Source organism: Pseudomonas sp. JZ114, from assembly GCF_051027705.1.
Taxonomy (GTDB): Bacteria; Pseudomonadota; Gammaproteobacteria; order Pseudomonadales; family Pseudomonadaceae; genus Chryseomonas; species Chryseomonas luteola.
The window spans coordinates 1,721,999-1,779,669 of sequence record NZ_CP069256.1; the positions used below are offsets into that span (position 1 = coordinate 1,721,999).

The following is a 57,671-nucleotide window of genomic DNA, read 5'->3' on the forward strand; positions in this document are numbered from 1 at the left end:
ATTTCTGGGAGCTGGCCGGTAAATTGAGTTGGGTGCTTGGTGCCGGCGTATTACTGGTCTTGCCTGCCATTACAGCATTGCTGGTCGTGAACCTTGCTTTTGGCGTAATGACCCGCGCAGCGCCTCAACTCAACATTTTTTCTATTGGCATGCCCCTAACCGTGTCGCTGGGTTTGGTCATTATCTGGATTGGTACAGCGGATATCTTTTCGCACTACGAATCATTAGTCACTGAAGCGCTGCAATGGCTCCGAGAGCTGGTGCGGGCGCGATAGGCAGGAGGTCGTCATGTCGGACGAATCCAGTAGTGAAGACCGTACAGAGGAGCCTACCGACAAACGTAAGCGAGAGGCGCGCGAGGAAGGGCAGTTACCCCGATCCCGTGAGCTTGGCACGCTGACGGTTGTAATGGGAGGGCTCATAGCGCTTCTGGCGTTTGGTTCAGTACTTGGGGACGCTTTACTCGACCTGATGCGCGGCAGTTTTTCACTGAACCGTGAGGCCGTTCTGGATGAGCGGAACATGGGGATCATGCTGCTAACATCCGGCAAGGCCGCCATGTTGGGCATGATGCCGGTTTTTCTCGTCCTTGTGCTGGCTGCCGTTATTGGCCCGATTGCACTGGGAGGCTTCTTGTTTTCCAGCAAATCCCTTCAGCCCAAGTTCAGTCGAATGAACCCTCTTTCAGGACTCAAGCGCATGTTTTCGACCCATGCGCTGATGGAGTTGGGCAAGGCGCTGGCCAAGTTCGTTCTGCTGCTAACCATCGCTATCATGGTTCTCTTGTCCGAGCGTGATGCGTTGCTGTCCATTGCAAAGGAGCCTTTAGGCAGTGCCATTATCCATAGTATAAAAGTGGCGGGACATGCAGCGTTGATGGTGTCTTTAGGGCTATTACTTATCGCAGCTATTGACGTACCGTTCCAATGGTATAGCAACAAGAAAAAGCTGATGATGACCAAGCAGCAGATTAAGGATGAATACAAGGACAGCGAAGGCAAGCCCGAAGTAAAAGGGCGGATGCGCCAGATGCAGCGCGAAATGGCGCAACGTCGCATGATGACCGCCGTGCCAGAGGCCGACGTCATTATCACCAACCCAACACATTATGCTGTGGCGCTAAAGTATGACGCTGCAACCGGTGGGGCGCCGATCCTGGTAGCCAAGGGTAGCGACTTTGTGGCATTGAAGATTCGTGAGCTTGCCCAGGAGCACGCCGTTACGACGCTTGAATCACCCGCCCTGGCGCGAGCAGTGTACTATTCCACTGATATCGATAGAGAGATTCCGGCAGGGCTTTACATCGCTGTGGCGCAAGTGCTGGCCTACGTTTATCAGCTCAAGCAGTACAAAGCTGGTCAGGGCCGGCGTCCAGAGCAACCGCATGAGCCGCCTATCCCGCCGGATTTACGGCGTGACGAGTAGATAAGAAAGGCCCCGCTGAACGGGGCCTTCTTGTTACTTGATAACCCCGCACGCCATCCGGGCTCCACCACCGCCTAGCGGTTTGGGATGATCCGAGTGGTTATCGCCGCCTACGTGAACCATGAGGGCGTGACCTTTGATTTCATTCAAGTCCTTGAGGCGCGGCGCCAGCACGGGCTGAGAGGCTGTTCCGTCGCTTGTGACATAAAGGGCGGGCAGATCACCTTTATGGCCGTCGCCCCAGGGAGCGTCATGCTTGCCGGTATTCTCAGGGTCCCAGTGACCGCCTGCGGCGCCTGCCGGCATGTTCTTGCCATCGACTTCTGCAGCGTCACAGCTGGGTTTGGCATGAATATGGAATCCATGTATCCCTGGCTCCAGCCCTTTTAGCTCAGGTGTAAATACCAAGCCGTAGTCAGTCTTTACGATGGTGACGCTGCCTACACTTTCGCCCGGGCCTTTCTCTGTTGCGATATTTAATGGAACAGTCACGGCGTCATCCGCCTGGGCCATACCAGCGAGTCCTGCTGACATCAGCGTTACGGCAATCCATTTTTTCATCGGGTTCTCCTGTTATCCACTTTATGCGCGTCTTGTGAAGGGACCTCATATGCGTGTTCAGGTTTCCTTATTACGGTGCTCGTATCAACAGTGGCTAAAGGCCGGTCTCAAGAAAACAGCCTGGCAGCCCGATATAACAGGCGCAAACGCAACAAATTCAAACAAAAAAGGAACTTGGCCCGTTGCTTGCTGAATAGCCTGTATCAAGACGCTCTGACGTCAAAAGATTGATATGCAAGGCATTCAAGAGGAACGACTGTGAAAGTTAATCACGGGCAAATGTTGACCAATGTTCGCAGCCTGAGCCGCGGTAACCTGGCTGTACCGATATTGGTTCTGGCCATGCTCGGCATGATGACATTGCCGATCCCGCCGTTTCTGCTGGACGTGCTGTTTACCTTTAATATTGCGCTGTCGATCGTAGTATTGCTGGTAAGCGTTTATGCGCTACGGCCCTTGGACTTTGCGGTGTTTCCGACGATTCTGCTCGTGGCCACGTTGCTGCGCCTGGCATTGAACGTAGCGTCTACACGTGTCGTTCTTTTGCATGGTCATGATGGCCATGCCGCTGCCGGTAAGGTGATTCAGGCCTTTGGTGACGTTGTTGTTGGCGGCAACTACATCGTCGGTGCAGTTGTGTTCGCCATCCTCATGATCATCAACTTTGTTGTGGTGACCAAGGGTGCCGGTCGTATTTCTGAAGTATCAGCACGTTTTACCCTGGATGCCATGCCCGGTAAGCAGATGGCCATCGACGCTGACCTCAATGCTGGTGTGATCGATCAGGCCGAAGCCAAGAAGCGTCGTGCCGAAGTAGGGCAGGAGGCTGATTTCTACGGCTCTATGGATGGTGCGAGTAAATTCGTGCGTGGCGACGCCGTTGCCGGTTTGTTGGTTCTGTTCATCAACCTGTTTGGTGGCATTGCTATCGGTATGTTGCAGCATAACTTGAGTATTGCTGACGCTGGTCGTATCTATGCGCTGCTGACTATTGGCGACGGTCTGGTAGCACAGGTGCCTTCGCTACTGTTGTCCGTTGCAGCGGCCATTATGGTGACGCGTGTTTCTTCTTCGGAAGACATGGGTCAGCAGATCAACCGACAGATGTTCGCCTCGCCCAAAGCGCTTATGGTCTCAGCTTGTATCATTATCGCCATGGGACTGGTTCCCGGCATGCCACATGTGCCGTTTCTGGGCCTGGGTTTTCTGGCGGCTGGTGCCGCCTATATGATCTGGGATCGTCAGAGAAAAGCAAAGCAAGCAGTAGAATTAGAGTCTAAGCGTCAGCAGGAGCTGGCCCCCGTACAGCGCCCCGCTGAAACCAAGGAGCTGGGCTGGGATGACGTAACGCCTGTCGACATGGTTGGCCTGGAAGTAGGTTATCGCCTGATTCCCTTGGTGGATCGCAACCAGGGCGGTGAGCTGCTAACGCGTATCAAGGGTGTTCGCAAGAAGCTGTCCCAGGACCTTGGCTTCCTTATGCCTGCTGTACATATTCGCGACAACCTGGAGCTGATGCCCAATGCTTATCGTTTGACACTGATGGGCGTGAATGTTGCGGAAGCCGAAATCTATCCGGACCGCGAACTGGCTATCAACCCGGGTCAGGTATTCGGCACGTTGAATGGTGTGATTGCCAAAGATCCGGCGTTTGGCCTTGATGCGGTTTGGATTGACGTCAGTCAGCGTGATCAGGCGCAGTCCCTGGGCTATACCGTGGTCGATGCCAGCACGGTCGTTGCGACCCACCTCAACCAGGTTCTCCAAAAGCATGCCCACGAGCTGTTGGGGCATGAAGAAGTGCAGCAATTACTGCAGCTTCTGGCCAAGAGTTCGCCCAAGTTGGCCGAAGAACTGGTGCCAGGCATGATTTCCTTGTCTACGCTTCTTAAGGTATTGCAGCAATTGCTGCAGGAGCAGGTCTCGGTACGTGATGTTCGCACGATTGCTGAGGCTATTGCGAATGTGGCGCCGCGTAGTCAAGATCCCGCCGTCATGGTTTCGTCGGTTCGTGTGGCGCTGTCCCGTGCAATCGTCCAGAACATCATTGGACTGGAGCCCGAGCTGCCTGTTATTACGCTGGAACCGAGATTGGAACAGATGTTGCTTAATGGTATGCAGAAGGCCGGACAGGGTGTTGAAGATGGCATGTTCCTGGAACCAGGAATGGCCGAGAAATTGCAGCGCTCTCTGGTAGATGCAGCACAGCGTCAAGAAATGATGGGTAAGCCAGTCGTGTTACTGGTAGCCGGTGCGATTCGCGGGATGATGTCCCGCTTCGCGAGAATGGCAGTTCCCACTATGTCTGTGCTGGCTTATCAGGAAATTCCGGATAACAAACAAGTCACCATTATCGCAACGGTTGGCCAGAACGGCTGAGGTTTGAACCATGCAAGTTAAACGCTTTTTTGCTGCTGATATGCGTCAAGCCATGAAAATGGTTCGTGACGAACTGGGTGCAGATGCCGCGATCCTGAGCAATCGCCGTGTTGCCGGTGGCATTGAGCTGACCGCTGCCCTGGATTATCAAGCGCCGACTCCCACTGCGCCGAATGCTGCGCTGGAAGCCGAGCTGCGTAAAACCCAAGTGCGTATCGCCGAAGCCCACGCTGAACTGGCCATTCGCTCGCCTAACCAGGGTGTCGCTGCGCCGCAAGCCAACGCTAGTCAACTCTTTGGCAGTGAGCAGATCAGCGCTCGCCAGGAACCTGTTATCTCCGAGCCCAAAGTTGCCCAGCCAGCACCTGCCGTTGCCGCCGCGCCTTCTGCCGAAGAGCGCCGCGCGCTGGATGCCATGCGCTCCGAGATCACCGGGCTACGTGAATTGATTGAAGTGCAGCTGGGCTCTATCGCCTGGGGCCAGATGCAGGACAAGCGTCCTGACGAAGCAAACTTCTGGCGCCGCCTGCAACGCATGGGACTTCCGGCTGATCTGTGCCGTGACCTGATGGCGCGTGTGGCAAGTGTGAACGAGCCCCGTCAGGCCTGGCGTATGCTGCTGGCCCATCTGACCCAGGCAATTGACACGCCCCAGGTTGATCTGCTGGAAGAGGGCGGTATCGTCGCGTTCGTCGGTCCTGCCGGATCGGGCAAGACCACTACGCTGTCCAAAATGGCAGCGAGCTATGTTCTGAAGTATGGCGCGCAAAGTCTTGCGCTGGTCACCATGGATAGCCATCGCATCGGCGCCCAAGAGCAAATCAAGACGTTGGGTCATATTCTCGATGTGCCGGTTACCGTTGTAGATCCACGTCAGTCGCTGGCTCAGGCGCTTGAGCCACTGGCTCGCAAGCGTATGGTCCTGATCGATACGGCAGGTATCCCAGCCAATGACCCCTCCCTGCGTCTGCAGTTGGAAGCGCTGGCTAATGAGAAACTGAAGATTCGCAACTATCTGGTCATGGCTGTAACCAGCCAGAGCCAGGTGCTGAAAGCGGCTTATCACAACTACAAGGGGTGCGGTCTGGCTGGTTGTGTTCTGACCAAACTGGATGAATCCGCGACGTTGGGTGAAGCTCTCGGTATAGCCATTAGCCATCATATCCCGGTAGCCTATCTCTCCGACGGTCCTCGCATCCCTGACGACCTGCATATTGCGCGCAAGCATCAGCTGGTTAGCCGTGCAGTCAATCGTCAGCTGACCGAGGAGCCAGCAGAGGAAACCATGGCGGATATGTTTGCCGAGCTTTATCAAAAGCCGGCCAAGCGCGTCGGTTAAGTTACAGTTTTTTGCAAGTTGGGTAAGGTTTTTGCAACAGAAGGTTTACAGGCGTCGTAGTGTCAGAAAGCAGTACACGCTTCAGGTTTAGTGCCAGCTGGCTCGTTAGCATAACGATCTGGCTACACCATAAGTGCCCTCTACGGGCTGGCTGGTTTTTCATAGGTGTACAGCAATGGGTATGCATCCCGTACAGGTAATTGCAGTGACAGGCGGCAAGGGAGGTGTTGGGAAAACCAACGTTTCGGTAAACCTTTCGCTGGCGTTGGCTGAACTGGGCCGACGTGTCATGTTGCTCGATGCCGACTTGGGCTTGGCAAACGTCGACGTTTTGCTCGGTTTGACTCCGAAGCAGACGCTCGCCGATGTGATCGAAGGCAAATGTGATCTTCGCGACGTGATTTTGCAAGGCCCTGGCGGTATCCGGGTCGTTCCGGCCGCTTCCGGTGCGCAAGCCATGGTGCAGTTGTCGTCTCTTCAACATGCCGGTCTGATCCAGGCATTCAGTGACATCAGCAACGATATCGATGTGCTTGTTGTCGATACGGCTGCCGGCATCGGTGATTCGGTCGTGAGCTTTGTACGGGCTGCCCAGGAGGTACTTCTGGTGGTCTGTGATGAGCCTACTTCGATCACGGACGCTTATGCGCTTATCAAGATGTTCAACCGCGATCATGGAATCACGCGGTTTCGCGTACTGGCGAATATGGCATTGACGCCCCAGGAAGGTCGCAATCTCTTTGCTAAGCTGACCAAGGTAACTGACCGTTTCTTGGATGTGGCTCTGCAGTATGTGGGTGCGGTTCCTTTTGATGAATGTGTACGGAAAGCCGTCCAGAAGCAGCGGTCCGTATACGAAGCATACCCGCGCTCCAAAGCCGCTCTGGCTTTCCGGGCTATTGCCCAGAAGGTGGATGCTTGGCCCTTGCCGGCCAACCCACGCGGTCACTTGGAGTTTTTCGTCGAACGATTGGTGCAACCCACTGTAGGGCCAAATGTATGACAGCGTCCAGCGGTCTCCGTATGTACAGTAAATCTCAGACCCATTCACAGCAGGAGCAACTGATCAATCAGTATGCGCCGCTGGTCAAGCGCATTGCCTATCACCTGTTGGCGCGTCTGCCTGCCAATGTACAGGTGGAAGATCTCATGCAGGCCGGCATGATCGGCCTGCTCGAGGCCTCCAAGAAGTACGATGCCGGCAAAGGTGCAAGCTTTGAAACCTATGCCGGTATCCGTATCCGCGGAGCCATGCTGGACGAGGTTCGCAAAGGTGATTGGGCACCTCGTTCGGTGCATCGTAACAGCCGTATGGTGGCCGATGCGATTCGTGCTGTTGAAGCAAGAACGGGTCGTGACGCTAAAGATCCTGAAGTTGCTGCCGAACTTGGTGTAAGCCTTGAAGAATATTACGGCATTCTCAATGACACATTGGGAAGTCGCCTGTTCAGCTTCGATGACTTGATGGAAGAGGGTGAGCACGGTCTCGAAGAGAGCGGAGCCCATGATTTCGAGCCAGGTCGAGGACTGGAAGATGATCGTTTCAAGCAGGCCCTGGCGGAAGCCATTGCCAATCTTCCAGAGCGTGAGCGTCTCGTCTTGTCGCTGTATTACGACGAGGAGTTGAACCTAAAGGAAATCGGAGAGGTGCTTGGGGTAAGTGAATCCCGAGTCTGTCAACTGCACAGTCAGTGCGCAGCACGTCTGCGGGCTCGTCTGGCTGAATGGCGTTCGCGCTAAGGCAAAACACTAAGCATGTATGGCATGCCTTTGAAAAGGCATGTCTGGGGTAAGGATGGAGGTCGACTTGGACAAAGATATGAAAATTCTCATCGTGGACGATTTTTCCACCATGAGACGCATCATCAAGAATCTGCTGCGAGATCTGGGGTTCACCAATACTACCGAGGCCGACGACGGCTTGACGGCGTTGCCGATGCTGCAAAGCGGCAACTTCGACTTCCTGGTAACGGACTGGAACATGCCGGGTATGACCGGTATCGACCTGCTACGGGAAGTCCGTGCCGATGCACGCCTGAAGAACCTGCCTGTTCTGATGGTAACGGCCGAAGCCAAGCGCGAACAAATTGTCGAGGCAGCTCAAGCGGGTGTGAATGGTTACGTTGTGAAGCCGTTTACTGCCCAGGTGCTCAAAGAAAAGATCGACAAGATCTTTGAGCGGGTCAACGGCTGATAACCATCTCGAGGATGTTATGGACCTTGGCAGTAAATCATTCGAAGACCTGGAATCGACCCTGAAAAAGCATGCCCAAGAGCTGGTTGCCAGCCTTGAAGATGGCAATTTCAGCCAGGCAGTGCAGCTCATCAATGAGCTCAATCAGGTGCGAGATCGTGGTCTGTATCAGGAAATCGGCAAGCTGACGCGTGAGTTGCACAACGCGATCGTCAACTTCCAGATCGATCCCCAGGCGTCCTATGCCAATGAAGTAACAAACATTGCAGACGCCACCGATCGCCTAAGCTACGTTGTGGAAATGACGGAGCGTGCTGCCAACCGTACCATGGACTTGGTCGATGCCAGCACACCGCTTATCGAATCATTTGGTAAGGACGCTCATGACCTCCACGCCGAGTGGGGCCGCTTTATGCGGCGCGAGCTCAGTGCCGAGGAGTTCCGCGAGCTGGCCAAGCGCGTCGGTGCGTTTCTGGGGCGCAGCGATGAGGACGCCCACAAGCTGTCTTCGTTGCTGAACGATATCCTGTTGGCGCAGGACTATCAGGATCTTACCGGTCAAGTCATCAAGCGTGTGACGAACCTTGTTACACAAGTCGAGCGCGATCTCGTCAAGCTGGTCCGTATGGCCGGTCAGGTGGATCGTTATGCAGGAATTAGCCACGACCACGTCAAGGCCATCGAAGAAATTCAAAAAGAAAAGTCTTCGAAGGGTGAAGGTCCGCAGATTCATGCCGATAAAAGAGAAGACGTCGTATCCAGCCAGGATGACGTAGATGACCTTCTGTCCAGCCTTGGTTTCTAAACCTGGCCTTTTTGGAGAGTGCATGAATGAGCTTCGACGCCGATGAAGAAATCCTCCAGGATTTCCTGGTAGAGGCCGGCGAGATTCTCGAATTGTTGTCCGAGCAATTGGTGGAACTCGAAAGCCGCCCGGATGATATGAATCTTCTCAACGCCATCTTCCGTGGATTCCACACGGTAAAGGGAGGGGCAGGCTTCCTCCAGCTGCACGCCCTTGTTGAGTGCTGCCACATTGCCGAAAACGTGTTCGACATCCTGCGTAAGGGTGAGCGCCGCGTTGATGCCGAGCTGATGGACGTTGTCCTTCAAGCTCTGGATACGGTAAACGAAATGTTCGGCCAGGTACGTGAGCGTACTGAGCCGACACCGGCTACTCCTGAGCTGCTGGCTGCCTTGGCACGTCTGGCGGAGCCTGAAGGCGCCGAACCTGCTCCCACTGCCGTGGAGCCGGTTCAGGTCCCTGTGGTTGCTGTCCAGGCACCTGCTGCCAGTGATGTAAGCGACGATGAGTTTGACCGACTCCTCGATGCAATCGGGAATGAGCCTGCACCTGTGGCAGCCGTTGGCTCAGCCGTACCTGCATCTGGCGACGAAATCACCGATGACGAGTTTGAATCTCTGCTGGATCAGCTGCACGGCAAAGGCAAGTTCGATGCTGCTGTTGCAGCGCCGTCCGAGCCTGCCAAGGCTGCTGCTCCGGTAGCCAAGTCAGGTGACGAGATCACGGATGACGAGTTTGAATCTCTGCTGGATCAGCTGCACGGCAAAGGTAAGTTTGATGCTGCTGTTGCAGCGCCGTCCGAACCTGCCAAGGCTGCTGCTCCGGTAGCCAAGTCAGGTGATGAAATCACGGATGACGAGTTCGAGTCTCTGCTGGATGAACTGCATGGAAAGGGCCGTTTCGATGGTGGTGTTGCGGCTGCTCCTGTAGCGCCTGCACCTGCTCCGGTTGCCAAGGCAGCATCTGCTCCTGTGGCGAAGCCCCAGCCTGCAGCGGCCCCTGCACCGACAGCCAGCGCAGCACCCAAAGCTGAACCGCGTGCGGCGGCGGCCCCGGCAGGCGAGAAGCCGGCCAGCGAAGCTGAAACAACCGTGCGTGTGGACACCGCCCGTCTCGACGAGATCATGAACATGGTCGGTGAGCTGGTGCTGGTGCGTAATCGTCTGGTTCGTCTTGGGCTGAACAGCGGCGATGAGGCCATGGCCAAGGCTGTATCAAACTTGGACGTTGTGACAGCGGATCTTCAGACCTCGGTCATGAAGACGCGCATGCAGCCAATCAAGAAGGTATTCGGACGCTTCCCGCGTCTGGTTCGTGACTTGGCGCGCAACCTGAAGAAAGAAATCAACCTTGAGCTTGTGGGTGAAGAAACCGATCTCGACAAGAACTTGGTAGAGGCCTTGGCTGACCCGCTGGTGCACTTGGTGCGCAACGCGGTCGACCATGGAATCGAGGAGCCTGCCGAGCGCGAGAAGAATGGCAAAGCCCGTGCGGGCCGTGTCGTTCTGTCTGCGGAGCAGGAGGGCGATCATATCCTGTTGGCCATTTCCGACGATGGCAAAGGGATGGATCCCAACGCTCTGCGCGCCAAGGCTGTTGAAAAAGGCCTGCTCGATAAGGATGCGGCGGAACGTCTGACCGATCTTGAATGCTACAATCTGATCTTTGCACCAGGCTTTTCAACCAAGACCGAAATCTCCGATATTTCCGGTCGTGGTGTGGGCATGGACGTGGTGAAGACCAAGATTACACAGCTTAACGGCACGGTAAACGTCTTCTCCAACAAGGGGCAGGGCTCCAAGATTGTGATCAAGGTCCCGCTGACCCTGGCGATCATGCCAACCCTGATGGTAATGCTGGGCGATCAGGCCTTTGCATTCCCACTGGTCAACGTGAACGAGATCTTCCACCTGGACCTCTCTCGCACCAATGTGGTCGACGGTCAGGAAGTGGTCGTGGTTCGCGACAAAGCACTGCCGCTGTTCTACCTCAAGCGCTGGCTGGTCAAGGATGCGGCTTACGATGAGCAACAGCAGGAAGGTCACGTTGTTATCCTGTCGGTCGGTACGCAACGCATCGGTTTTGTTGTGGATCAACTCGTAGGTCAGGAAGAAGTAGTCATCAAGCCATTAGGCAAGATGTTGCAAGGAACGCCGGGTATGTCGGGAGCCACCATTACAGGTGATGGCCGGATCGCATTGATCCTTGACGTACCGAGCATGCTCAAGCGCTACGCGCGCCGCGGTATTTGAGTCGAAGCCCCGCCGTTAGGAGTGTCATATGGCTGTAAGAGTGTTGGTGGTGGATGATTCGGGTTTCTTCCGCCGCCGTTTGACTGAAATCCTGGCGGGTGATCCCAATATTACGGTCGTCGGTACGGCGACCAATGGGCGTGAAGGGATTGATCAGGTGATGGCGTTGAAACCCGACGTCGTTACCATGGATTATGAGATGCCCTTCATGGATGGCATTACGGCCGTTCGGCACATCATGCAGAAGTGCCCGACGCCTGTTCTGATGTTTTCGTCGCTGACGCATGAAGGCGCTCGGGTTACGCTCGATGCGTTGGATGCGGGTGCGGTAGATTATCTACCCAAGAATTTCGAGGATATTTCCCGCCATCCCGAGAGCGTAAAGCGCTTGTTGTGCGAGAAGATCCATACCATTGCGCGCAGCAACCGCCGGTTATCGTCTGGAAGTGTGTCGGCCCATGCGCCTGCACCCACCTCGACAACCCCTCGCCCGGCGGCGCGGACTGCTTCGGCACATCCGGCAGGCTCCTCGGCTTCAGCGTCGGTGACCAGTGCTGCGCCACGGCGCAAGAATTACAAGCTGGTGGCCATCGGTACGTCGACCGGTGGTCCTGTGGCGTTGCAACGGGTACTGACCCAATTGCCTGCCAACTTTCCAGCGCCAATCGTGCTGATTCAGCACATGCCTGCCGCCTTTACCAAGGCGTTTGCAGAGCGTCTGGACAAATTGTGCAAGATTTCTGTCAAGGAAGCTGAGGATGGCGATCAGCTTCGTCCTGGGCTGGCGCTACTGGCGCCTGGCGGCAAGCAGATGATGTTGGATGGGCGTGGCGGCGTGAAGATATTGCCGGGCGATGAGCGACTGAATTACAAGCCCTGCGTCGATATCACCTTTGGCTCGGCGGCCAAGGTTTTCCCGGACAAGGTATTGGCGGTGGTGCTGACCGGCATGGGCTCCGATGGCCGTGAAGGTGCTCGCCTGCTCAAGCAGGCTGGTAGCCAGATCTGGGCGCAGGACGAGGCCAGCTGCGTGATTTATGGCATGCCCATGGCCGTGGTCAAGGCAAATCTGGCAGATGCCGTCTACAGTCTTGACGACATCGGTCGACACATTACTGACGCGTGCATGTAATGGTACCGCTCTTGCTAGACAGGAGCGGCGCCGGATTTGAATTTGACAGGTTTTGGCTTGCTGCCATGCCTTAGGGAGATGATGTGTGGATGTCTTGAGCCTGATTGGCATCCTGTTGGCCTTTATCGCCATCATTGGAGGTAATTTTCTTGAGGGTGGCACCATTGCTGCTCTACTCAACGGGCCTGCTGCCCTGATCGTACTGGGCGGCACATGCGGTGCGGCCATGCTGCAGACGCCTATCCGTGTTCTCAAGCGCTCCCTGACAATGCTCAGTTGGGTTTTCTTGCCGCCAAGAGTCGACATGCCAGCCGGTATCAATCGCATCATTGGCTGGAGCATGTCTGCCCGTAAGGAAGGTCTGCTGGGGCTTGAACCGCTCGTGGATGCCGAACGTGATCCATTCGCTCGCAAAGGCCTGCAGCTGCTGGTCGATGGTGCCGAGCCTGAAGCCATTCGCAGCATTCTGGAAGTCGATATGTATGGCCAGGAAGATCGTGATATCCAGGCGGCCAAGCTGTTCGAGGCCATGGGTGGGTATGCGCCTACCATTGGGATTATCGGTGCCGTGATGGGGCTTATCCATGTCATGCAGAACTTGGCAAACCCTTCCCAGCTGGGTAACGGGATTGCTGTTGCATTCGTAGCCACAATCTACGGGGTCGCATTCGCTAACCTGTTACTGCTTCCGATTGCCAACAAGCTCAAAGGCATGGTGCTGCGTCAGACTCGCTACCGAGAAATGCTTCTGGAAGGTTTGCTGTCTATTGGCGAAGGTGAAAACCCTCGTTCCATCGAACTCAAGCTGCAAGGCTTCATGGAGTAACCGATGCGTCGCCGTCGACACGAGGAGCATGAAAATCACGAACGCTGGCTGGTGTCCTACGCGGATTTCATCACCTTGCTGTTTGCCTTCTTTGTTGTGATGTATTCCATCTCATCCATCAATGAGGGCAAGTACAAGATTCTATCCGAGACGCTGACCGGTATCTTTACAGAGCCGGATCGCTCCATGAAACCTATTCCCATTGGGGATCAGGTGCCTCGCAGTGTTCAGCCTACCATCGAGCAGAATACGCCTGCATCAGATAACGCGCCGGCGACTACTCAAGCAGTCGATCCGCTTGAGCAGATAGCAACCAGTATGCAGAACGCCTTTGGCGATCTCATCAATTCAGACCAGATGACTCTGAGGGCAACCGAGACCTGGTTGGAAATCGAGCTGAATTCCAATCTGCTTTTTCCTAGCGGGGATGCCATTCCAGGCGATCCAGCCTTTGGCTTGATGGCGAAGGTTGCCAAAATTCTGGCGCCTTACAAGAACCCGATTCAGGTAGAAGGGTTTACTGACAATATTCCCATCAGTACGCCTCAATACCCCACCAACTGGGAGCTTTCAGCGGCGCGATCCGCCAGTATTGCTCGGCTGCTGATTGGTGATGGCGTTACACCCGAACGGCTCGCGGTGGTCGGGTATGGCAGCTATCAACCAATAGCAGATAACTCCACCCCTGAGGGCAGGGCGCGGAACCGTCGGGTGGTGTTGCTCATTTCACGGAATGTCGACATTCACCGTGGCGTGAGTGGTTTTCAGGAGCGCTCCGCTTCTGGTAGAAATGGCACGCAAAGTGCACCTGCTCCCTCCAAGTAAGCGATAGAACCAATCGCTGTCAAATCTTCGCCGCTGGTATATCCAGCGGCTTGGCCTTGGCAATGCAGTACGCTGCCTGGGGAGGGTAGAACGTGAGAGTTTGGGCAATAGCCAATCAAAAGGGCGGAGTAGGCAAGACAACAACGTCTGTTTCGCTGGCAGGGCTTCTGGCTGACTTGGGCAAGCGTGTCCTGATGGTCGATCTTGACCCCCATGGCTCCTTGACGAGTTATTTTGGACAGGACCCGGATCGACTGGAACGCAGCGCCTTCGAATTGTTCCTGCATCAGGGGCAGGTTCCGGACGGGCTACCCAAGCAACTTCTGCTACCGACCAGCCATGAGCGCATCTCAATGCTGCCGGCCAGTACGGCGCTGGCGACCTTGGAGCGGCAATCGCCGGGGCAGAATGGCATGGGGTTGGTGATTTCCAAAAGCCTCGCGCAGTTGTGGAATGATTTTGATTATGCCCTGATCGACAGTCCGCCCTTGTTGGGCATTCTGATGGTCAATGCATTGGCGGCAAGCCAGCAGTTGGTCATTCCTGTGCAAACGGAATTTCTGGCGATCAAAGGATTGGAGCGCATGGTCAATACATTGGCCATGATCAACCGCTCCAGAAAACAGGCGCTTCCTTACACGATCGTACCGACGCTGTTCGACCGGCGTACCCAGGCTTCGCTGGGGACGCTCAAATACCTCCGAGACAATTACGTCGAGCACCTGTGGCAAGCGTTCGTTCCCATTGATACCAAGCTACGGGATGCCAGCCGTGCAGGGATAACCCCCTCGCAGAACGATGCGAATAGTCGTGGTGTCATTGCATATAGGGCGTTGCTTAAGCATCTGCTTGATATGCAGCCTGCCTCAATGAACGTCGCGTGAAGACATAGTGATGCAGTACTCAAGTTTTTGCGGTATCCAGCCGATAGTTTCTTCAATCTTGAAGTGTGATACGTGACATGAACCGTTCTACTAGCACTGAAATTCGTCCACAGCTGGCTTTGCAGTCCTATCTGGATGCGCTGCTGATGGAGGCGACACTCGAGCTGCCGGTAGAGACGCCTGCCGCCCTCCAGCATGAGGCGGTTGTCGTCTCGTTGGTTGAAGTGGTGTCCGTGGCTGCGCCTGATCCTGTTGCGCCTACGGCCCAAAGCGTGTCTTTGGACGAGTTCGAGGCGGCTGTACGTGAGGAGAAGGCACGCGATGCCCTGGTCAGGGAAACGCCTGCCCAGAACAGCCTGCCTGTGGTGCCGGTTGTTAAGCCTGTAGTGGCAGAGCCGGAAAAATTTGTCGATACCGTTATTCCGTTAAGAACTGTTCAGGCTGTCGAGCAGCAGGTGCAGCCTTTCAAGGTAAGCGACGACGGAAGGCCGGAATGGGCTGAAGAGCCGTTTGAATGTCTGTTGTTCGACGTGGCGGGGCTGACCCTTGCTGTGCCGCTGATATGTTTGGGAACGATTCATTCACTGGAAGGCCGCGAGCTGACGCCATTGTTTGGTCAGCCCGATTGGTTCCTGGGCATCCTGCCCAGCCCGCAGGGTAATTTGAAGGTATTGGATGCCGCGCGCTGGGTCATGCCAGAGCGCTACCGCGAAGACTTCAAGGAAGGCCTCCGGTTCGTTATCTCGGTTGAAGGGTATGACTGGGGAATTGCGGTACACCAGGTCAGCCGTTCGATACGTCTGGACCCTGCCGAGGTCAAATGGCGAACGCAACGATCCCAGCGGCCATGGCTGGCGGGAACGGTAATTGAGCATATGTGTGCCTTGCTGGATGTATCGGCGCTTGCGGCGCTGATTGAAAGCGGTGCTGCAAAGCAAAGGAAACAATAGAAGGGTTGACCTACGCTTAAGGGGTCGATTCTGGATCAACCAAGGCGGGAAGACCGCCAAGACCGCCAAGGCGGTATCAACGAGGCTGGGAAAATGAAGAAAACGTCTGCACAAGGTTCCGAAGATCCAATCCTGCAGTGGGTAACCTTCCGTCTGGACAACGAGACGTACGGTATCAACGTCATGCAGGTTCAGGAAGTGCTGCGCTATACGGAAATAGCTCCGGTGCCAGGTGCTCCAAGCTACGTGCTGGGTATCATCAACCTGCGCGGTAACGTCGTGACGGTAATTGATACACGTCAGCGTTTTGGCCTGGACTCTGCCGAGATCACGGATAACACCCGTATCGTGATTATCGAGGCCGACAAGCAAGTCGTTGGTATTCTTGTCGACAGCGTGGCTGAAGTCGTTTATTTACGTCAATCTGAAATCGAAACCGCGCCAAACGTGGGTAACGATGAATCCGCCAAGTTTATCCAGGGCGTTTGCAACAAGAACGGCGAGCTGCTGATTCTTGTCGAATTGGATAAGATGATGAGCGAAGAAGAATGGTCTGAGTTGGAAAGTATCTAATGTTGGCAGCGTTGATCGTGCTGGTGTTCATTTGCCTTGGGCTGGCGGGTGCCTGCTTTCTGCTATGGCAGGAGCTTAAACGGCAGGCGTCAAAGCTTGCCCAGCATGAGGAAACAACCGAAAAGCGCTTGAGGGCTCTAGCCAAGCGGCTGGAAACCTATCAGGCCGGCACGGTCCGTATGGGGGAGCAATTGCATGAAATTAATGAGATGGTTGCACCCCTGCCTGACAGGCTGACCCGTATCGAACAAAGCGATCCGGCCAGCCTGTCGTTCAGTCAGGCTGCGCGCCTTGTGGGGTTGGGTGCCAGCGTCGATGATCTGACTCAGTCCTGCGGCCTTTCACGGGCCGAGGCCGAACTGATCAGTAAGATGCATAAGGCGCGTCAGCAATCCTGACAAAGTGCATCTCGCAAGCCTGCCACAGATCTTGTGTCATATCCGGCAGGCCTTGCATTTCTTCATTTCCCGGAAAGCCATCAGTCATGCACTGATGGCTTTTTTGTGCTCTCGATAAGATGTTTCAGCATTTTCCGGATAGCGCCGATAGGATGGGATCATCCTGCCTGCATGACAGGCTCTGCAGATGCTTGCCCTTCAGATACCAGGCGAACGCGATGATTTCGGCAATCGTGCGGTATAGCGCTTCAGGAATGGCATCGCCAAGCTCAAGGCGTGCCAGCAGGCGTACCAGGTCAGCGTTCTCATAGATAGGGATTTCGTGCTCTCTGGCCAATGCCAGAATGGCTTCGGCAAGATCTGCATCGCCTTTGGCTGTTAGGGTGGGAGCGGTCTGGCCGTCATAGACCAGTGCAATAGCCTGCTTCGAAGTACTCATGCGCTTTCATCTATCCAGCGTTCTTCAATGTGCGTGCGTAGTCCACGCACCGGTTTTCCCAGCGTGCATTGCAGCTCGCCTACCAGAAGCCCGGCCTCCAGCAATCGCTCCTTGAAATGCTCCAGCTCATGGGTAATGAGCGCGGCGGTTTCCTTCTGCTCGGCCCAGAACTGGCTCGAAAGCGTACCGCGAGCAAGTTTAGCCTCGACCTGCATATTGCCGAGCGGCTCAAGATCAAAGGCAAGGTCGAGCTTCCAGATGCTGTCACGCAGTTCGCCAGCGCTTTTGGAAGGGCGTTCCTCTTGCAGCTTGTATTGCAGACTGGTGATGCGCTCACCGTTACGCATGGGAAGTTCCCCTTGCCAGGTAAGCAGCATGGATCCATCCGGGTAGTGCTGTGTCTGTTCAACGCCAGACAGCTGATGAGTTTGCAGGCGTGATAGGGCTGCTGTTGCCAACTTGAGCAACTCTTCAAGTTCCATGCCTTCCTGCAGGAGCGAGCTAACTACCCGTGATGGCAAGGGAAAGCTCAACGCAGCATGCTTAGGGTTGCCTTGGCCCAATGCCGTTAGGGCATTGCGCAGGCTTCCTGGCAGGTTTGGCACGCCGGCTTGAGGAGGAAAAGTGGTCGAAGTCGTTGTAGTATGGCTCAGTTGACTGATCAGGCGGAGCAGGAGCGTCTTGTAATCCTGCGGCAGCCGTTCGGTCTCACCTGAAATAAGGTGTCGCTCCAGCAAAATGCCGCTTCGCTCGAACAGGGTTTTTACGACATCCGGGTTCTTGAGTTCTTCAACCTCGGGTACGGAGGCGAGCAGCTGACCAAGCGTATCGCGCAACACGCCGGGCGTGGCGGGCGAGTCCGTTAGTAGCGGCAGAGCTTGAAACAACTGGGCCAGCGAGCCTTGTCGTTGGAACTGAGCCGTCAACTGCTGTCCCAGCTCAATCTGATCGAGTCTTCCGCTGGAGGGCACCAGAGCAACCTGCTGTGCATCGCGTACCGCAACCGTTATCAGGCTGCCGGGCTTAAGGGCATTTAGCGATTCGATTATCAGTTGTTTGCCTGCAAGGGCACCGTTGAGCAATGTCACAACGGATTTGAAGGATATCTGCCCCTCAGAGGCGTCGGCTGGTTGACTGCTGACCACTCGCGTCTGCAGCAGGGTGCCTGGCGGAAGCGCTTTGGTATCCAGGCTTTTCAAAGGCGTCTCTGCCTTGGCCTCGATCTGTACAGCCAGGCGGGTAGACGATAACGCCATGATGTTTAGTAGCGAACCGGTTGGCAGGGGTGAAGTGCTTTCCGCCGGTAGGGTAAGTTGACGTCCATTGGCAAGCGTCAACTGCAGCAATAACTGAAAACTCTGCAGGTTCTGCTTAAGGGCAACAACTTGCGCCTGGGCTGTTTCGCCGGGCAGCAGAGGGCTTTCTGTCGGCAAGGTAATCCGCACGGCCGGCTCGGCGGGTAACGCTGCCCGCATTGGGACAACTGGGGCAGAAGCGGGGCGGATAGTGCCTATGTCAGCCATGTAGCCACTCTGATAGTTTCATGCAGTCGGTCGTCCAGGCTGGCGTGATGTGTATAATGCTGGCCAATTGACGGGCTTGGTCTTGTTTCCAGCCTACTATAGCGGCCGATTCCGTTCCGACTTGATGCCAATGGTTGCGTGTAGTGATACCCCCTTGTCTTGAAGCCGTTGCGCTCACCTGTGAGCGTGACGAGCGCGTGCTGTTCGAGCAGCTGGATCTTGTGCTCGAATCTGGTGAAATGCTGCAGATAATGGGGCCGAATGGCAGCGGTAAAACCAGTCTGCTACGTCTTCTGGCAGGGCTTATGGCTCCAACGGCCGGTGAGGTGCGTCTGGCTGGTAGGCAGCGACACGAGCCGTTCAGGCAGTTACTCTGGCTTGGCCATGCGACTGGAATCAAGGGACTCCTGACTGCCGAGGAAAACCTCACATGGTTGTGCGCCTTAAACAGGCCCGCCACTCGGGAAGCAATCTGGCAGGCTCTGGACAGCGTAGGGCTGTCTGGCTTCGAGGATGTTCCCTGCCATACGCTCTCTGCCGGACAACAGCGTCGTGTCGCATTGGCTCGCCTGTATCTTGGCCCTCCTGCCTTGTGGATACTCGATGAGCCGTTTACGGCTCTCGACCGCCAAGCGGTGGAGCATCTTGAGCGGCATTTGAACCAGCACTGTGAACAGGGTGGAGCAGTGGTGCTTACTACGCATCATCAAATGACGCAAACGCCGACGCGCTATCGCCAGCTAGAGCTAGGGCAGGGGGGCTCATGAGCGGGCTCTTCGTGCTTCTGCTTAAACGTGAAGCGCTACTGCTATGCCGACGCCCGGTGGAGCTGGCCAATCCCTTGGTGTTCTTTGCGATCGTGATTGCCCTGTTTCCCCTGGCGGTGGGACCTGAAAGCCAGCTGTTGAAAGAGCTGTCGCCAGGGTTGATTTGGGTCGCTGCCTTGTTGGCGGTATTGCTTTCACTGGACGGCCTGTTTCGTAGCGATTTTGAGGACGGCTCACTTGAGCAATGGGTGCTCTCGCCGCACCCACTCTTTGTTCTGGTATTGGCCAAGGTGATGGCGCACTGGGTGTTTACCGGGCTGGCGCTAATCGTGCTCTCGCCTGTCCTGGCGCTCATGCTGGGGCTTCCTGTCCAGTGTTTGGGGGTGCTGCTGCTATCGTTGCTGCTCGGTACGCCTGTGTTGAGTTTACTGGGTGCTGTAGGTGCAGCGCTGACTGTAGGGCTCAAGCGGGGCGGGTTGCTGCTGGCTCTGCTTATTCTTCCGCTTTACATTCCGGTGCTCATTCTGGGCAGCGGTGCATTGCAAGCCTCTCTTCATGGAATGCCCGCCGCAGGACAGCTTTTGTGGCTGGGAAGTTTGATGGTTTTATCGCTGACGTTCTCTCCGTTCGCTATTGGCGCTGGGTTACGGATCAGTGTGGGTGAATAATGTGGAACAGTCATGAAGTGGACGTTTTTTCATAAACTGGGCTCGCCCAAATGGTTTTACGAGATCAGTAGCCGGTGGTTGCCCATCCTGGCGTGGGCGGCGGCATGCTTCGTTATAGTAGGCATGGTATGGGGCCTGGTCTTTGCGCCGCAGGATTATCAGCAGGGTAATAGCTTTCGCATCATCTATATCCATGTACCTGCTGCATTTTTGGCGCAGTCGGGGTATCTGCTTCTGGCAATTGCCGGGGTAGTAAGCCTGGTCTGGAAAATGAAGCTGGCCGATGTCGCACTCAAATGCGCAGCGCCCGTAGGCGCCTGGATGACTTTTGTTGCGCTGGTAACCGGGTCGATATGGGGCAAGCCAACCTGGGGTGCCTGGTGGGTGTGGGATGCACGGCTGACTTCCATGTTAATCCTGCTGTTCCTGTATTTCGGCATCATTGCGTTGGGGCAGGCTATTTCCAATCGGGAAAGTTCGGCCAAGGCCTGCGCGGTACTCGCCATCGTAGGTGTTATCAACCTGCCAATCATTAGATACAGCGTTGAATGGTGGAACACCCTACATCAGCCTGCCACGTTCACGCTTACCGAAAAACCGGCAATGCCCATCGAGATGTGGCTTCCGCTTCTAATAATGGTGGTTGGTTTTTATTGTTTCTTCGGCGCTGTTGTCCTGATGCGCATGCGTCTTGAAATCTTACGCCGCGAATCACGAACGTCTTGGGCCAAGGCAGTGGTTGAAGAGAGCCTTGGTAAAAGGGGTAAAGCATGACGTTTCATTCGATAGGCGAGTTTCTGGCCATGGGTCATCACGGACCTTATGTGTGGTCAGCTTACGGAATCACTGCACTGGTCCTGATAATCAATATCGTGATGCCACGGCTGGCACACCGTCGTTATCTGCAGAGCGAAGCACGCCGCCTGCGTCGGGAGATGAACCCGTGAATGCTGTCCGTAAAAAACGTCTTTTGATCATTCTGGCGATTCTGGCTGGCGTTGGGGTCGCCGTGGCCCTGGCTTTGTCGGCATTGCAACAGAACATCAACCTGTTCTACACGCCCAGCCAGATCGTTTCGGGTGAAGCCCCCGTGGGCACTCGTATCAGGGCGGGCGGTATGGTCGAGCGGGGCTCTCTCCAGCGATCGGCCGACTCGCTCGATGTACGCTTCATCGTGAGTGATGGCGTTCAACACATTTCCATCAGGTACCATGGCATCCTGCCGGATCTGTTTCGCGAAGGGCAGGGGATCGTCGCGTTAGGCAAGCTCGATGCATCCGGTGTGCTCAATGCCGACGAAGTGTTGGCAAAGCACGACGAAAATTACATGCCGCCTGAAGTAACCAAGGCCCTCAGGGACAGTGGCGCCTACCAGCAGTTTAGTAACCAGAAGGGCAGCTGATGCTGCCGGGCTCTGCATTTTTGTTTTTAGTGTAATGCGAGAAATTCATGATTCCTGAACTAGGCCACCTGGCTCTGATACTTGCGCTGTGCATGGCTGTGGTCCAGTCGACGTTTCCCTTGCTGGGCACATGGCGAGGCAACCGGCAATGGGTGGGGCTTGCGCGGCCGGCGGCCTGGGGACAATTCGCTTTCCTTCTTTTTTCATTTGGCTGCCTGACCTGGTCATTCCTGACGAACGACTTCTCAGTAACCTATGTGGCGGAGAACTCCAACAGTCTATTGCCCTGGTACTACAAATTCAGTGCAGTCTGGGGTGCGCATGAGGGATCGCTGCTGCTATGGGCTCTGATCCTTGGCGGCTGGACGTTTGCTGTTTCCATCTTCTCCAGGCAATTGCCCGAAGACATGCTGACGCGGGTTCTGTCCATCATGGGAATGATCAGCTCAGGTTTCTTGCTGTTCCTGATCATGACGTCCAATCCATTCTCACGCCTGCTGCCCCAGTCGCCTGTGGATGGAAATGACCTGAATCCCTTGTTGCAGGATGTTGGGCTGATTGTGCACCCGCCTATGTTGTATATGGGCTACGTGGGGTTTTCCGTCGCCTTTGCCTTTGCCATTGCGGCCTTGCTGGGCGGGCGTCTGGACGCGGCCTGGGCCCGCTGGTCCCGGCCCTGGACGCTGGTGGCCTGGACATTCCTGGGTATCGGTATTGTCCTGGGTTCCTGGTGGTCCTATTACGAGCTGGGTTGGGGTGGCTGGTGGTTCTGGGACCCGGTAGAAAACGCATCATTCATGCCGTGGCTGGTCGGGACAGCGCTTATCCATTCGTTGTCCGTCACGGAAAAACGTGGAGTCTTCAAGAGCTGGACGGTATTGCTGGCAATTGCTGCGTTTTCCTTGAGTCTTCTGGGTACGTTCCTGGTTCGCTCAGGCGTGCTGACCTCTGTCCATGCGTTTGCTTCAGATCCCACCCGTGGGGTGTTTATCCTTGCCTTCCTTCTGGTCGTGGTAGGCAGCTCGTTAACCCTGTTTGCCCTGCGGGCACCTGTTGTTAAAAGTCAGGTTGGATTTGAGTTGTGGTCTCGGGAAACGCTCCTGCTGATCAATAACCTCATTCTGGTCGTAGCGGCGTCCATGATCCTGCTAGGTACGCTGTATCCGCTGATCATTGATGCGCTAAGCGGTGCCAAGCTGTCTGTTGGTCCGCCTTATTTCAATGCCCTGTTTGTACCGCTGATGGTCATACTGATGATTGCACTGGCAATCGGCGTACTGGTGCGCTGGAAGAGCACCCCTGTGCGCTGGTTGCAGGGCATGCTCATGCCAATACTTATTGTCAGCGTTGTTCTCGGCGTGCTGGCAGCGTTCATGCTGGGCGACTTTCATTGGGCGGTGCTGGCGGCGTGCTCGTTGGCGTCCTGGGTTGTACTGGCTGGCCTTCGCGATCTGCAGGACAAGACGCGCCATAAAGGTTGGCTCAAGGGTATTCGCAGCCTCGGTCGCAGTTACTGGGGGATGCAGGCTGCCCATCTGGGGCTTGCGGTGTCGGCATTAGGGATAGTGCTCTCTACCCAGTTCTCCGCTGAGCGCGACCTGCGCATGGCGCCAGGGGAGTCGGTCGAGCTGGCAGGTTATCACTTCATTTTCGATGGCACTCAGCATTTCGAGGGGCCTAACTTCAAGTCGGACTATGGCACTCTGCGGGTCTCGAAAGGCAATCAGAATGTTGCGGTTCTGCATCCGGAAAAGCGTCTTTATGTAGTACAGCGCTCGGTCATGACCGAGGCAGGCATCGATGCAGGGCTTATGCGTGATTTATACGTGGCGCTTGGTGAGCCGTTGGAAGACGGGGCCTGGGCAGTCCGCATTCATATCAAGCCATTCGTACGCTGGATATGGCTGGGGGGCGTGCTGATGGCGCTAGGTGGACTACTTTCCATGTCGGACAAACGTTATCGACTCAAGGTGCGTCAGCGTGCCAGTCGGTCCCTGGGGCTCAAGGAGGCGCAGGCATGAAGCGTCGCCTGGTTCTACTGATTCCACTCGTTCTTTTCCTTGCCATGGCTGGCTTTCTATTCAAGGGCCTGTATCTGAATCCATCTGAGCTACCGTCCGCACTGATCGACAAGCCATTGCCGGGGTTTTCATTGCCCGCTGTTGACGACCCCGGCCGAACCCTGACTCAGGTTGATTTTCAAGGCAAGCCAGCCCTGGTCAATGTATGGGGCACCTGGTGTGTCGCATGCCGGGAGGAGCATCCCGTTCTGAATACGCTCAAAGAGCAGGGCATCATCATCTACGGCATCAATTACAAGGACGATAATGCCAGCGCATTGAGGTGGCTGAGGGAATTCCACAACCCTTATCAGCTCAACGTTCGCGATGACAAAGGCAGCCTGGGTCTGGACTTGGGTGTATACGGCGCACCAGAAACCTATCTGATCGATAGCAAAGGCGTCATCCGCTACAAACATGTAGGCATTGTAAGCCAACAGGTGTGGCGTGATGAGCTGGCGCCGCGTTACCAGCAGCTCATGGAGGCGCCATGATCCGCCGGATAGGAGCATCGTTATTATTGCTGTTTATATGGATAGGCGTTGCACAGGCTGCCATCGAAACCTTCGCGTATACAAACGATGCCGAGCGCGAGCGCTTTCAAGCACTGACGCGTGAATTGCGCTGCCCGAAGTGCCAGAACCAGGACCTTGCCGACTCGAATGCACCCATCGCCGCTGATTTGCGAGGAGAGATTCATCGTCTGATGAACGAAGGTAAAAGCGATGAGCAGATCATCAACTATCTGGTGGCGCGATATGGTGAGTTCGTCATGTACAGGCCGCCTGTTGAACAGCGGACCTGGCTGCTCTGGTATGGGCCGGCTGCGTTTTTAATCTTAGGGTTCTGTATCATCCTGATCATCGTGCGACGTCGCCAGCAACAAACCTTGCCATCCAATGCTCCATTGTCTGCCGATGAGCAGGCACGCCTTGCATCACTTCTGAAAAAGAAAGATTTCTGATGATCGATTTCTGGCTCGCCATAGGGCTGCTGCTGCTCGTTGCCTTGGGCTTCCTCCTGATTCCCGCGATACGCCGTCAGCACGTTGCCTCTGGTAAAGACCGTGCCGCCGTCAACGTTGAGCTTTACGAGGAGCGACTGACAGAGCTCTCCCAGCAACACGCTGCAGGCCTGTTGACGGCTGCGCAGTGGGAGGAAGGCCGCTCCGAGGCAGCACGTGAACTGCTGTCCGATGCTGAGCAGGCAGGCAGTGATACCGGGGGTACCAAAAGCGGGCGCGCCGCACCGTTGATCGTGGCGTTGATCGTTCCGCTCGCCGGGCTGGGGCTCTATCTGCATTGGGGCGCCAGTGACCGGGTTGAGCTCACTCGAGAGTTCAGCCAGCCGCCGCGCTCCATGGATGAAATGACTTCTCGGCTGGAGCGGGCGGTTGCCGTCCAGCCCGAGTCCTCCGATGGCTGGTACCTGTTAGGCCGTACGTATATGAGCCAGGAGCGTTTCAGCGAGGCTGCTCATGCGTTTACCCAGGCAGTCCGGCAGGCCGGGCGTCAACCTGAGCTGCTAGGGCAGCTGGCGCAGGCGCAGTATTTTGCGGACGGTAAAGTCTTGACCCCGGAGGTCAAGACGTTGGCTGACGAAGCGCTCAAGGCCAATCCCAAGGAGGTGACTACGCTTGGGCTCCTGGGTATAGCGGCGTTCGAGCAGAAGGATTACGCCGGTGCAATCACTCATTGGCAAACCTTGGTCGATCAGCTGCCTACTGGTGATCCGTCCCGTAAGGCTATTCAAAGTGGTATCGAGCGGGCCCGGCGCTATATGGGCGCTAGCGGCGAAGCTGTATCTTCAGTCAGTGCTACTCAATCAGTTACCCTGAGCGTCACGGTAAGTCTTGATCCAGGCGTGAGCTCACGTGTCAAGGCGAGTGATACCGTGTTCGTGTTTGCCCGCGCTGTATCAGGGCCACCCATGCCATTGGCAGTAAAGCGTCTGACAGTAGCGGACCTGCCTGCCAGGGTATCGCTGAGTGACGCAGATGCGATGATGCCGCAGCTGAAGCTGTCAGGTTTTGATCAGGTTCAGCTGGTTGCGCGTATCTCTCGACAGGGAAATCCGACGTCAGGTGAGTGGGTTGCGCTTAGCAAGCCGATTGCGGTGAAAGATGCCCAGCCGCAGCAGTTGAAAATAACGCAGCCCGACGCCAAATAGAATATTTGCATGGCTTCTTGCAGGAGGGGCCATGCCTTGCCGGATGGCTGTGCGCAAGCATTCGCCTCCCGCTACACTTAAGCCTTTATTTGCCGGTATTTCTACTTAGCAGGAGCGGGAGCATGTCTACACCCTTTGCCCAGATGCTCGATAACATCACGCCGGAAATCTACGAGAACCTAAAACGCGCCGTAGAAATCGGTAAATGGCCGGATGGCCGCAAGCTGACGCGCGAGCAGGTCGAGCTCAGTTTGCAGGCAGTCATTGCCTATGAGGCCAGGCATGTCCCGGAGGACCAGCGAGTCGGCTACATGGGACCACAGGAATGCAGCTCAAAGTCCGAGCCGATTCCCAATCTTCTCTTCAAGTCCGACGCGATTCACTGATCTTCGCATCACCGCAGTTCCAAGCGCCGCGGCCCTACAGCCGTGGCGCTTTCATTTTAAAAGGTAGTGCAACACCATGACAGAGTTAGGGCGCGGCGCGCTAAGCAAGATGACGGTGTGCCTCGGCGAGCCCGTGCAGTATTCGTTTCGCCTGGGCGAAACAGAGGTTCCCGTCAATCCGCTGATTGGCGAAAGAATCCGTCTGGAGTACCTGGGTGAAATCCATTGCATCCATTGTGGCCGCAAGACCAAGAAGAGCTTCGGTCAGGGTTACTGTTATCCCTGTTTTACCTCCCTTGCCCAGTGCGATAGCTGCATGATGAGTCCTGAGAAGTGCCATTTCGAGCATGGCACCTGTCGCGAGCCGGAGTGGGGAGAGTCTTTTTGCATGACGCCCCATATCGTCTACCTGGCCAACTCCTCAGGGCTTAAGGTCGGTATTACGCGTGCCAATCAGATACCTACTCGCTGGATCGACCAGGGTGCTCATCAGGCGCTGGCCATCTTGCGTGTGGCTACCCGGCAGCAATCGGGTCTGGTGGAGGACCTTTTTCGTAGCCAGGTAGGAGACCGCACCAACTGGCGCGCTATGCTCAAGGGAGAGGCAGAGCAGGCGGACCTCGCTGCGCTGCGCGACCAGATTCTGGATGCCTGTGCGCAAGGGATGCACGTGCTTCAGGAGCGTTTTGGCCTGCAGGCGATCCAACCAATAGTCGACATGGAGCCGCTTCAGATTCATTATCCGGTTAAGGTGTATCCCACCAAGATTGTTAGCCACGATCTGGAGAAGACGCCTGTAGTAGAAGGCACACTGCTTGGTATCAAGGGTCAATATCTGATGTTTGATACCGGGGTCATTAATATTCGCAAATACACAGCTTACCAGCTGGCCGTGCATCATTAAGCCGCCGCGGTACAACCGCCGTCGTGAATTAGCATAAGGGTTACGTCATGCGCACCGAGCAACCGAAGACGATACATCTCAAGGACTATCAGGCCCCTGAGTACCTCATTGACGAGACGCATCTCACGTTCGAGCTGTTCGATGACCATACGCTCGTTCATGCCGAGTTGCATATGCGGCGTAACCCTGACCGAGGCGCCGGTCTGCCACCCCTTGTTTTGCAGGGGGAAGAGCTTGAGCTGTTGAGCCTGTCGGTCAATGCCGAGCCCCAGACGCCTAATGAGTATCAGATCGAGTCCGATCACCTGACGATCCAGCCCTGTGGCAACAACTTCACTCTCAGCACCACTGTACGCATCCATCCGGAAACCAATACGGCGCTGGAAGGCCTGTATACCTCTGGCAAGATGTTCTGTACGCAGTGCGAGGCCGAGGGTTTCCGCAAGATCACCTACTACCTCGACCGCCCGGATGTGATGAGCGTATTTACCACAACCATCAAGGCGGACAAGGTCAAGTATCCGATCCTGCTTTCCAATGGCAACCCGATTGCCAACGGTGAGGAAGAGGGCGGACGTCACTGGGCGACCTGGGAAGATCCCTTCAAGAAGCCGTCCTACCTGTTCGCGCTGGTAGCCGGTGACCTCTGGTGTATTGAGGATACATACACCACAGGAAGCGGACGCGACGTAGCCCTGCGGATCTATGTGGAGCCGGAAAACATCGGCAAGCTGCAGCATGCCATGGACAGCCTCAAGCGCTCCATGCGCTGGGATGAGGAAGTCTATGGCCGTGAATACGATCTGGATATTTTCATGATCGTTGCGGTGAACGACTTCAACATGGGCGCCATGGAAAACAAAGGGCTGAACATTTTCAATTCCAGCGCTGTTCTGGCAAGCCCGGACACTGCCACAGACGCCGCGCATCAGCGGGTCGAGGCTATCGTTGCCCATGAATACTTCCATAACTGGTCGGGTAACCGTGTCACCTGCCGTGACTGGTTCCAGCTATCCCTGAAGGAAGGCTTCACCGTATTCCGTGATGCCGGATTCTCCTCCGACATGAACTCGGAAACAGTCAAGCGTATCGAGGACGTGGCTTTTCTGCGGACCAATCAGTTCGCAGAGGACGCCGGTCCGATGGCACACCCGGTGCGCCCGGATTCCTTTATCGAGATCTCCAACTTCTACACCCTGACTGTCTATGAAAAGGGTGCTGAGGTGGTGCGCATGCTGCACACTCTGTTAGGTGCAGATGGTTTCCGCAAGGGGACCGATCTGTACTTCGAGCGCCATGATGGCCAGGCGGTCACTGTCGAGGATTTCGTCAAGGCCTTGGAAGATGCTAACGGCGCCGACTTCACTCAGTTCAAACGCTGGTACAGCCAGTCCGGTACACCGCGTCTGGAGGTGGCTGAAGCCTTTGATGAACAGGCCAAAACCTATACGCTGACCTTCCGCCAGAGCTGTCCGCCAACCCCTGGCCAGTCCACCAAGGAGCCGTTCGTAATTCCGGTCAAGTTAGGGCTGTTGGGGGAGCAAGGGCAAGAATTGCCGCTACGCCTTGCTGGTGAGACGGAAGACGCTGTAACAGATCGCGTGATTGCCGTAACCGAGGCTGAGCAGTCCTTTACGTTCGAAGGTATGAAGGAAAAACCGCTGCCCTCATTGCTGCGCGGATTTTCCGCACCGGTCAAGCTTAGCTTCCCCTATACGCGTGAGCAGCTGATGTTCCTCATGCAGCACGATTCCGACGGGTTCAATCGTTGGGATGCTGGTCAGCAACTGGCTGTACAGGTCTTGCAGGAGCTGATCATTCAACAGCAGAAGGGTGAGGTGATGGTACTCGACCAGCGTCTTGTCGAGGCGCTGCGCACGGTATTGGAAGACGAGCGCCTGGATCAGGCTATGGTGGCAGAAATGCTGACGCTTCCAACGGAGGCGTATCTGGTCGAGCTGTCTGAGGTCGCTGATATCGATGCTATCCATGCTGCCCGTGACTTCGCTCGTGATGAATTGGTTAAGGCGTTGTATGAGCCGCTGTGGAAGCGCTATCAGGCGAACCGCGAAACCTCACGCAATACGCCGTATGTTGCCCAGGCGGATCATATTGCTCGCCGCAGTTTGCAGAACATCGCACTAGGCTATCTCATGCTGAGCCGCAAGCCGGAAGTGGTTGCAGCGGCTCAGGAGCAGTTCGACAACTGTGACAACATGACGGAACGCCTGGCGGCGCTGTCAGCCTTGGTAAACTCCGACTTCGAGGCGGAGAAGACCGAGGTGCTGAAGCGCTTTGCCGAGCGCTATAAGAATGATCCGCTTGTCATGGACTCCTGGTTCAGTGTGCAGGCGGCCAGTTACCGTCCGGGTGGTTTGGACCGCGTCAAGGCATTGATGGGGCATCCTGCCTTCACCTTGAAGAACCCCAACAAGGTTCGTGCACTTATCGGAGCCTTCGCCAACCAGAACCTGATCAATTTCCATCAAAAGGACGGCAGCGGTTATCGCTTCCTGGCTGATCAGATCATTACGCTCAATGCCTTGAATCCGCAGATTGCATCCCGCCTGCTAACGCCGTTGACCCGCTGGCGCAAGTACGATGAAACCCGCCAGCAACTCATGCGTGGAGAACTGGAGCGGATCATGGCAAGCGGTCAGCTCTCGAGCGATGTGTATGAAGTGGTAAGCAAGAGCCTGGCATAACGTAAATGCTTGGGTAGCAGGCCTGAAGGATAGGCCTGCTACTTCCGGCTTATTTCTATAGAGTGGTGAGCAGGCGGGCGCTTTTCGTGATAGTTCGGAAGGGGCCGCTGCTTGCACGCTTCTGTCATGAGTGATGTTTGTTCTTTCCTGGCATTCTGGTCGCGCGGACTTTCCCTGGTGTCGCTCCATAACGCTTGGGTATCAACATGAGATACCTTTGCGCCAATCGGCGTACAGCTGACCCGTCAGCGGGGCTGATTGCAATCTGTTCGAAACCGCAAAAACCTGTAGGACATACGTGTAAGAAACGCTTCCTAAAGGAATCGTGCTTCAGTCACTGCTCCCGGATGTGCGCCCAGCGGATAGCCAGACGTTTGAAAAAAATAAAATGATCACGAGTGGCGCTCGGTTCGTGTGAGCGCCACTGGACGGTAATGCCCGGCAGCATGGCTTAGTCAATAAAGCGAGGCGTCGGCCCCTGGATTCTTAACGTACTCAATCCGTTGCCCTGTTTGCATACCTGCACCTGGACAGGAATACGCTCATGCATTTCCTGGACATGGGAAATGACAGCAACCTTGCGGCCTTGAGCTTGAAGTCCGTCTAATGCGTCCATGGCAAGCTGTAGCGAATCAGGGTCAAGGCTGCCAAAGCCCTCATCAATAAACAGCGACTCGATCTTCAGGTTAGTCGACGCCATGGAGGCGAGACCCAGGGCCAGTGCCAGTGAAACGAGAAATGTTTCTCCACCGGACAGAGAATGTACCGAGCGCAGCTCATCGCCCATTTCGGTATCCATAACCAAGAGCCCTAGCGCACTGCCGCCTCGCTTGAGCCGATAGCGGCGGACCAGCTGCTGGAGTTGAGCATTGGCATGCTGGATCAGCAGATCCAGATTGTAGCCTTGAGCAATCTTGCGGAAGGTATGACCATCGGCAGAGCCGATCAGCTCGTCCAGCCTGGCCCAGCGAAGATACTCCGCGCGGGCGCTCTCGATCGCGTTCAGCAACTCAGCGCTTTGTGTGCGCCGACGGTTGTCTTCAGCGATTTCAGCCCGTAGTTCGGCATGGCGTTCCTGAGAGGCCTGGTTGAGTTGGCTCAGCTCTGTCCAGCGCTGCTCCAGCGTCTCCGGCTCAGGAAGGTCGGCCCGCTCGGTCCGGTGGGCTGCCAGACGTTTTTCACGCTCTTGAACGACCACGTCAGCCTCATTGACAGCCCGTTCCAGGGTCTGCATCTGCCGGCGCAAGGCAGTGTGCTCACGGTCATCGATACCCAGCAGTCGAGTCAGCAGTGTCTCGTCAAGCGTACTGTGCTGGACCCGCCAGGCGTCAAGCTCGACGAGAAGTAGACGATGTGCGGAGTCCAGCTTTTGCGCTTCGCCTCGCTTGAGCTCAACAGTATGGCGTAATTGCTCATGGTTCAGATTGACCTCATTCCAGGCTTCCCTGGCTTGACTTTCTGCTTGGCGTGCCTGTTCAACGGATTGGTTCAATGCTTGTTGCCAGGCATGGGGGCTGGCATGTTCACCCAATGTTGTCTGAAGGCGCAGCTGACCGCTCGTCAATTGTTCTTCCAGTGTTGCCAGCAGACTGGAAAGCTTTTCGTGCTGCTGAAGTCTGGTCTGCTGTTGATAACGCTCACGCTCAAGATCGGACGTGCAGGTCGTCAACGTCTTTTCCAGCTCCTGTTTCCGTAGCAGGTGATGGTGTCGGGCTTCTATGAGCGCTTCCAAGCGCGTAAACGTAGGCTGGGGCTGCTGTTGCCAATGTTCCAGCCAGGGTGCAGGCAGTAGTGCAGTGAGTTCAGCCAGCTCCTGAGCGTGTCGAAGCTCATCCTGCTGGATGGCTTTCAGGTGTTCTTCCAACTCCCATGCGGCCTGCTGGCTACGCTCGCGGGCGGTTTGCCAGCGCTCCTGTAAGCCATCGATTTTTTGCTGGTGATTCAATAGGAACTGCAGGCGCGTTTCTTCGGTCTGGATGCGCTTGCTGAGTGCTGTCAATTGTTCGTTCAGCCAGAAAGAGCGATGCTCCTCAGGTTGGGCGAGAAGTGTCTTGCCTTCCGGGTGGCCTCGCAGCTGCTCATGTATTCCCAACTGCTGTGCGGTCAGCTGTTCTTCTTGCTGCTTGAGATCCTTGAGTCGTTCATTCAGACCGGCAACAGCGCTTCGTAGACCAATCAGGCGTTCGTACAGCTGTTGCACATGTAGTCGAGCCTGCTCTTCTTCCCGAGCTTCATGGGAGGCTATAGCCTTTGCCAGAACACTCTCCTGATGAAAAGGATGCTCCTGGCTGCCGCACACAGGGCAGGGCTCGCCTTCTACGAGTTGGGCACGCAGCTTTTCCACGCTTACGCTGCGCATCAGCCGTTGCCGCTCAAGTATGGCAAGGGTGACCTTGAGGTCGCGCTCGGCTTCGGCGTGCTCTGCAGCGGCGCGCTTACCCTCGGCTATGGTGTGGGCCCGCTCCTGCAAGAGCGCTGTCTGCTTTTCCTGATTACTGAGCCAATAGCCTTCGAGCTCTTCTCCTTGTTGCCAGAGATAGATGAGTCGTTCCAGTGAGCTGAGCAGGGGGCGGCTGGCCTGTTGCTGTTGCGTCAGCGCCTGGATTTGCTCGCTCAGGTTGCCTTCCGCGCCGGATTCCTGCTGGAGCGTCTGGATGGCTGTCTGATAAGTATCGGCCTCTTCCTGGGCTTTTTTTACAGCAGCCTGTAACTGGGGAATGCGCAGGCGGGACCCCGCCAAGCGCTCGCCGAGCTGCAGGTTCTGCTGAAGGCGAGGTCGGTAGGCTGACCAGGCATCACATAATGCTGACAGTGCCTCGCTTGCCTGAAGCTGTGTGGCTATCTGCTCCAGTGCCTGACGTTGCTCCACCTCGGTAGCCGCCAAGGCATTGATCCTTGCCAGGGATTCGCGTTGAAACGAGTCCTCTTGACGCCACGCCTCGCGGGTCTGCTGGACGTCGATCTTGAGGCGGCTGAGGTCGTTCTCTTCCTGAAAAGCCTGTTGCAGTGAATCGGCACTTTGATGCAGGGCTTCTTCCGCGGTTTGGCGACGGGTTTGAGCGTGCTGCTGGCGTTCTGTCAACTCGTCCAGGCGTTGTTCAAGCGCTTGTTTCTGCTGTTCAAGCTGTATGAGGTGGGCCGTCAGCTGGTCCATGTCATGCTCAAGCTGCGCCTTCTGCTGATAGCGATGACGCTGTGGTAGCAACTGATCAAGCCAATGAAGCGTCTGGCGCGCCTCTGTATGCTCATCGTGTTGCTGCTGCACTGTTGTACGCGTTGTCTGGGCCTGAGCAAGTTCCTGCTCCAATCGCTTCAAATCCCCTAACCAGCGCCGCTGCTGTTCGACCTCACCAAGCTCGGCCTGAATGCGGGTCAAAGCTTCCAGCGTGCTCTGGCATTGGGTTTCGAGTGCTGTGCGGCCAGCGTCGTCTAGGGGGCGGATACCACCTGCTTGCTGTTCCAGTTGATCAAGGGACTGCCGAGCCTGTTTCGCCCGTTCGAAGGCGCGTCGGCCAAGCTGGCTATAGATCGCAGTATCGGTCAATTTTTCCAAGAGTTCGCTGCGGCCGTTGTCGTCCGCTTTCAGAAAGGCGCTGAACTCGCTTTGTGCCAGTAGCACTGCGCGGGTGAACTGTTCAAAGGTAAGGCCCAGGCGCTGCTCAAGCTGGGTTTTGAATTCGGCTTTCTTGTCGGCTGCCAACAGCTGCTGCGTGTCCAGGTTCCGCAGGCTCTGGCGGCTGGGCTGCAGTTTCCCATCCGCTCTGTCTCGAGCGCGATTGGCTTCCCAGCGTGCACGGTAGCGATAACCGTCGATACCCAGGAAGTCCACTTCAGCATAGCCTGCACCGCTACCGCGGCGAAGAAGGGTACGTGGATCGCCTGTAGCAATTTCGTTATCGCCGTCTGGCACCTTGGCTTCCTTGCGCACATTGCTAAGGCGTGGCACTTCACCAAACAGCCCTAGCGAAAGGGCATCCAGCAGTGTGCTCTTGCCTGAACCGGTTGGGCCGGTAATGGCAAACAGGCCGGTGCTGGCAAGGGGTTCAGCGGTGAAGTCCAGCTCATGCGGGCCGGCAAGAGAGGCGAGGTTTTTCAGGCGAACGGCCAGAATCTTCATGCCTGTTCTCCCAGTTCGATGTCTTCAAGCAACTGGGCAAAATCGTCCAGTGTGGACGATTCTGGCATTTGCCCATAGGTATCCTGCCAGGCAAGACCGAAAAGCTCTTGTGGCGTCAGTTGCTCCAGCGCCACCAGCTCCGGCGACTCGCTGGAAGTACTGACGGCTCCCGCGTATTGCACGCCGATCCGTACGAGGCGCAGCGATTTTCTTTCAAGTGCAGACTCCAGCCGCTGCCGTAGATCGGGTTGGGGTGCGTCGAGTATGACTCTAACTTCGAGCCAGGGAGCCAAATGGCTTTCGGGTGTATTGAAGAGGTCGATTTCGGATTGGCTTTTGAGATGCTCAAGGATATCTGCCAGTGGTGCAGGGCCTAGGCGCACCATGTCCACGGCTCGCGGGATCCGAATGCTCTCGACAGTCTTGAGCGCGTCTCCTTCGAACTGAACATCAAGAATCTGGTGAGGATAGTCCACTTCCGCGAACGAGAGGGGAAGGGGAGATCCGCTGTACCGGATACGCTCCTGCTTGGCTACCTTTTGCGGCTTATGCAAATGACCCAATGCCACGTAGGCAATGCTTGGTGGAAACAGAGAGGCAGGTTGAGCTTCGGCATTACCAACAATAATATTGCGCTCTGAATCCTTCGATACCTGGCCTCCCGCCAAGTGTGCGTGGCTCATGGCAATAAGGGCCTGGCCTGGTGTGCGACGTGTTTCAGCGTGGGCAATCAGCTCTGCGTGTACCTTGGCGATACCCTCCATATAGGTACCATCACTTCCCCCCGTTACTTCTGCTGGTCGTAAAAAAGGCAGGGCTAGGCACCAGGCTCTGATCGCGCCGTTTGCATCGGTAAGCGGAACCATTAGCCGCCTGGCATCCAGCGAGCCGTCATCCAGCCAGAGCACTCGCCCTAACGCATGGGTCCGCAGGCTGCGCATGAGCGGAGCGGGGAGTTCGATCCGGGCTCCAGAGTCATGGTTGCCTGCAATCATCACCACCGTTAGGGTAGGAAGCGCCAGGTGTGCCTGTACGATAAAGTCATAGAGGCGCTCCTGCGCCTTGACCGGCGGGTTGATCGTGTCGAAGACGTCGCCAGCGATGAGCAGGGCATCGGGGCGGCGCGTCTTGAGTTGTGCCAACAGCCAATCGAGAAAACAGGCGTGCTCGAAGTCGCGATCCTGACCATGAAGGGTCTGGCCAAGGTGCCAGTCGGAAGTATGAAGAATACGCATGGTGTTCCTGTTCAGGCGTGTGGTCGAGGCGTTGCGCCCGGACCATCAGCGCGGGTATAGCGGTGGCAGTGAGCCAGGCTCCTGTTGTACGGGCTGCGTAGAGGGCGGTAAAGCCTGGAACGCCTGCCACAGTGTCTCGCCTTGCCAGTGCTGTCCGCTTTCGCTGTAAAGCGCGCCGTTAAGGTCATCCAGGGCGACAGAAAGCGGATCGAAGCGGGCTGCCATTTCTGCCAGGGTTTCTGGCTGTTGTCGAGCCCAGGCATCGAGCGCCTGACGCGTGGCATGCGGATCGTTAGCCTGGCAGGCGCGTCGCAAATCATCGAGCAGCGTGCGTGGGCTCGGGCCGGCAGGAGCCATTTTAATAATGGCGGGCAGTTGGCGGGCTCGCCACCACAGTCCGAAACCCAGCAGTGTGGTCAGAAGCAGAATAAAGCTGGCCAGCTGCCATGGCCAGAGAGGTAGTCGCTTCCCGTTCACACTGGTAGAGACCTGCCCTAGGGACGGTGGCATTAGGGCCGGGTCGGCAGCGACGGTAAGGGTATGGGCAGGTAGCTGTGTACGCTCAAGTTGGTCGTTCCGAGTGTTCCACCAGACAACTTCCAGAGCAGGTATAGTGATGTCGCCGCTCCGGTTGGGTACGAGCGCCTCCCGCTCCTCGCGACTGCCGACCAGGCTTTGATCCTGCACGTCGTTGGTCAGCTTGGCCTGGTCTGGATAGCGGCGAAGCCCGTCTACAATCGGCTGCGGCAGAGGCGGCAGCTGTGCACTGGACAGGCCTTCTGCCTTGAGAAGAAGGTGGCGTGTCAATACGGCGCCCTGGCGCGCTTCTTCCGGCTGGGGATTCCACGCTTCGCTCAGCTCGATATGACGTGCCGGTAGCCAGGGTGCGTCAGCAGGATAATCGGCAGGCTTGGCTTTGACCTGAATGGGAATCTCGCTGGTATCCACGCGTATTACCCGACCCGGCCTTGAGCTGAACGGAGACGACTGCTGACCACTGGTTGAGGTATCAACCGCCGTGGCACTGAACGACAGGCTGGGAATGCGTAATGGACCGCTTTGCTGCGGAAAAATGGCATAGCGGATCTCGATAACACCATGTCTCACGCCGCCAATGGTCTGCTCATACGTCCTGGGCTCTCCCAAAGGCTCGACGCGCGCTGATGGCATGCTCAGCGTACTGAGGTTACTGTCATCGTAAAGCGGTACGGAGTGGAGGATGCGTAGCGTCAGGACCAGCTGCGCCTGCACATAAACGGTTTCCTGATCCACCGTAGCATCGATAAAGACCGGCTCCAGGTTTTGAGCGCTGGGGGTGAGTGTCGAAGTTTCGTTGACATGCAGCGTAATCGGCTGGCTTCGCACCCCACTCAGGGTCAGCGGGGGAATCACTACGATTCCGCGCTGCCGCGGTTGAAGCGTTACGATCCAGCGGGTGATAGGCTCGCTTTGATCGGGACCCGCACTCAACTGGTTGATCTGGCGTGTGCCGAGAATATCGAACTGGGGCTCCAGAGGAGACAGATCCGGTTTGCCGAAAAGCGTCGGATCGCTTGATTCGAGGACAAGCTCGAAGGTCTCGCCAGGTACGAGTTGGGTATGGTCCACGCGAGCCGTAAAGTCTGCCCCCCAGCCAGGCAGACTGACCAGCAGAAGCAGGGTGAGCGCAATACGGACTAGGCTCATGGTGTTCTATCTTCCTGTTTTTGTTGCTGCTGATGCCAGAACTTGCGGCGTAACAGCTCTGCGGGATCGTCTGGTATTTCCCTTAGCCATTGTTCCAGTGACTGCCTGCGTTCCTCGCTCAGTACGTTCGAGTGAGGCTGAGACAGAAGGTCGTCGTTCTCTTCCTCGGTCTCGACGGCCTCGCTATCGCTGGCTTCGCCTGAGGTTTGGCCAACGGGCTGCCCTGATTCGTCATGGTTCGACGCAGCCCTTGGCTCATCAGTGGCGTCACTGTTTTGCGGTGAGGGTTGGGCTTGGGTGTCGGACTGACTGTGCTGGTCGTCACTTCCTGCTTCATTGGGCGTGGCGTCCTGAGCGGTTGCCTGTTCCTGTTGCTGTTTGAGCAAGGCTTCTACCAGGGCTCTGTTATGGAGGGCCTCGGGAAAATTGCTTTGCAGCCTGAGTGCTTGGTCATAAGCGTCCAGCGCACCAGTCAATTGACCGGCTTTGGCCAGGGCGTTAGCGCGGTTGTAGTGATCTACCGCACTGTTGCCCTGGGCAAAGGTTTTGGCAGCCTCTTCATATTGACCTGCTTCGTATTGGGCGACACCACGCCATTCACGATTCTCGAACCGTCGAGCGGCTTCGTCAGGACGTTGCGCTTCAAGCAAACGGGCGCCTTGCTGATCCTTGCGCAACCAGAGATCTTCGAACGCAAACGCGTGAGCGGGAGGTGGCATGACAAACAGCAAAAGCGGTATACACAAGAGCCAGCCTTTTCGCCCTGCGCATGCAGCCAGAATCAGCACGGGGATAAGCAGCCAGTAGCCTTGGTCGACCCAGGCATCGAGGCGTACCTGTTCCTGTCGCTCGGCTACGGTGTCCGGTGTGTCGAGCAGACCCAACGCGCGGAGGTCACGCTCATCGGGCTGTTGGCGCTGATACTGCGCACCCACCGATTGAGCGAAGCGGAACAAGGTAGCCTCATCCAGGCGTGACAGCAGGATATTACCTTGATTGTCGGTCAGATAGCCGCCTTCTTCCCGCGCCATCGGCGCACCTTCAAGTGTCCCCATACCCAGCATAAGCAAGGGAACCCGATAGCTGGACAGCGCTTCACGTATGCCTTTCTGTTCCTGGGTGCTGAGCTGGCTGGTTATCAGTAAGACTCGTCCTCCTGTACCGCTGCCTTGCCGGAGTAGCTGCAGTGCCTGGCGTACCGCTAAATCCGCACGCTCGCCGGCTTCTGGCATGATCGCCGGACGCACGGCTTCCAGCAAGCTTTGTGCCGTATGCAGATCGTTGGTCAGCGGGACCAGGACATGACTGCTGCCGGCATAGACGACAATGGCTGTTTCAGCATCCCGACGTGCCGCCAACAGGTCCAGAATAGTGTGCTGGGCCTGAATGAGGCGAGAAGGGGAAACGTCCGAAGCCAGCATGTCCGGCGTCATGTCGAGCACAATAACCAGCGGATCGGTACGTGTGTAAGCCGGCTGCTCTGCGCGCTGCCAGCTGGGGCCGCTCAATGCCAGGATTGCCAGCGCAGCGCCAAGACCAAACAGTAACAACGGCAGGCGTTGGGTATCTCTGGATGGCGTGGTCAGCAGCCATTCGTGAAATGCCGTTGGCAAAAGCCGTTGCCAATGTCCTACGCGACGCGGACGATGCCACAGCTTCCAGAGGAGCCAGAGCAGCACGGGGAATGCTAGAAGCCAGAGAGGACGCGACAGGTGTGGAATCAGCGACATCATGTCTGCCTCCTCCCGCGCGCCTGTGCGTAGGCACGCAGCCGAGGAATACGCCGCCAGGGTTTCGGCCAGATATGCAAGGCAGCGGCGATCAGGCTGGTCAGAAGGGCAAGACTCAGTGGCCAGTAAAAGAGCGCTTTGGCTGGACGTACACGGGTGGGCTGTTGTGCAATCGGCTCGAAGCTGTTGAGTTCATTCGAGATGGCGGACAGCTCTTCCTGCGAACGGGCACGGAAATAGCGGCCTCCGGTTTCCTTGGCAATGGCTTTGAGTGTGTCCTCATCCAGATCCAGGCTGCTGAAACCGAATAGGCTCGAGAGACTGGCCTGTTGTGGGTCGGCACCAATCCCGATGGCATAGATCCGTACATGCTCTTCGGCGGCCAGGCGAGCAGCGATCAATGGATCGACGCGGCCACCGTTATTGGCGCCATCCGTAATCAAGACCATGACTCGACTATTTTCCGGACGCATCCTCAAATGCTTTACCGCCAGGCCAATGGCGTCACCGATAGCGGTGTTCTTGCCTGCAATACCTACCAGGGCCTCATCGAGCAGGGCATGGACCGTCCGGCGATCAAAGGTGAGCGGCGCCTGCACATAAGCTTGCGAACCAAAGAGGATAAGACCGATGCGATCACCCGTGCGGCCTTCGATAAAATCGCCGATCAGATGCTTTACCAGGGTGAGGCGGCTGATGTCTTCTCCCTTCCAGGTCATGTCGGGATAATCCATGGAGCCAGACACGTCAACGGCCAGCAAGATGTCTCTGCCACTGGTAGGAAGCGGAAGGGGTGAACCCACCCATTGGGGACGAGCTGTTGCTGCCAGAAGCAGCACCCAGATCAATACAAACGGCAACTGCCGCTTCAGGGCAGGCAGACGTGTATGGGCGCGGTGTCCTGCAAGGTGCTCAAGTTCTTTCAGAAAACTGACCTTGAGTGCTGACTCCTGGCTTTGCGCAGGCGGCAATATCAGCCTGGCCACCCAGGGCAAGGGTGCCAGGAAAAATATCCACGGCCAGGCAAATTCAAACATGTTTGCGAATCCATATGCTGACCGCGGCGTAAAGGCCATCGATGGTCTTGTCGTCCAACCGGCAGTCCGGGCGATAAGCGCCTTCTACCAAGACCATCCAGCGTGTCAGGCCAGCTGCCGTACACCGGGTGTCGAGAAAGGCCAGCCAGGCGCGCCCGCTCAATGTCTGGCAGTGGCTGTCGGGATAGCGGGTCATGCACAGCCGTTTGAGCAGGGCATTGAGACTTTGCAGCCAGGGCCCGGCGGATTCGCCATAGGGACGGGGCATTTGTGCCAGCTCAAGCAGTGCCGCCCGGCGAGGCCCCTCCAGTTGCTCTTCTTCTGAAACAGGCTGCTCCACAGACGTCTGGCGCCGATGCCGCCATACCATGAATGCTGCAGTAGGTAACGCCACTAACATGACCAGCGCTATCCACCAGCCGGGTGCCAACGGCCAGAACGAAACGGGCTCGGGCCTGACCAGAGGGGCCAATTGATCGAGCGGGTTCATTGTTGGTAGCCAGGCTGATGCTGGTGCAGATGCTTGCGCAGCTGCTCAATCAGGTCGTAGGAAGTAGAAAGCGGAAGCAGCGGGATACCCAGTCGCTGGCTTAGGCGTGTCCAGCGCTCCCGACGCTGCTTTGCCTGCTGCAGGTAGGCATTCGACAGCGTGCCGTTCAGGGTGTCGATTTCAAGCTCGGTGTCGTGCTGGGCGAAGCGAAGAAATCCGGCTGCTGGCAAACGGTGGTCCAGCGGATCGGAGACCGGTAACAGAACCAGGTCCGTATGGCGAGACGCCAGGGCCAGTTGCTGCTCCGCGGCCTCGCTCAGGCTACGCTCATCGCATAGGATCAATGCCATGCTGCCTGGACGCAGTACTTCACGTGCGCGCCGCAGCACCAATGAAAAGGCGTCGCTCGGAAGTTTGGGTTCGGTCTGGTCCATAAGACTGTGATTGGCCTTGATCAGATGATCGAACAACCTCAGCAGGTTTTGCTTGCTGCGCCGTGGACGCACGTCGTGAAAGCCGTCATCACCAAAAACCATGCCGCCAATGCGGTCGCTATGACCCAGTACGGACCAGCCGATTAGGGCAGCTGCCTGTGCCACCAATACCGATTTGAACACGCGCTCCGAGCCAAAGAACAAGCGTTGGCTCTGTTCAATCAGCAGATAGACAGGGCGCTCACGCTCTTCGTGAAACAGCTTGGTATGTGGCTCGCGGCTTCTGGCGGTCACACGCCAGTCAATGGTGCGGACGTCGTCGCCTGGTTGATACACCCGTACCTGATCGAAGTCCACGCCGCGACCCCGCAGGCGTGAATGGTGAACGCCAATGAGCGGGCTGCGTCGCCCGGCGGCCGCGAACAGTTTGACCTCTGGAACGCGGTGTCTCATGTCGATCAGCTCGGTCAGGCTGATACTGACGCTGCGCGGCGTGCCCATGGTGCTATGCAACGGCCACGACGTCGAGAATACGTTGCACAACGCGATCATGGTCGACGCCGGCCGCTTCGGCCTCGAAGGAGAGGATTATGCGGTGTCGCAGAACGTCGAACAGTACCGCCTGGATGTCTTCCGGACTGACGAAATCCCGCCCCGCAAGCCAGGCATGTGCGCGAGAGCAACGATCCAGCGCGATGGAGCCCCGCGGACTCGACCCATAGCTGAGCCACTGTGCCAGTTCGGCATCGAAGCGTGCCGGTGTCCGTGTCGCCATTATGAGCTGGACAAGATACTCCTCGACCGCGTCGGCCATATACAGCGAAACAACCTCCCGTCTGGCCGCAAAGATGGCCTCCTGCGTCACCTGATTAGGCGCCTTCGTTTCCCCGTGTAATGCCTCGCCTCGTGCCTGCGCCAGGATCCGTCGTTCAACGCTGGCATCCGGGTAACCAATCTTGACATGCATGAGGAACCGGTCGAGCTGGGCCTCCGGCAGCGGGTAGGTTCCTTCCTGCTCGATAGGATTTTGTGTAGCCATGACCAGGAACAACGGCGGTAAGTCATAGGTGGTGCGGCCAATACTGACCTGGCGCTCCGCCATGGCTTCCAGCAGGGCGGACTGTACCTTGGCCGGTGCTCGGTTGATCTCGTCTGCCAACACGAGATGGTGAAAGATAGGGCCGCGCTGGAATTCGAAGTTACCGCTGTCGGCTCGATAGATCTCGGTACCGGTAATGTCGGCCGGTAATAGGTCCGGAGTGAACTGGATGCGATGAAACTCGGCTTCCAGTCCGTCGGCGAGATCTTTGATTGCCTTGGTTTTCGCAAGTCCGGGAGCGCCTTCTACAAGAAGATGCCCGTCGGCGAGCAGTGCGATCAACAAACGCTCGATAAGCTTTTCCTGGCCCAGGATCTGGCTGGACAGGTAATTGCGTAGCGAGATCAGCGCTTCACGGTGTTCCATTAATACTTCCTGGAAAAATGGCAAGGATGAAAGCCTCGGCAGGGCGTTACTTTAATCCATTCCCATGCACTACACCTAACCTCTAGCGGCGTTTGGCTAGTACACGGAAGATCAATGGTCTTGCAAAGGCTGCAGGCGGTATTTTGACGAAATTTTGATTCCTGATCCGGCATTCTTACGCTTTTTGAACGGGCTGCGTATCAATGACGCTGAATAGGCGCGCCGGAAAGCTGGCTGCTATTGCAGGTATTGCGCTGATTGCAGCGGCCTGCGTTCCACTTTGGAAACACTTCTTCCCTGTCCAGGCCGCTAATGGCTGGGAGTACTCAATCTATCGCCAGGATATTCCTAACGTCAGTGCGCTGATCAGGGATGAGGCAGGCACTCTGTATGTAACGGAAGAGTTCCAGGATGGAAAGGGAAGAGTCATGACGCTTTCTCCCGATGGGACGTTAAATCCTTATGTCGAAGGTCTTTCCAAGCCTGATGGCCTGACGCTCTTTCAAGGGGGTGTGGTGTATAGCCAGGAGGCTGACCGACATCCCGTCATCTGGCAAAAGGGCGATCAAATACGCGAGCTGTTCATGGGAAACGATGTCGAGGAAGTCTCAACCGACGGACACTACCTCTACGCCATCGAAGATCTGCATGGCAACGGGCGATTGCTGCGCTATGACCCAAGCACCCAGGCGGTGACCATTCTGCGGCAGGGCCTTGATCAGGCAGAAGCCGTCGCACCTTGCCCGGACGGCTCGCTGTTCTATCTCGAAAAGCAGAAGGGTGAAATCCACCAATGGCAAGCCGGTGGCCAGGACCCTATAGTGCTCACCGGTTTGAATGCGCCTGGCTTCATGGTGTGCACCACGGAGGGTGTTTGGATTACGGAAGACGCCACGCACATGGCCCGGCTGCTGCTACTCGATCGGCAGGGCAGGGAGCATGTAATCCTGAGTCATCTTCGCTCTGCCCAGACCCTTCTGCCATCACCTGACGGCAGTTTTCTGCTATCCGAGCAGGGACGCAACCGCATCCTGAAACTCCAACGCACCAAAGAAGGCGCTTAAACAATGCAACAACCGGACGCCAAACGACCCGCTAATCCAGGGCGCAGGCCTATACAGCCAACTATTGCCAGTCATCTGGTCTTTACGCTGGGGAGTGCGCTGGCCTTGCTGGTCATGTTCGCCCTGCTGCGGCTGGCCTTGCTGGCTTACAATCATGAATCCATTGGCGATACGCCTGCCGGCGAGTTCATCGAGGCGTTTATCAACGGTGCTCGCTTCGACCTGCGCCTGATTGCATATATCTGTGTGCCGCTACTGCTTTCACTGCTCAGCGTGCGTGCCATGGCGGCTCGCCGTCTGCACTGCGTCTGGCTCACGGTCGCTGCAAGCCTTTGCCTGTTCCTGGGTGTGGTGGAGCTGAACTTCTACCGGGAATTTCATCAGCGCCTGAATGGCTTGGTGTTCCAGTACATGCAGGAAGATCTCAAGACCGTATTCAGTATGATCTGGTACGGCTTTCCTGTTGTTCGCCTTCTGCTGGCCTGGCTGGTAGCAGCGTTGTTGCTGGGATGGATGTTTCATCGTATCGAGCGGGCGACGCGGCCGAAGGTTGTCGCTTCGGACAGCACGGGAGCCCGCCCGGTTGCTTCACCTGCCTGGTATGCGCGGGGCGCGGTATTCGTGGTCTGTCTGCTGGTGGCGGTCGTTGTCGTACGTGGCACGCTGCGCCATGGCCCACCGCTGCGCTGGGGGGATGCCTATACAACGGAGTCGATGTTTGCCAATCATCTAGGGCTTAATGGCACTCTGACGCTTATCAATGCGGCAGAGCACTCCTTCTCTGACCATCGGGACAACACCTGGAAAGCGACCCTGCCCGAGGATGAGGCGCTGAAGACCGTACGCAGCATGTTGCTCACACCTCGTGATCAGCTGGTGGATGCCGATACCGCTGCCATTCGTCGCGTCTATACACCCGCGCCCGAAACCAGGCTGCCGGGTGTACGCAATGTTGTCGTCATTCTGATGGAGAGCATGGCGGGCCGGTACATTGGTGCGCTGGGCAGTACGGATAACATCACGCCCAATTTCGATGCGCTAAGCAAGGACGGCCTGCTGTTTACCCGTTTCTTTTCCAACGGAACTCACACCCACCAGGGGATGTTTGCCACCATGGCCTGCTTCCCGAACCTGCCGGCTTTCGAATACCTCATGCGGATGCCGGAGGGCAGTAACAAGTTTTCGGGACTGCCGCAGATGCTCAGCCCGCGCGGCTATAATGATGTCTATGTCTACAACGGAAGTTTCGCCTGGGACAATCAGTCTGGCTTCTTTAGCAACCAGGGTATGACCTCTTTCGTAGGGCGTGACGACTTTGTTAATCCGGTCTTTATCGATCCAACCTGGGGTGTCTCTGACCAGGACATGTTTGCCCGCTCGGCTGAAGAACTCAGCAAGCTCGAAAAGCAGGGCAAGCCGTTTTATGCCCTGCTGCAAACTCTTTCCAATCACACCCCTTACGCGTTACCCAAAGACCTGCCGGTTGAGCGTGTAACCGGACACGGTTCGCTGGACGAGCATCTGACAGCGATGCGCTACGCGGACTGGTCGCTGGGCCAGTTCTTTGCCGAGGCGCGCAAGCAGCCCTATTTCAAGGACACCCTGTTTGTCATCGTGGGCGACCACGGTTTCGGTGCGCCGGAACAGTTGACGGAAATGGATCTTTTCCGCTTCAACGTACCGCTGCTGCTGATTGGGCCTGGTGTACAGGAAACTTTTGGCAGCCGCCGCGATACGATTGGTAGCCAGGTCGACATAGTGCCCACCATCCTCGGCCGCTTGGGCGAGCCGGCCCGCCATCAATGCTGGGGGCGGGATTTGCTGGACCTGCCAGCAGGCGATCCTGGCGTTGCGGTTATTAAGCCGTCAGGAGGCGAGCAGACCGTGGCCATCGTGTCGGGTGACGATATTCTGGTGAAGCCCAAGGATCTTGACGCACGCCTGTATCGATACGAGTTGGGCGCTATCCGTCGTGCGGAAGTGGTCAATGATGCAGACAAGGCCTCTGCCATGCAGCACAAGCTGGATGCTTTCCTGCAAACCGCAACCGACAGCCTTTTGAATAACACGACCGGTGTGACGCCGGCGACCCAGATTCCCTCCTCGAAGTAATCGTTCTGGCGCAGCGGCAAACGCTGCGCCATTCCTTTCCCAAACCCCATCTGCAACAGGTATGAACGAAGATGTCGCGGCACCGAATGCAGCGGCGGCAGCTTCGTTTTAAGCTTTTACCCGGCTGAAGTCGCTGCTGCCAAAAATGTCAGGGGCTTCAGTTGCAATAAAGTTGAACTCGAGCTGAACACCCTGGGTCCTCGTCCTTGTATGTAGGCACCAGGCGTGCAAAAAACGAATAAAGCCCAGATGGAGTACAACCATGGCGTTTTTTACCGCTGCCAGCAAAGCGGACTTTCAACACCAGTTACACCTTGCTCTTGCTCAGCATGTGGACGAGCCGACGCTCTCCAGGCTGACACCCTTCGCTGACCAGTTCTTCGGAATTGTCGCGTTGGAAGAACTGACCCAGCGCCGTCTTTCGGACCTTGTTGGTTGTGTACTCTCGGCCTGGCGCTTGTTGGAGCGTTTCAATCCGGTTCAGCCGCAGGTCAATGTATTCAACCCTGAATACGAGCGGCATGGTTGGCAGTCTGCCCACACGGCGGTAGAGGTCCTGCATGCCGATATCCCGTTCCTGGTTGACTCGGTCCGCATGCAGATCAATCGATCCGGACACAGCGTACATACCCTGCAGAACAGTGTGCTGAGCGTACGCCGTGATGAGACAGGCCGTCTGCTGGAGGTACTGCCCAAAGGTACCCAGGGAGAGGGAGTCAGCCAGGAATCAGTCATTTTCCTTGAGATCGATCGCTGTGCTTCAGCCAGCGACATGAAGGCGCTTGAATCAGCCCTGCTTGAAGTGCTGGGCGAGGTACGCCTGGCCGTGAACGATTTCAACCCCATGAAACAGCGTGTAGCGCATCTGCTCGATCAGCTGGATACCATGGCGGGGCCAAATGTGGCAGCAGAAGAGCTGGACGAGGTGAAGACCTTCCTGGCCTGGCTCAACGATAACCACTTCACGTTCTTGGGATACGAAGAATTTACCGTCGAGAACGAGGGTGAAGGTGGTCGTATTTTCTATGACGAGTCCTCTCTGCTGGGGCTTTCGCGGCAGCTGCGCATAGGCCTTACTGCCGAAGACGCTCATATCCAGACCGAGTCTCTGCAGTATTTCCGCGAGCCTTTGCTGCTCTCGTTTGCCAAAGCTGCGTTGCCAAGCCGGGTACATCGTCCGGCCTATCCCGATTTTGTCTCTATCCGTCAGTGCGACGAGCAGGGGCATGTCATTCGTGAACACCGGTTCATGGGGTTATATACCTCCAATGTCTATAACCAGAGCGTCGAAGCCATTCCCTTTATCCGGCGCAAGGCGGCGGAGGTCAGACGTCGGGCCGATTTCGGTGCCAGTGCGCACTTGGGCAAGGAACTGGCGCAGGTGCTTGAAGCGCTGCCTCGTGATGATCTCTTCCAGACGCCGGTAGATGATCTTTTCGCCACGGCGATGTCCATTGTGCAGATCCAGGAGCGCAACAAGGTTCGCGTCTTCCTACGCCGAGATCCCTACGGCCGCTTCTATTACTGCCTGGCCTATGTACCGCGCGACATCTACTCCACCGAGGTCCGTCAGCGCATGCAGCAGATCCTTATGGAGCGCTTGCATGGCACCGACTGCGAGTTCTGGACCTATTTCTCCGAATCCGTTCTAGCACGTGTTCAGTTCATTCTACGTATCGATCCAGGCCAGAAACCGGAAATTGATCCTTCGCGTATCGAAAAGGAAATGGTGCAGGCGTGTCGGTCCTGGAAGGACGACTATGCGAGTCTGATCATCGATACCTTGGGCGAGGCGCAGGGTACAGCTGTACTGGCCGATTTCCCTCAGGGTTTCCCGGCCGGTTATCGTGAGCGTTTCGCGCCGCATCTGGCGGTGGTGGACATGCGGCATCTGCTGAACCTTTCGGAAAGCCGCCCGCTGATCATGAGCTTCTATCAGCCGCTCGGTTACAGCGGCGGCGACAATGTCCTGCATTGCAAGCTCTATCATGCAGATACGCCGCTGGCCTTGTCGGATGTGCTGCCAATTCTTGAAAACCTTGGTCTGCGCGTATTGGGTGAGTTTCCTTATCACCTGCGCAAGAAAGATGGGCGCGAATACTGGATCCACGATTTTGCCTTTACCACGGTGGCAGGGTTGCATGTGGACCTGCAACAGCTCAACGACACGTTCCAGGATGCGTTCATCCATATCGTCAATGGCAGCGCCGAGAATGACTCCTTTAACCGGCTGGTCCTGACGGCCGGGCTGCCCTGGCGTGATGTGGCCCTGCTGCGTGCCTACGCGCGTTACCTCAAGCAGATTCGCATTGGGTTCGACGTTGGCTACATTGCCAGTACGCTGAACAATCATGTGGACATTGCACGCGAGCTGACACGCCTGTTCCGTATGCGCTTCTATCTGGCGCGCCGTATGAGTCCGGAAGATCTGGAAGACAAGCAACAGCGTTTGGAGCAGGCAATCCTTGCAGCACTGGATAACGTGGCAGTGCTCAACGAAGACCGTATCCTGCGTCGCTACCTGGATCTGATCAAAGCAACGCTGCGAACCAACTTCTACCAGCCAGACGAAAATGGTCAGCCCAAGGGCTATTTCAGCTTCAAGTTCAATCCGCGTGCTATCCCCGAATTGCCCAAGCCTGTACCGCGATTTGAGATTTTCGTTTACTCGCCACGTGTGGAAGGCGTCCACTTGCGAGGCGGCAAGGTTGCTCGTGGCGGTCTGCGTTGGTCGGATCGGGAAGAGGATTACCGTACAGAAGTGCTGGGCCTGGTAAAGGCGCAGCAGGTCAAGAACTCGGTAATCGTACCGGTAGGGGCAAAAGGTGGATTCGTACCGCGGCGTCTGCCTGTAGGCGGTAGCCGGGATGAGATCCTGGCCGAGGCAATTGCGTGCTACCGCATCTTCATTTCCGGTTTGCTGGATATCACGGACAACCTGAAAGAAGGCGAAATCGTTCCGCCAGCGGGTGTTGTGCGTCAGGACGATGATGATCCCTATCTGGTCGTGGCAGCCGACAAAGGCACGGCGACTTTCTCGGACATTGCCAATGGTATTGCGGCTGAATACGGCTTCTGGCTGGGTGATGCGTTTGCTTCTGGCGGTTCGGCAGGTTACGACCACAAGAAAATGGGTATCACCTCGCGGGGTGCCTGGGTTAGCGTACAGCGGCATTTTCGCGAGCGGGGCATTGACGTCCAGAAAGACCCGGTCACTGTATTAGGGATCGGCGACATGGCCGGCGATGTATTTGGTAACGGCCTGCTGCGCTCGGAAAGCCTTGAGCTGGTAGCGGCATTCAACCATCTACATATCTTTATCGACCCAAACCCCGATGCTGCCCGCTGCTTCGCCGAGCGCCAGCGTCTGTTTGACCTGCCACGCTCCAGCTGGACGGACTATGACGCCAGCCTGATTTCCGAGGGTGGCGGCATTTTCTCGCGTAGTGCCAAGCGAATTGAAATTTCGCCGCAGATGAAGGAACGCTTCGATATCCAGGCCGATCAGCTGACGCCTAACGAGCTGATTCATGCATTGCTCAAGGCTCCGGTCGATCTTATCTGGAACGGCGGTATCGGTACTTATGTCAAGGCCAGCTTCGAGTCCCATGCGGATATCGGAGACAAGGCCAACGATGCGCTACGGGTGAATGGCAACGAGCTGCGCGCCAAGGTGGTAGGTGAGGGCGGTAACCTGGGCATGAGCCAGCTGGCACGGGTCGAGTATGGGCTCAATGGTGGCGCATGCAATACCGACTTCATTGATAATGCCGGCGGCGTGGACTGCTCTGACCATGAGGTCAACATCAAGATTCTCTTGGGCGATGTGGTGTCCTCTGGCGACATGACCCTGAAGCAACGCAATCAGCTCATGGGCGAGATGACCGATGAGGTCGGTGAGCTGGTCGTCAACAACAATTACATGCAAACCCAAGCGCTGTCTCTGGCGGAGCGTCGTGCACGGACGCATCTCATGGAGTACAAGCGTCTCATCGTGGACCTGGAAGGCCGTGGCAAGCTTGACCGCGCACTGGAGTTCCTCCCCTCTGATGATGTTCTGGCAGAGCGCGCGAGCCAGGGCATAGGCCTAACCCGTGCCGAGCTTTCGGTGCTGATCTCCTACAGCAAGATCGATTTGAAGGAGCAGTTGCTCAAGTCGAGCGTGCCGGACGATGAGTACCTTAGCCGCGACATGCATACTGCGTTCCCGCAGCGCCTGACTGAGGAGTTTGGCGAGGCGATGCAGCGGCATCGTCTGAAGCGCGAGATCGTGAGCACCCAGATCGCCAATGATCTGATCAACCATATGGGTATCACCTTTATCCAGCGCCTCAAGGAGTCCACCGCCATGAGCGCGGCGGATATCACGCGTGCCTATGTTGTGATGCGGGATGTCCTGCATCTGCCTCATTGGTGGCGTCAGATCGAAGCGCTGGACTATAAGGTTCCGGCAGATGTTCAGTTGAGTCTGATGGATGAGTTGATGCGCTTGGGGCGTCGTGCGACGCGCTGGTTCCTGCGCAGCCGTCGCGGTGAGCTGGATGCTGGGCGTGATGTTGCTCACTTCGGGCCACGTGTTGCCGCGCTGGGCGTTCGTTTGAACGAACTGCTCGAGGGCGAGCCACGCAGCCAGTGGGAAGGGCGGTATCAGCATTACATCGATCAGGGTACGCCGGAGCTACTGGCGCGTGTGGTGGCGGGTACGACGCACATCTATACGCTTTTGCCCATCATTCAGGCGGCTGACGTGACCGGGCATGATCCTATCCAGGTAGCCTCGACCTGGTTCGCTGTTGGCAATGCGCTCGACCTGACCTGGTATCAGCAGCAGCTCAACGAGTTGCCGGTTGAAAACGCCTGGCAAGCATTGGCGCGTGAAGCGTTCAGGGACGAGTTGGATGCACAGCAGCGCATCATCACGATTGCGGTTTTGCAGATGCCTGAGGCACCTGAAGATAATGCTGCGCGGCTGGCTCTATGGATGGAGCACAACCGTACTATGGTGGAACGCTGGAGAGGTATGCTCAGTGATGTGCGTGCCGCCAGCGGAAAGGATTTCGCCATGTATGCGGTGGCAGCCCGTGAACTAATGGACTTGGCTAGTCTGGGTTCTGCCACGAGTTCGACGATGTAAGTCGCACCATCGATAAAAAACCCCGCCTCGGCGGGGTTTTTTATGAGCTTATTTAATGTCAGCCAATCCTTTGAGCAGCGCCTTGTGAAAGCGCTCGGGATCCTGGATTTGTGGTGCATGTCCCATATCATCAAATTCGATTAGTGTGGCATAGGGAATGGTCTTGGCTGTCTGCTTGCCTAGGGTCGTATAGTCACCCAGTGCCTTCTGTGCTTCTGGGGTGGCTGCGTCCTTGCCAATGGCAGTATTGTCCTTGGTGCCTATCATGAGCAGCGTTGGCATGCGCAGCTGATCAAATTCATAGACCACCGGCTGGGTATAGATCATGTCGTACAGCAGGGCCGAATTCCAGGCTACGACCTGCTTGCCTTCACCACGATACAGCCCGGCCAGCATATCGACCCAGCGATCGTATTCAGGCTTCCACTGGCCGGCGTAATAGGTGTTCTGTTCGTACTTGCGAATACCTTCAGCGCTTGTTTTGAGCTCCCGCTCGTACCATTGATCAACACTACGGTAAGGCACACCTTTGGTTTTCCAGTCTTCAAGGCCAATGGGGTTAACCATGACCAGCTGCTCGACCTGGCTGGGGTAGAGCAGGGCATAGCGGGTAGCCAGCATGCCACCGGTGGAATGACCTAAAACTGTGACCTTGTCTACACCCAGATGCTCGAGAAGCGCGTGGGTATTCACCGCCAGCTGCTGAAAGGTATATTGATAGTGTTCAGGTTTGGTGGATTTACAAAAACCAATCTGGTCCGGCGCTACGACCCGATAACCGGCCCCACTCAGTTGGGCTATGGTCGTTTCCCAGGTTCCGGCACAAAAGTTCTTTCCATGCATCAACACCACGGTACGCCCGTTAGGTGTTGCGGTAGGCTTCACATCGATGTAAGCCATTTGCAGGCGTTGATTTTGGGATGTGAACTCAAACTCACTTACCGGGTAAGCGTATTCGAAACCTTCCAGACGTGGACCATAGGCGGCATCGGCAGCCAACGCCGAATGTGTCAGGGTAGCTAGCAGCAAAGCAGGGGCGAGGCGCGCGAACATGGATAACTTGCTCCTTGGGATGATTCAGCCGTTTCGACTTACCCTAGGTAACTAATAGTTCCGCAGTCCACCAGCACTGTTTGACAAGACATGTACAACAGGAAAGCTCTAGTGAGCGGATCACAGATCTTTAGCGCTATCCCGATCAATCACACTTGTACAATAACGTACCTATGCAGGCACAATAGGCATAGATAAATCATCCATACGTAACGACAGGAGAGGATGCTTGGCCGTCGCCGACAATCCCAGTTCCTCGCTTCCAGCCAGCACGCTGACGGAATGTGCGAAAGAACCTATACACATTCCCGGTAGTATCCAGCCACATGGATTTCTGCTGGCCCTGAGCGAGCCGAGCCTGACAATTACTCAGGTTAGCCAAAACGTACAGGATTATTTGCATGCCAGCCCTGCCGATCTGTTAGGGAAATGCCTGAGTGATTTTCTGCCAGAAACGGATCTGCCCGAGCGGCTGAAGGAGCTGGTCGTCGAAGACCACAATCCTTTCTATCTGGGTGATGTAGTCCTGCGCCTTGGTGATAACGGCAACCAGTTTGCCATGTTCGTGCATCGTTTCGATGATGTATTGATCGCCGAGTTCGAAGCGGCCGGTACGGCAGCAATGGCTTACACAACGATGTACCCATTGGTGCGTACCTTTGTCGAGCAGCTGCAGCATGCCGAGTCCATTGAGGCGCTTTGCCTGCTGGCGGTACGAGAGGTCAAGCGCATTACGCAGTTTGGCCGAGTACTGGCATATCGCTTCGATCACGACGGCCATGGCCAGGTGATTGCCGAAGAGGCAGACGAGGGTTACGACCGTTACCTTGGCCATGTCTTCCCCGAGTCGGATATCCCGGCTCAAGCGCGTCGGCTTTATCTTGAAAACCGGATTCGTGTCATTCAGGACGCCCATTACGAGCCCTCTATCATCGAGCCTTCCGTCAACCCGGAAACGGGGCGCCCACTGGATTTGAGCTTTGCAATGCTACGCAGCGTATCGCCAGTGCATGTCCAATACATGCGTAACATGGGTACGCAGGCCTCGATGTCCATTTCTATTCTGGTGGATAACGAGCTCTGGGGGCTGATTTCCTGCCACGATGCCGAGCCAAAGTCGGTGAGCTTCCAGAAGCGCACTGGCTGCGAACTCCTGGGACGTATGCTGTCCTTGCAGATCGAGGCTGGTGAGTCTCACAAGTTATCCGATCGCCGCCTGTCGCTTCGGCAGATGATCGTGCAGTTGCTGGCCGCGATGGCTGACCGCGACAGTGTTATCGAGGGCATCGCTGAAGTACCCGATATTTTCCTCCGGTTCGCCAGTGCGTCGGGTGGTGCTATCGTATCGGCTGAGCGCTGCGACCTGATTGGTCAGACACCCCCGCGTTCGGTCGTCGAGTCGTTGGTGATGTGGCTCTCGACACATGTTGAAGATGATTTCCATACCAACAATGTGACACGCGATATTCCCGAACTGGAATTGGGCGGCTATGTTGCCGGTTTGCTGGCGGTGCCGATTTCCGAGCTTCACTCCCATTACCTGATCTGGTTCAGGCCAGAGCAGGTTCAGGTCGTCAACTGGGCCGGGCCGCCGCATAAGGCGGTGCAGGACGACGGGATGCTCAATCCCCGTCTGAGCTTTAGCACGTGGCAGGAAACCGTCCGAGGCTTCTCATTGCCGTGGGATCCGCTGGAGGTCGAGGGCAGCATCGAGCTGCGTAATGCCGTTCGCGGTATCGTCTTGCGCAAGGCTGAAGAGTTGGCCGAGCTGGCAGAAGAGCTCAAGCGAACCAATAAGGAACTTGAAGCCTTTTCCTATAGCGTCTCACATGACCTGCGTGCGCCTCTTCGGCACATTGCCGGTTATGCAGAATTACTCAATGACTTCGAGGGCGACAAGCTCTCTGATCGCGGCGCACGCTTCCTTGAGAACATCGGCGTTTCAGCACGGTTTGCCGGAACCCTGGTTGACAACCTGCTGAGCTTTTCCCAGATGGGAAGGGCTGCGATCCGCTATTCCGATGTCAATGTCGCAGCCTTGATCGAAGCGATTCGTCAGGAGATGGCGCCTGACTTTGCCGGGCGCAACATCGAGTGGAAGGTCGAGCCATTGCCGATGGTCATTGCAGATGCGGCTTTTATTCATCTGGCGCTCCGCAACCTGATTTCCAACGCGATCAAGTACACCCGCAACCGCGAGCAGGCGGTTATCGAGATCGGCTCAGAATCAACCGACAAGGAAGACATTTTCCATGTCAGGGATAACGGGGTCGGATTCAACATGGATTACGTGGGCAAGCTGTTCGGCGTCTTCCAGCGACTGCACCATATGGACGAGTTCGAAGGCATCGGTATCGGCCTTGCCACTGTCCGCCGTATCATAGAACGCCATGATGGCAGGGTCTGGGCTGAGGGCGAGCCGGGCACAGGTGCCACGTTCTATTTTGCTTTACCGAAACAGCGCCCCCTTTCCACACAGAAACGTTGAGACTCCTTCTATGCTTAAGCCGATTCTTCTGATCGAGGATAATCCGCACGATCTCGAGCTGACGCTGGTTGCGCTTGAACGGAGCCAGTTGGCCAACGAGGTCATTGTTCTGCGCGACGGTGCCGAGGCGTTGGACTATCTCATGCGCCGGGGCGCTCATGCTGAGCGCCTTGAGGGAAATCCGGCGGTAATGCTGCTGGACTTGAAATTACCCAAGGTCGATGGCCTTGAGGTGCTCAAAGAAGTGCGTGATACCCCATCATTGCGCAGCATACCGGTTGTAATGCTGACTTCTTCTCGCGAGGAGCCTGATCTGGAGCGGGCCTATCAGCTCGGTGTCAATGCTTATGTGGTAAAACCTGTTGAGTTTCGTGATTTCGTAGCGGCCATCAGCGACCTAGGCATCTTCTGGGCTGTGCTCAACGAGCCGCCACCCGGTTCGTTTCGTCTAACCCGTCGCCCCGGCTCATAGTGAGGTCCTTATCAAATCCTATACTGCAGATGACCCGAACGGCCTGATTTCACGTTCCATGCTCGTGGAACCTGCTCGGCGAAGCAATATGTCCTTACCGAAACGCATCAAGATATTGTTGGTCGAGGATAGCAAGCTCGACGTCGAGCTGATCCTTATCGAACTGGAGCGCAACGGCTTTAGTCTTGAGCCGACGGTTGTGTATGACCGAGCGGGGCTTGACGCGGCACTGTGCGGCCAGCCGTTCGATCTTATTCTGTCGGATATCATCCTGCCTGGCTTTTCTGGAGCCGAGGCGCTCAAAGTGGCGCGCGTAGCGGCTCCCGATACGCCGTTCATCTTTGTTTCCGGCATTTTTGGTGAGGCACATGCCGTCGAGATGATGCGCCTGGGCGCGAATGACTACGTGCTCAAACAGAGTCTGGAGCTGCTTTCTACTTCTGTAGAGCGTGCATTGACTGTTGTGCATGAACGACGGGAGCGCCGCAAGGCCGAAGAGGCTCTGCAAACGCTTGAAGTGCGCTCCCGGCTGGCAATCGATGCGGCGCGCCTGGGCATGTGGGAGCTTCAACCCGAGACCAACTGCCTGCTGTGGGACGAGCGCTGCAAGGCCATGTTCGACTTGCCTTCGGACGCACAGGTCGATTTGGAGTTGTTTGCTCGACTGGGGCATCCGGACGAAGTCCAGAAAATGTTTGACGCGGTCCGCCGTGCTACCGAGCACAGCAATGACCAGGAATATCACGCGGAATACCGGATTTCTCTTCCTACTGGAGGACAGCGCTGGATCGAGGCGAGAGGCAAGGCATTCTTCGAGGATGGCATCTGCACCCGTCTGCTCGGGGTAATGATGGATATTACCCAGCAGAAGCGGGCCACCGAAGCGCTGGAGCAACTCAATACCTTGCTGGGCGAACGTGTACAGGAACGTACACGCGAGCGCGACCGTACCTGGGATCTGTCACGAGACCTGTTGATCGTAACCGGATCACAAGGTCGTCTGTTGGCATTGAACCCGGCCTGGGCTGAGACCCTAGGATGGGATCGCCAGGCCTTGATCGACAAGCCGTTCATTGAGCTGGTGCATAGTGATGATCGCAGCATTACCCAGGCTGAGCTGAACAGTGTTAGTAACGGCCGGATAACCAACCGGTTCGTTAATCGTATTCAGCATCGAGACGGCAGCTATCGCTGGATTTCCTGGACGGCTGTGCCCGAAGATGGAAAGTTGTATGGCTCGGGGCGCGACATCACCGCCGAAGTGGATGCCATGGAAGAACTGGCGACAGCCAACCGGCAGCTGCGTGAGCAGATCAATGAGCGGGAGCGGGTAGAGGCGACGCTGCAGCAAATGCAGCGCCTGGAAGCCGTGGGTCAGCTTACGGCCGGTGTTGCGCATGACTTCAACAATCTATTGACTGTCATTCTCAGCAGTGCGGCGTTCATGGGGCGCGATCTGGAAAAGGGTACTTTAGAAAAGCTGCCTTCGCGTCTGCAGAACGTTCGCGAGGCGGGAGAGCGAGGCGCCAAGCTGATTGGCCAGTTATTGGCGTTTTCACGACGCCAGCGTCTTGCGCCAAAGCCTGTTGAACTGAACGAGACGGTCAACAGCATGCTGGCCTTGCTGCAAAGCACCATGGGCGGCAGTGTCTGGATTGAGACCTCCCTGGAGCCGGGGCTTTGGCATGCCTTGGTCGATCCGACCCAGATCGAGTTGATCATCCTGAATCTGGCAATTAATGCTCGGGATGCCATGAGCGTAGGCGGGTCGCTGCGTCTGACCACGGCCAACCAGACGATTACAGCCGCACCTTCGCGGCCTGAAGAGCCAGAGCCGGGCGATTACGTCATGATGTCCGTACGCGATTCTGGCACGGGTATGACAGATGAGGTGCTGGCCAAGGCATTCGAACCGTTCTTTACTACCAAGGAAGTAGGCAAGGGGTCTGGCCTGGGGCTTGCTCAGGTGTTTGGTTTTGCCAAGCAATCCGGTGGTGGAGTGCGCATCGAAACCGAATTGGGTGTAGGCACCGAAGTCAAAGTATTTCTACCTCGCGCCGAGGTGGAGTTGGATGATGCGGCGTCGGATACCCAGGCAGCCTCCGAAAGTCGTATGGATGGACCCAGACGTACGATCCTGCTGGTTGATGATGACAGTGCCGTTCGGGAGGTTACCTCAACGCTGCTTCAGGAGCTGGGATATAGCGTCATCGAGGCGCAAAACGGTTTTGCTGCATTGGCGGTGATAGAGCGTACGGCCAAGATTGATCTGTTGCTGGCTGACTTTGCCATGCCGGGCATGAACGGCGCCGAGCTTGCCCGAACGTTGCGCCAACGCCAGCCCGATCTTCCGGTAGTCTTCATTACCGGATACGCCGAACTCGGCGAGTTGGACGAGCAGGAATATTTCATCGTACCCAAGCCCTTCCGAGAAAATGACCTGGCGAATAAGGTTCATTCAGCCCTGAAAGGCTCCAATCCCTTGAAAGTAATACAGCAGACATGAGTACGTCCTCTATTCGTGAGCGTTTACGACAGGCCGGTGGCGAATTGCACCAGCAGGTGGACGCCTTGTTTTCGTCCTATCGTCTAACGGATCTGGATGGCTACCAGACGTTTCTGGTTGCCCATGCATGGGCCTTGTTTCCCATGGAGGAGATGCTTGAGTCCTCCGGCATCGAAGCGATGATGCCTGACTGGAAGCAGCGTCGGCGTCGGTTTGCGTTGGCCGAAGATTTGGCCATGCTGGGTGTGTCTGTACCTGAATATAAGCCTTTGCAGGCCTGCAGTAATGAGGCCACCCTTTGGGGATATGCTTATGTGCTTGAAGGGTCACGGCTCGGCGGCAAGATGATTGCCCGCTATGTGGCTGGTAGTGATGAGCCATTGATTCGGGCTGCAACTCATTATCTGAGTCATGTTCCTGACTCCGGGCCAGCCGGATGGCCTGCTTTTCTGGCAGAGCTGGAGCATCGGGCGGTACATTGGAAAGAAGACGATCTCTTCAGCGGTCAATCTCAAGCCTTTGGCTTGTTTTTACAGGCAGGGCAACGCTTTCAACCGGTCGCCTCAAGCACCGCCTGATTCTTCAGGCGGTAACGGCGCTGTGGGTGTCCTTTCATCAGGAATCGCTCCAATCTGGCGTAGGCGAACCAACAGATCGGGAGCGCCTGCCAATTTGAGTCCCTGACCTAGCGCATCGCTTAACGGTGACTGACGGGGCAGCAGAAGCCATTCCAGCTGCTCCGGGTGTCCGGGAAGAGTAAGTCGGGCATAGGGAATGGCGTTATCAATCAGTAGTTTTACAAACCCTCGCTCGTTCCAGCACTCCGAAGGTACGGCAAGTACATGGAAGGCTTCACCGAGTGTCTCTACCGCAGCCGGATCGAGCTGATAGGTCGTCAATTCTGCGGGCAGTAGATATTCAAGGCCTCTCAGGCGTGCATAAGCTACTGCGCCTGCAAAAGCGCAAACCTGCTGCTCATCGCCATACCAGAACAGCCGTGAGCCGCGCCAGCTTGCTTCACGAAGCTGCAGTGAAAAGCGGTTTCCTGCCAGGGCCTGGCCCAGTGTGGCCTCAAAGTCGCG

48 protein-coding genes (2 of these 48 running past the window's edge) are annotated in these 57,671 nt (G+C 56.4%); 35 read left to right on the top strand and 13 right to left on the bottom strand.

Annotation, left to right across the window (positions count from 1 at the left end; translation table 11 throughout):
- A protein-coding gene (fliR, locus tag JQR90_RS08070; RefSeq protein WP_010797932.1) for a flagellar biosynthetic protein FliR crosses the window boundary here: on the top strand, positions 1-275 show its end. The gene continues 502 nt to the left of window position 1, outside the view; 275 of the gene's 777 nt are visible here — the last part of the coding sequence; its start codon lies beyond the left edge, outside the window; the stop codon is at positions 273-275.
- 13 nt (positions 276-288) lie between these two features.
- Positions 289-1,425: a flagellar biosynthesis protein FlhB gene (flhB, locus tag JQR90_RS08075; RefSeq protein WP_073449636.1), complete on the top strand. Its 1,137-nt coding sequence runs from the start codon at positions 289-291 to the stop codon at positions 1,423-1,425.
- 33 nt (positions 1,426-1,458) lie between these two features.
- On the opposite strand, the gene sodC is transcribed toward flhB, so the two are convergent.
- Positions 1,459-1,986, bottom strand: a complete 528-nt coding sequence (gene sodC, locus JQR90_RS08080; protein ID WP_010797934.1) for a superoxide dismutase family protein — start codon at positions 1,984-1,986, stop codon at positions 1,459-1,461.
- Between the two features lie 279 nt (positions 1,987-2,265).
- On the opposite strand from sodC, the gene flhA reads away from it, so the two are divergent.
- From flhA to JQR90_RS08150, 14 genes are all read left to right on the top strand, one after another.
- A complete protein-coding gene (gene flhA, locus JQR90_RS08085; RefSeq protein WP_019365146.1) occupies positions 2,266-4,365 on the top strand; it encodes a flagellar biosynthesis protein FlhA in 2,100 nt (699 codons plus the stop codon).
- A gap of 10 nt (positions 4,366-4,375) precedes the next feature.
- Entirely contained in the window at positions 4,376-5,704 is a 1,329-nt protein-coding gene (flhF, locus tag JQR90_RS08090; protein WP_010797936.1) for a flagellar biosynthesis protein FlhF, read from the top strand.
- 175 nt (positions 5,705-5,879) lie between these two features.
- Positions 5,880-6,707 (top strand): flagellar synthesis regulator FleN, encoded by an 828-nt coding sequence (gene fleN, locus JQR90_RS08095; protein WP_010797937.1) that lies wholly within the window; start codon positions 5,880-5,882, stop codon positions 6,705-6,707.
- Positions 6,704-7,444 carry an RNA polymerase sigma factor FliA gene (gene fliA / locus JQR90_RS08100; RefSeq protein ID WP_010797938.1) on the top strand — a complete coding sequence of 247 codons (741 nt, stop codon included), beginning with the start codon at positions 6,704-6,706 and terminating at the stop codon, positions 7,442-7,444. Before fleN ends, fliA begins: the two co-directional genes overlap by 4 nt.
- A 79-nt stretch (positions 7,445-7,523) precedes the next feature.
- The gene (locus JQR90_RS08105) at positions 7,524-7,898 is read left to right on the top strand and encodes a chemotaxis response regulator CheY (RefSeq protein WP_173869067.1); all 375 of its coding nucleotides are present in this window, start codon (positions 7,524-7,526) and stop codon (positions 7,896-7,898) included.
- Between the two features lie 19 nt (positions 7,899-7,917).
- Complete coding sequence (locus tag JQR90_RS08110) at positions 7,918-8,703, top strand: protein phosphatase CheZ (protein ID WP_010797940.1); 786 nt, start codon at positions 7,918-7,920, stop codon at positions 8,701-8,703.
- A gap of 26 nt (positions 8,704-8,729) precedes the next feature.
- Complete coding sequence (locus JQR90_RS08115; protein ID WP_073449639.1) at positions 8,730-10,955, top strand: chemotaxis protein CheA; 2,226 nt, start codon at positions 8,730-8,732, stop codon at positions 10,953-10,955.
- Between the two features lie 28 nt (positions 10,956-10,983).
- The gene (locus JQR90_RS08120; RefSeq protein WP_010797942.1) at positions 10,984-12,087 is read left to right on the top strand and encodes a protein-glutamate methylesterase/protein-glutamine glutaminase; all 1,104 of its coding nucleotides are present in this window, start codon (positions 10,984-10,986) and stop codon (positions 12,085-12,087) included.
- Positions 12,088-12,172: 85 nt separating this feature from the next.
- Positions 12,173-12,913: a flagellar motor protein gene (locus JQR90_RS08125; protein WP_010797943.1), complete on the top strand. Its 741-nt coding sequence runs from the start codon at positions 12,173-12,175 to the stop codon at positions 12,911-12,913.
- A 3-nt stretch (positions 12,914-12,916) separates the two neighbouring features.
- A complete protein-coding gene (gene motD / locus JQR90_RS08130; RefSeq protein WP_010797944.1) occupies positions 12,917-13,738 on the top strand; it encodes a flagellar motor protein MotD in 822 nt (273 codons plus the stop codon).
- A gap of 92 nt (positions 13,739-13,830) precedes the next feature.
- Positions 13,831-14,622: a ParA family protein gene (locus JQR90_RS08135; RefSeq protein ID WP_010797945.1), complete on the top strand. Its 792-nt coding sequence runs from the start codon at positions 13,831-13,833 to the stop codon at positions 14,620-14,622.
- Positions 14,623-14,699: 77 nt separating this feature from the next.
- Positions 14,700-15,572 carry a CheW domain-containing protein gene (locus JQR90_RS08140; protein ID WP_010797946.1) on the top strand — a complete coding sequence of 291 codons (873 nt, stop codon included), beginning with the start codon at positions 14,700-14,702 and terminating at the stop codon, positions 15,570-15,572.
- A gap of 93 nt (positions 15,573-15,665) precedes the next feature.
- Positions 15,666-16,145: a chemotaxis protein CheW gene (locus tag JQR90_RS08145; protein ID WP_010797947.1), complete on the top strand. Its 480-nt coding sequence runs from the start codon at positions 15,666-15,668 to the stop codon at positions 16,143-16,145.
- Positions 16,145-16,543 carry a DUF2802 domain-containing protein gene (locus JQR90_RS08150; protein WP_010797948.1) on the top strand — a complete coding sequence of 133 codons (399 nt, stop codon included), beginning with the start codon at positions 16,145-16,147 and terminating at the stop codon, positions 16,541-16,543. Before JQR90_RS08145 ends, JQR90_RS08150 begins: the two co-directional genes overlap by 1 nt.
- A gap of 124 nt (positions 16,544-16,667) precedes the next feature.
- On the opposite strand, the gene JQR90_RS08155 is transcribed toward JQR90_RS08150, so the two are convergent.
- Complete coding sequence (locus JQR90_RS08155) at positions 16,668-16,982, bottom strand: EscU/YscU/HrcU family type III secretion system export apparatus switch protein (protein ID WP_010797949.1); 315 nt, start codon at positions 16,980-16,982, stop codon at positions 16,668-16,670.
- Positions 16,979-18,505 (bottom strand): flagellar hook-length control protein FliK, encoded by a 1,527-nt coding sequence (locus JQR90_RS08160; protein WP_434140695.1) that lies wholly within the window; start codon positions 18,503-18,505, stop codon positions 16,979-16,981. The genes JQR90_RS08155 and JQR90_RS08160 overlap by 4 nt, the downstream gene beginning before the upstream one ends.
- Before the next feature lie 143 nt (positions 18,506-18,648).
- On the opposite strand from JQR90_RS08160, the gene ccmA reads away from it, so the two are divergent.
- From ccmA to pepN, 12 genes are all read left to right on the top strand, one after another.
- Entirely contained in the window at positions 18,649-19,272 is a 624-nt protein-coding gene (ccmA, locus tag JQR90_RS08165) for a cytochrome c biogenesis heme-transporting ATPase CcmA (protein WP_286788722.1), read from the top strand.
- Complete coding sequence (gene ccmB, locus JQR90_RS08170) at positions 19,269-19,940, top strand: heme exporter protein CcmB (protein ID WP_010797952.1); 672 nt, start codon at positions 19,269-19,271, stop codon at positions 19,938-19,940. Before ccmA ends, ccmB begins: the two co-directional genes overlap by 4 nt.
- A 12-nt stretch (positions 19,941-19,952) precedes the next feature.
- Positions 19,953-20,714 (top strand): heme ABC transporter permease, encoded by a 762-nt coding sequence (locus JQR90_RS08175; protein ID WP_286788721.1) that lies wholly within the window; start codon positions 19,953-19,955, stop codon positions 20,712-20,714.
- Entirely contained in the window at positions 20,711-20,887 is a 177-nt protein-coding gene (ccmD, locus tag JQR90_RS08180) for a heme exporter protein CcmD (protein ID WP_019365132.1), read from the top strand. The genes JQR90_RS08175 and ccmD overlap by 4 nt, the downstream gene beginning before the upstream one ends.
- Positions 20,884-21,342: a cytochrome c maturation protein CcmE gene (gene ccmE / locus JQR90_RS08185; RefSeq protein WP_010797955.1), complete on the top strand. Its 459-nt coding sequence runs from the start codon at positions 20,884-20,886 to the stop codon at positions 21,340-21,342. Before ccmD ends, ccmE begins: the two co-directional genes overlap by 4 nt.
- 47 nt (positions 21,343-21,389) lie before the next feature.
- Positions 21,390-23,363: a heme lyase CcmF/NrfE family subunit gene (locus tag JQR90_RS08190; RefSeq protein ID WP_434140696.1), complete on the top strand. Its 1,974-nt coding sequence runs from the start codon at positions 21,390-21,392 to the stop codon at positions 23,361-23,363.
- Positions 23,360-23,896, top strand: coding sequence for a DsbE family thiol:disulfide interchange protein (locus JQR90_RS08195; protein WP_434140697.1), 537 nt, complete (start codon positions 23,360-23,362; stop codon positions 23,894-23,896). The genes JQR90_RS08190 and JQR90_RS08195 overlap by 4 nt, the downstream gene beginning before the upstream one ends.
- Complete coding sequence (locus tag JQR90_RS08200) at positions 23,896-24,366, top strand: cytochrome c-type biogenesis protein (RefSeq protein WP_434140775.1); 471 nt, start codon at positions 23,896-23,898, stop codon at positions 24,364-24,366. Before JQR90_RS08195 ends, JQR90_RS08200 begins: the two co-directional genes overlap by 1 nt.
- Positions 24,366-25,571, top strand: a complete 1,206-nt coding sequence (ccmI, locus tag JQR90_RS08205) for a c-type cytochrome biogenesis protein CcmI (RefSeq protein WP_434140698.1) — start codon at positions 24,366-24,368, stop codon at positions 25,569-25,571. The genes JQR90_RS08200 and ccmI overlap by 1 nt, the downstream gene beginning before the upstream one ends.
- Before the next feature lie 122 nt (positions 25,572-25,693).
- A complete protein-coding gene (locus tag JQR90_RS08210; RefSeq protein ID WP_010797960.1) occupies positions 25,694-25,957 on the top strand; it encodes a YeaC family protein in 264 nt (87 codons plus the stop codon).
- A 76-nt stretch (positions 25,958-26,033) separates the two neighbouring features.
- On the top strand, positions 26,034-26,861 hold the full coding sequence (locus tag JQR90_RS08215; protein WP_434140699.1) for a DUF2797 domain-containing protein: 828 nt from the start codon (positions 26,034-26,036) through the stop codon (positions 26,859-26,861).
- Between the two features lie 47 nt (positions 26,862-26,908).
- The gene (pepN, locus tag JQR90_RS08220; RefSeq protein WP_434140700.1) at positions 26,909-29,566 is read left to right on the top strand and encodes an aminopeptidase N; all 2,658 of its coding nucleotides are present in this window, start codon (positions 26,909-26,911) and stop codon (positions 29,564-29,566) included.
- A gap of 451 nt (positions 29,567-30,017) precedes the next feature.
- Here the strand turns inward: pepN and JQR90_RS08225 are convergent, their stop codons facing one another.
- The 8 genes from JQR90_RS08225 to JQR90_RS08260 are packed head-to-tail and all read right to left on the bottom strand — an operon-like array spanning position 30,018 to position 41,760.
- Positions 30,018-33,683, bottom strand: coding sequence for an AAA family ATPase (locus JQR90_RS08225; RefSeq protein WP_434140701.1), 3,666 nt, complete (start codon positions 33,681-33,683; stop codon positions 30,018-30,020).
- Positions 33,680-34,918, bottom strand: a complete 1,239-nt coding sequence (locus JQR90_RS08230) for an exonuclease SbcCD subunit D C-terminal domain-containing protein (protein WP_434140702.1) — start codon at positions 34,916-34,918, stop codon at positions 33,680-33,682. Before JQR90_RS08230 ends, JQR90_RS08225 begins: the two co-directional genes overlap by 4 nt.
- A gap of 45 nt (positions 34,919-34,963) precedes the next feature.
- Positions 34,964-36,604: a BatD family protein gene (locus JQR90_RS08235; RefSeq protein ID WP_434140703.1), complete on the bottom strand. Its 1,641-nt coding sequence runs from the start codon at positions 36,602-36,604 to the stop codon at positions 34,964-34,966.
- Positions 36,601-38,334: a VWA domain-containing protein gene (locus JQR90_RS08240; protein ID WP_434140776.1), complete on the bottom strand. Its 1,734-nt coding sequence runs from the start codon at positions 38,332-38,334 to the stop codon at positions 36,601-36,603. Before JQR90_RS08240 ends, JQR90_RS08235 begins: the two co-directional genes overlap by 4 nt.
- On the bottom strand, positions 38,334-39,371 hold the full coding sequence (locus JQR90_RS08245; RefSeq protein ID WP_010797967.1) for a vWA domain-containing protein: 1,038 nt from the start codon (positions 39,369-39,371) through the stop codon (positions 38,334-38,336). Before JQR90_RS08245 ends, JQR90_RS08240 begins: the two co-directional genes overlap by 1 nt.
- Positions 39,364-39,861 carry a DUF4381 domain-containing protein gene (locus JQR90_RS08250; RefSeq protein WP_010797968.1) on the bottom strand — a complete coding sequence of 166 codons (498 nt, stop codon included), beginning with the start codon at positions 39,859-39,861 and terminating at the stop codon, positions 39,364-39,366. Before JQR90_RS08250 ends, JQR90_RS08245 begins: the two co-directional genes overlap by 8 nt.
- Entirely contained in the window at positions 39,858-40,796 is a 939-nt protein-coding gene (locus tag JQR90_RS08255) for a DUF58 domain-containing protein (RefSeq protein ID WP_010797969.1), read from the bottom strand. Before JQR90_RS08255 ends, JQR90_RS08250 begins: the two co-directional genes overlap by 4 nt.
- Before the next feature lie 4 nt (positions 40,797-40,800).
- The gene (locus JQR90_RS08260; protein WP_010797970.1) at positions 40,801-41,760 is read right to left on the bottom strand and encodes an AAA family ATPase; all 960 of its coding nucleotides are present in this window, start codon (positions 41,758-41,760) and stop codon (positions 40,801-40,803) included.
- Positions 41,761-41,963: 203 nt separating this feature from the next.
- Here JQR90_RS08260 and JQR90_RS08265 point away from each other — a divergent pair, with 203 nt between their 5' ends.
- The 3 genes from JQR90_RS08265 to JQR90_RS08275 all read left to right on the top strand — a co-directional run bounded on the left by JQR90_RS08265 (position 41,964) and on the right by JQR90_RS08275 (position 50,070).
- Positions 41,964-42,824: a hypothetical protein gene (locus tag JQR90_RS08265; protein WP_010797971.1), complete on the top strand. Its 861-nt coding sequence runs from the start codon at positions 41,964-41,966 to the stop codon at positions 42,822-42,824.
- 3 nt (positions 42,825-42,827) lie between these two features.
- A complete protein-coding gene (locus tag JQR90_RS08270; protein ID WP_434140704.1) occupies positions 42,828-44,936 on the top strand; it encodes an LTA synthase family protein in 2,109 nt (702 codons plus the stop codon).
- 262 nt (positions 44,937-45,198) lie between these two features.
- Positions 45,199-50,070 carry an NAD-glutamate dehydrogenase gene (locus JQR90_RS08275; protein WP_434140705.1) on the top strand — a complete coding sequence of 1,624 codons (4,872 nt, stop codon included), beginning with the start codon at positions 45,199-45,201 and terminating at the stop codon, positions 50,068-50,070.
- A gap of 48 nt (positions 50,071-50,118) precedes the next feature.
- Here the strand turns inward: JQR90_RS08275 and JQR90_RS08280 are convergent, their stop codons facing one another.
- Positions 50,119-51,123: an alpha/beta fold hydrolase gene (locus JQR90_RS08280; RefSeq protein WP_434140706.1), complete on the bottom strand. Its 1,005-nt coding sequence runs from the start codon at positions 51,121-51,123 to the stop codon at positions 50,119-50,121.
- Positions 51,124-51,352: 229 nt separating this feature from the next.
- Between JQR90_RS08280 and JQR90_RS08285 the strand changes: the two genes are divergently transcribed.
- The 4 genes from JQR90_RS08285 (at position 51,353) to JQR90_RS08300 (ending at position 57,167) form a co-directional block, all read left to right on the top strand.
- Positions 51,353-53,611, top strand: a complete 2,259-nt coding sequence (locus JQR90_RS08285; protein WP_434140707.1) for an ATP-binding protein — start codon at positions 51,353-51,355, stop codon at positions 53,609-53,611.
- A gap of 10 nt (positions 53,612-53,621) precedes the next feature.
- The gene (locus JQR90_RS08290) at positions 53,622-54,083 is read left to right on the top strand and encodes a response regulator (RefSeq protein ID WP_073449641.1); all 462 of its coding nucleotides are present in this window, start codon (positions 53,622-53,624) and stop codon (positions 54,081-54,083) included.
- 88 nt (positions 54,084-54,171) lie between these two features.
- On the top strand, positions 54,172-56,589 hold the full coding sequence (locus JQR90_RS08295) for a response regulator (protein ID WP_219651950.1): 2,418 nt from the start codon (positions 54,172-54,174) through the stop codon (positions 56,587-56,589).
- Positions 56,586-57,167, top strand: coding sequence for a biliverdin-producing heme oxygenase (locus JQR90_RS08300; protein WP_010797978.1), 582 nt, complete (start codon positions 56,586-56,588; stop codon positions 57,165-57,167). Before JQR90_RS08295 ends, JQR90_RS08300 begins: the two co-directional genes overlap by 4 nt.
- On the opposite strand, the gene JQR90_RS08305 is transcribed toward JQR90_RS08300, so the two are convergent.
- Positions 57,153-57,671 carry the 3' portion of a DUF6685 family protein gene (locus JQR90_RS08305; RefSeq protein ID WP_434140708.1) on the bottom strand. It continues 417 nt past the right edge of the window, so the window shows 519 of its 936 coding nt (coding positions 418-936); its start codon lies off the right edge, out of view; the stop codon is at positions 57,153-57,155. The two genes, JQR90_RS08300 and JQR90_RS08305, sit on opposite strands and share 15 nt — an antisense overlap.

Coding starts and splice junctions, on each gene's coding strand:
- flhB (WP_073449636.1), top strand. CDS start 289: ATGTCGGACGAATCCAGTAGTGAAGACCGTACAGAGGAGCCTACCGAC.
- sodC (WP_010797934.1), bottom strand. CDS start 1,986: ATGAAAAAATGGATTGCCGTAACGCTGATGTCAGCAGGACTCGCTGGT.
- flhA (WP_019365146.1), top strand. CDS start 2,266: ATGTTGACCAATGTTCGCAGCCTGAGCCGCGGTAACCTGGCTGTACCG.
- flhF (WP_010797936.1), top strand. CDS start 4,376: ATGCAAGTTAAACGCTTTTTTGCTGCTGATATGCGTCAAGCCATGAAA.
- fleN (WP_010797937.1), top strand. CDS start 5,880: ATGGGTATGCATCCCGTACAGGTAATTGCAGTGACAGGCGGCAAGGGA.
- fliA (WP_010797938.1), top strand. CDS start 6,704: ATGACAGCGTCCAGCGGTCTCCGTATGTACAGTAAATCTCAGACCCAT.
- JQR90_RS08105 (WP_173869067.1), top strand. CDS start 7,524: ATGAAAATTCTCATCGTGGACGATTTTTCCACCATGAGACGCATCATC.
- JQR90_RS08110 (WP_010797940.1), top strand. CDS start 7,918: ATGGACCTTGGCAGTAAATCATTCGAAGACCTGGAATCGACCCTGAAA.
- JQR90_RS08115 (WP_073449639.1), top strand. CDS start 8,730: ATGAGCTTCGACGCCGATGAAGAAATCCTCCAGGATTTCCTGGTAGAG.
- JQR90_RS08120 (WP_010797942.1), top strand. CDS start 10,984: ATGGCTGTAAGAGTGTTGGTGGTGGATGATTCGGGTTTCTTCCGCCGC.
- motD (WP_010797944.1), top strand. CDS start 12,917: ATGCGTCGCCGTCGACACGAGGAGCATGAAAATCACGAACGCTGGCTG.
- JQR90_RS08140 (WP_010797946.1), top strand. CDS start 14,700: ATGAACCGTTCTACTAGCACTGAAATTCGTCCACAGCTGGCTTTGCAG.
- JQR90_RS08145 (WP_010797947.1), top strand. CDS start 15,666: ATGAAGAAAACGTCTGCACAAGGTTCCGAAGATCCAATCCTGCAGTGG.
- JQR90_RS08150 (WP_010797948.1), top strand. CDS start 16,145: ATGTTGGCAGCGTTGATCGTGCTGGTGTTCATTTGCCTTGGGCTGGCG.
- JQR90_RS08155 (WP_010797949.1), bottom strand. CDS start 16,982: ATGAGTACTTCGAAGCAGGCTATTGCACTGGTCTATGACGGCCAGACC.
- JQR90_RS08160 (WP_434140695.1), bottom strand. CDS start 18,505: ATGGCTGACATAGGCACTATCCGCCCCGCTTCTGCCCCAGTTGTCCCA.
- ccmB (WP_010797952.1), top strand. CDS start 19,269: ATGAGCGGGCTCTTCGTGCTTCTGCTTAAACGTGAAGCGCTACTGCTA.
- JQR90_RS08175 (WP_286788721.1), top strand. CDS start 19,953: ATGAAGTGGACGTTTTTTCATAAACTGGGCTCGCCCAAATGGTTTTAC.
- ccmD (WP_019365132.1), top strand. CDS start 20,711: ATGACGTTTCATTCGATAGGCGAGTTTCTGGCCATGGGTCATCACGGA.
- JQR90_RS08190 (WP_434140696.1), top strand. CDS start 21,390: ATGATTCCTGAACTAGGCCACCTGGCTCTGATACTTGCGCTGTGCATG.
- JQR90_RS08195 (WP_434140697.1), top strand. CDS start 23,360: ATGAAGCGTCGCCTGGTTCTACTGATTCCACTCGTTCTTTTCCTTGCC.
- ccmI (WP_434140698.1), top strand. CDS start 24,366: ATGATCGATTTCTGGCTCGCCATAGGGCTGCTGCTGCTCGTTGCCTTG.
- JQR90_RS08210 (WP_010797960.1), top strand. CDS start 25,694: ATGTCTACACCCTTTGCCCAGATGCTCGATAACATCACGCCGGAAATC.
- JQR90_RS08215 (WP_434140699.1), top strand. CDS start 26,034: ATGACAGAGTTAGGGCGCGGCGCGCTAAGCAAGATGACGGTGTGCCTC.
- pepN (WP_434140700.1), top strand. CDS start 26,909: ATGCGCACCGAGCAACCGAAGACGATACATCTCAAGGACTATCAGGCC.
- JQR90_RS08225 (WP_434140701.1), bottom strand. CDS start 33,683: ATGAAGATTCTGGCCGTTCGCCTGAAAAACCTCGCCTCTCTTGCCGGC.
- JQR90_RS08230 (WP_434140702.1), bottom strand. CDS start 34,918: ATGCGTATTCTTCATACTTCCGACTGGCACCTTGGCCAGACCCTTCAT.
- JQR90_RS08235 (WP_434140703.1), bottom strand. CDS start 36,604: ATGAGCCTAGTCCGTATTGCGCTCACCCTGCTTCTGCTGGTCAGTCTG.
- JQR90_RS08240 (WP_434140776.1), bottom strand. CDS start 38,334: ATGTCGCTGATTCCACACCTGTCGCGTCCTCTCTGGCTTCTAGCATTC.
- JQR90_RS08245 (WP_010797967.1), bottom strand. CDS start 39,371: ATGTTTGAATTTGCCTGGCCGTGGATATTTTTCCTGGCACCCTTGCCC.
- JQR90_RS08250 (WP_010797968.1), bottom strand. CDS start 39,861: ATGAACCCGCTCGATCAATTGGCCCCTCTGGTCAGGCCCGAGCCCGTT.
- JQR90_RS08255 (WP_010797969.1), bottom strand. CDS start 40,796: ATGGGCACGCCGCGCAGCGTCAGTATCAGCCTGACCGAGCTGATCGAC.
- JQR90_RS08260 (WP_010797970.1), bottom strand. CDS start 41,760: ATGGAACACCGTGAAGCGCTGATCTCGCTACGCAATTACCTGTCCAGC.
- JQR90_RS08265 (WP_010797971.1), top strand. CDS start 41,964: ATGACGCTGAATAGGCGCGCCGGAAAGCTGGCTGCTATTGCAGGTATT.
- JQR90_RS08270 (WP_434140704.1), top strand. CDS start 42,828: ATGCAACAACCGGACGCCAAACGACCCGCTAATCCAGGGCGCAGGCCT.
- JQR90_RS08275 (WP_434140705.1), top strand. CDS start 45,199: ATGGCGTTTTTTACCGCTGCCAGCAAAGCGGACTTTCAACACCAGTTA.
- JQR90_RS08280 (WP_434140706.1), bottom strand. CDS start 51,123: ATGTTCGCGCGCCTCGCCCCTGCTTTGCTGCTAGCTACCCTGACACAT.
- JQR90_RS08290 (WP_073449641.1), top strand. CDS start 53,622: ATGCTTAAGCCGATTCTTCTGATCGAGGATAATCCGCACGATCTCGAG.
- JQR90_RS08295 (WP_219651950.1), top strand. CDS start 54,172: ATGTCCTTACCGAAACGCATCAAGATATTGTTGGTCGAGGATAGCAAG.
- JQR90_RS08300 (WP_010797978.1), top strand. CDS start 56,586: ATGAGTACGTCCTCTATTCGTGAGCGTTTACGACAGGCCGGTGGCGAA.